This window comes from Mesorhizobium sp. P2_B11, assembly GCF_056404855.1.
Map to the genome: position 1 here is coordinate 273822 of NZ_JBFUDF010000008.1, position 54901 is coordinate 328722.

53 protein-coding genes, 1 tRNA gene and 1 pseudogene (2 of these 55 only partly in view) are annotated in these 54901 nt (G+C 63.8%); 35 read left to right on the plus strand and 20 right to left on the minus strand.

Features of this window, described 5'->3' with window-relative positions:
• The 3 genes from ypfJ to AC1DYJ_RS26220 all read left to right on the plus strand — a co-directional run.
• Positions 1 to 675, plus strand: the 3' portion of a protein-coding gene (gene ypfJ / locus AC1DYJ_RS26210; protein WP_477285054.1) for a KPN_02809 family neutral zinc metallopeptidase. 261 nt of this gene lie to the left of the window's left edge; 675 of the gene's 936 nt are visible here — the last part of the coding sequence; its start codon lies off the left edge, out of view; its stop codon occupies positions 673 to 675.
• Between the two features lie 152 nt (positions 676 to 827).
• The gene (locus AC1DYJ_RS26215) at positions 828 to 2093 is read left to right on the plus strand and encodes a TCR/Tet family MFS transporter (RefSeq protein ID WP_477285052.1); all 1266 of its coding nucleotides are present in this window, start codon (positions 828 to 830) and stop codon (positions 2091 to 2093) included.
• Positions 2090 to 3010, plus strand: a complete 921-nt coding sequence (locus AC1DYJ_RS26220; protein ID WP_477285050.1) for an aldo/keto reductase — start codon at positions 2090 to 2092, stop codon at positions 3008 to 3010. The genes AC1DYJ_RS26215 and AC1DYJ_RS26220 overlap by 4 nt, the downstream gene beginning before the upstream one ends.
• Positions 3011 to 3012: 2 nt before the next feature.
• Here the strand turns inward: AC1DYJ_RS26220 and carA are convergent, their stop codons facing one another.
• Positions 3013 to 4230 carry a glutamine-hydrolyzing carbamoyl-phosphate synthase small subunit gene (gene carA, locus AC1DYJ_RS26225; RefSeq protein WP_477285048.1) on the minus strand — a complete coding sequence of 406 codons (1218 nt, stop codon included), beginning with the start codon at positions 4228 to 4230 and terminating at the stop codon, positions 3013 to 3015.
• Between the two features lie 252 nt (positions 4231 to 4482).
• On the opposite strand from carA, the gene AC1DYJ_RS26230 reads away from it, so the two are divergent.
• Together AC1DYJ_RS26230 and AC1DYJ_RS26235 are read left to right on the plus strand one after the other, a co-directional pair.
• Positions 4483 to 4932 (plus strand): GatB/YqeY domain-containing protein, encoded by a 450-nt coding sequence (locus AC1DYJ_RS26230; protein WP_477285046.1) that lies wholly within the window; start codon positions 4483 to 4485, stop codon positions 4930 to 4932.
• A 51-nt stretch (positions 4933 to 4983) separates the two neighbouring features.
• Positions 4984 to 5541, plus strand: coding sequence for a GNAT family N-acetyltransferase (locus AC1DYJ_RS26235; protein WP_477285045.1), 558 nt, complete (start codon positions 4984 to 4986; stop codon positions 5539 to 5541).
• 6 nt (positions 5542 to 5547) lie between these two features.
• On the opposite strand, the gene AC1DYJ_RS26240 is transcribed toward AC1DYJ_RS26235, so the two are convergent.
• A complete protein-coding gene (locus tag AC1DYJ_RS26240; RefSeq protein ID WP_477426296.1) occupies positions 5548 to 6729 on the minus strand; it encodes an MFS transporter in 1182 nt (393 codons plus the stop codon).
• A 139-nt stretch (positions 6730 to 6868) separates the two neighbouring features.
• Entirely contained in the window at positions 6869 to 8533 is a 1665-nt protein-coding gene (locus tag AC1DYJ_RS26245; RefSeq protein ID WP_477285043.1) for a Na/Pi cotransporter family protein, read from the minus strand.
• A gap of 384 nt (positions 8534 to 8917) precedes the next feature.
• On the opposite strand from AC1DYJ_RS26245, the gene AC1DYJ_RS26250 reads away from it, so the two are divergent.
• The 4 genes from AC1DYJ_RS26250 (at position 8918) to AC1DYJ_RS26265 (ending at position 14420) form a co-directional block, all read left to right on the plus strand.
• Positions 8918 to 9310 (plus strand): RcnB family protein, encoded by a 393-nt coding sequence (locus tag AC1DYJ_RS26250; protein WP_477285041.1) that lies wholly within the window; start codon positions 8918 to 8920, stop codon positions 9308 to 9310.
• Positions 9311 to 9448: 138 nt separating this feature from the next.
• A complete protein-coding gene (gene dnaG / locus AC1DYJ_RS26255) occupies positions 9449 to 11389 on the plus strand; it encodes a DNA primase (RefSeq protein ID WP_477285039.1) in 1941 nt (646 codons plus the stop codon).
• 420 nt (positions 11390 to 11809) lie between these two features.
• On the plus strand, positions 11810 to 13837 hold the full coding sequence (gene rpoD / locus AC1DYJ_RS26260) for an RNA polymerase sigma factor RpoD (protein ID WP_477285038.1): 2028 nt from the start codon (positions 11810 to 11812) through the stop codon (positions 13835 to 13837).
• A gap of 10 nt (positions 13838 to 13847) precedes the next feature.
• On the plus strand, positions 13848 to 14420 hold the full coding sequence (locus tag AC1DYJ_RS26265; RefSeq protein WP_477285036.1) for a hypothetical protein: 573 nt from the start codon (positions 13848 to 13850) through the stop codon (positions 14418 to 14420).
• 20 nt (positions 14421 to 14440) lie between these two features.
• On the opposite strand, the gene AC1DYJ_RS26270 is transcribed toward AC1DYJ_RS26265, so the two are convergent.
• Positions 14441 to 15496, minus strand: a complete 1056-nt coding sequence (locus AC1DYJ_RS26270; RefSeq protein ID WP_477285034.1) for a TauD/TfdA family dioxygenase — start codon at positions 15494 to 15496, stop codon at positions 14441 to 14443.
• Between the two features lie 320 nt (positions 15497 to 15816).
• On the opposite strand from AC1DYJ_RS26270, the gene AC1DYJ_RS26275 reads away from it, so the two are divergent.
• The 5 genes from AC1DYJ_RS26275 (at position 15817) to AC1DYJ_RS26295 (ending at position 18524) form a co-directional block, all read left to right on the plus strand.
• Complete coding sequence (locus AC1DYJ_RS26275) at positions 15817 to 16110, plus strand: GYD domain-containing protein (protein ID WP_112563285.1); 294 nt, start codon at positions 15817 to 15819, stop codon at positions 16108 to 16110.
• Positions 16111 to 16206: 96 nt separating this feature from the next.
• Complete coding sequence (locus tag AC1DYJ_RS26280) at positions 16207 to 16836, plus strand: sulfotransferase family 2 domain-containing protein (RefSeq protein ID WP_477285032.1); 630 nt, start codon at positions 16207 to 16209, stop codon at positions 16834 to 16836.
• 79 nt (positions 16837 to 16915) lie between these two features.
• Positions 16916 to 17296 (plus strand): thiol-disulfide oxidoreductase DCC family protein, encoded by a 381-nt coding sequence (locus AC1DYJ_RS26285; RefSeq protein ID WP_477285030.1) that lies wholly within the window; start codon positions 16916 to 16918, stop codon positions 17294 to 17296.
• Between the two features lie 142 nt (positions 17297 to 17438).
• Positions 17439 to 18116: a PadR family transcriptional regulator gene (locus tag AC1DYJ_RS26290; protein WP_477285028.1), complete on the plus strand. Its 678-nt coding sequence runs from the start codon at positions 17439 to 17441 to the stop codon at positions 18114 to 18116.
• 111 nt (positions 18117 to 18227) lie between these two features.
• Positions 18228 to 18524: an HlyU family transcriptional regulator gene (locus AC1DYJ_RS26295; RefSeq protein ID WP_477285027.1), complete on the plus strand. Its 297-nt coding sequence runs from the start codon at positions 18228 to 18230 to the stop codon at positions 18522 to 18524.
• A 13-nt stretch (positions 18525 to 18537) separates the two neighbouring features.
• Here the strand turns inward: AC1DYJ_RS26295 and AC1DYJ_RS26300 are convergent, their stop codons facing one another.
• Genes AC1DYJ_RS26300 through AC1DYJ_RS26320 form a run of 5 tightly spaced genes read right to left on the minus strand, consistent with a single transcriptional unit; the run spans position 18538 to position 23591 of the window.
• Complete coding sequence (locus tag AC1DYJ_RS26300; RefSeq protein WP_477285025.1) at positions 18538 to 19602, minus strand: ABC transporter ATP-binding protein; 1065 nt, start codon at positions 19600 to 19602, stop codon at positions 18538 to 18540.
• A gap of 11 nt (positions 19603 to 19613) precedes the next feature.
• A complete protein-coding gene (gene kce, locus AC1DYJ_RS26305) occupies positions 19614 to 20546 on the minus strand; it encodes a 3,5-dioxohexanoate:acetyl-CoA acetone transferase (protein ID WP_477285023.1) in 933 nt (310 codons plus the stop codon).
• 12 nt (positions 20547 to 20558) lie between these two features.
• Positions 20559 to 21407, minus strand: a complete 849-nt coding sequence (locus AC1DYJ_RS26310; protein WP_477285021.1) for a carbohydrate ABC transporter permease — start codon at positions 21405 to 21407, stop codon at positions 20559 to 20561.
• Positions 21404 to 22339: a carbohydrate ABC transporter permease gene (locus tag AC1DYJ_RS26315; protein ID WP_477285019.1), complete on the minus strand. Its 936-nt coding sequence runs from the start codon at positions 22337 to 22339 to the stop codon at positions 21404 to 21406. The genes AC1DYJ_RS26310 and AC1DYJ_RS26315 overlap by 4 nt, the downstream gene beginning before the upstream one ends.
• 1 nt (position 22340) lies before the next feature.
• Positions 22341 to 23591, minus strand: coding sequence for an extracellular solute-binding protein (locus tag AC1DYJ_RS26320; protein WP_477285017.1), 1251 nt, complete (start codon positions 23589 to 23591; stop codon positions 22341 to 22343).
• Between the two features lie 150 nt (positions 23592 to 23741).
• Between AC1DYJ_RS26320 and AC1DYJ_RS26325 the strand changes: the two genes are divergently transcribed.
• The 3 genes from AC1DYJ_RS26325 (at position 23742) to AC1DYJ_RS26335 (ending at position 27016) form a co-directional block, all read left to right on the plus strand.
• Positions 23742 to 24668, plus strand: coding sequence for a BadF/BadG/BcrA/BcrD ATPase family protein (locus AC1DYJ_RS26325; protein WP_477285015.1), 927 nt, complete (start codon positions 23742 to 23744; stop codon positions 24666 to 24668).
• A complete protein-coding gene (locus AC1DYJ_RS26330; RefSeq protein ID WP_477285013.1) occupies positions 24665 to 25687 on the plus strand; it encodes an SIS domain-containing protein in 1023 nt (340 codons plus the stop codon). Before AC1DYJ_RS26325 ends, AC1DYJ_RS26330 begins: the two co-directional genes overlap by 4 nt.
• Before the next feature lie 153 nt (positions 25688 to 25840).
• Entirely contained in the window at positions 25841 to 27016 is a 1176-nt protein-coding gene (locus AC1DYJ_RS26335) for an ROK family transcriptional regulator (RefSeq protein WP_477285011.1), read from the plus strand.
• Positions 27017 to 27164: 148 nt separating this feature from the next.
• Here AC1DYJ_RS26335 and AC1DYJ_RS26340 read toward each other — a convergent pair whose 3' ends face one another.
• The 3 genes from AC1DYJ_RS26340 to AC1DYJ_RS26350 form a co-directional block, all read right to left on the minus strand.
• Entirely contained in the window at positions 27165 to 29744 is a 2580-nt protein-coding gene (locus AC1DYJ_RS26340; RefSeq protein ID WP_477285010.1) for a polynucleotide kinase-phosphatase, read from the minus strand.
• Entirely contained in the window at positions 29741 to 31174 is a 1434-nt protein-coding gene (locus AC1DYJ_RS26345) for a 3' terminal RNA ribose 2'-O-methyltransferase Hen1 (protein ID WP_477426298.1), read from the minus strand. The genes AC1DYJ_RS26340 and AC1DYJ_RS26345 overlap by 4 nt, the downstream gene beginning before the upstream one ends.
• Before the next feature lie 80 nt (positions 31175 to 31254).
• On the minus strand, positions 31255 to 31896 hold the full coding sequence (locus AC1DYJ_RS26350; RefSeq protein WP_477285006.1) for an FMN-dependent NADH-azoreductase: 642 nt from the start codon (positions 31894 to 31896) through the stop codon (positions 31255 to 31257).
• Positions 31897 to 32005: 109 nt separating this feature from the next.
• On the opposite strand from AC1DYJ_RS26350, the gene AC1DYJ_RS26355 reads away from it, so the two are divergent.
• Positions 32006 to 32956 carry a LysR family transcriptional regulator gene (locus AC1DYJ_RS26355; protein ID WP_477285004.1) on the plus strand — a complete coding sequence of 317 codons (951 nt, stop codon included), beginning with the start codon at positions 32006 to 32008 and terminating at the stop codon, positions 32954 to 32956.
• On the opposite strand, the gene AC1DYJ_RS26360 is transcribed toward AC1DYJ_RS26355, so the two are convergent.
• The gene (locus tag AC1DYJ_RS26360) at positions 32895 to 33515 is read right to left on the minus strand and encodes a TetR/AcrR family transcriptional regulator (protein ID WP_477285002.1); all 621 of its coding nucleotides are present in this window, start codon (positions 33513 to 33515) and stop codon (positions 32895 to 32897) included. The genes AC1DYJ_RS26355 and AC1DYJ_RS26360 overlap by 62 nt on opposite strands.
• Before the next feature lie 66 nt (positions 33516 to 33581).
• Between AC1DYJ_RS26360 and AC1DYJ_RS26365 the strand changes: the two genes are divergently transcribed.
• Together AC1DYJ_RS26365 and AC1DYJ_RS26370 are read left to right on the plus strand one after the other, a co-directional pair.
• Positions 33582 to 34007 carry a VOC family protein gene (locus tag AC1DYJ_RS26365; RefSeq protein WP_477285000.1) on the plus strand — a complete coding sequence of 142 codons (426 nt, stop codon included), beginning with the start codon at positions 33582 to 33584 and terminating at the stop codon, positions 34005 to 34007.
• Positions 34008 to 34111: 104 nt separating this feature from the next.
• A complete protein-coding gene (locus tag AC1DYJ_RS26370) occupies positions 34112 to 35023 on the plus strand; it encodes an arginase family protein (protein WP_477284999.1) in 912 nt (303 codons plus the stop codon).
• 2 nt (positions 35024 to 35025) lie between these two features.
• Here AC1DYJ_RS26370 and AC1DYJ_RS26375 read toward each other — a convergent pair whose 3' ends face one another.
• The gene (locus AC1DYJ_RS26375; RefSeq protein ID WP_477284997.1) at positions 35026 to 35976 is read right to left on the minus strand and encodes a S1C family serine protease; all 951 of its coding nucleotides are present in this window, start codon (positions 35974 to 35976) and stop codon (positions 35026 to 35028) included.
• Positions 35977 to 36144: 168 nt separating this feature from the next.
• On the opposite strand from AC1DYJ_RS26375, the gene AC1DYJ_RS26380 reads away from it, so the two are divergent.
• The 3 genes from AC1DYJ_RS26380 to AC1DYJ_RS26390 all read left to right on the plus strand — a co-directional run bounded on the left by AC1DYJ_RS26380 (position 36145) and on the right by AC1DYJ_RS26390 (position 38641).
• Positions 36145 to 37020 (plus strand): S1C family serine protease, encoded by an 876-nt coding sequence (locus tag AC1DYJ_RS26380; RefSeq protein ID WP_477284995.1) that lies wholly within the window; start codon positions 36145 to 36147, stop codon positions 37018 to 37020.
• A gap of 7 nt (positions 37021 to 37027) precedes the next feature.
• Positions 37028 to 37654: a response regulator transcription factor gene (locus tag AC1DYJ_RS26385; protein ID WP_477284993.1), complete on the plus strand. Its 627-nt coding sequence runs from the start codon at positions 37028 to 37030 to the stop codon at positions 37652 to 37654.
• Positions 37655 to 37774: 120 nt separating this feature from the next.
• Positions 37775 to 38641: an SDR family oxidoreductase gene (locus tag AC1DYJ_RS26390; protein ID WP_477284991.1), complete on the plus strand. Its 867-nt coding sequence runs from the start codon at positions 37775 to 37777 to the stop codon at positions 38639 to 38641.
• A gap of 135 nt (positions 38642 to 38776) precedes the next feature.
• Here AC1DYJ_RS26390 and AC1DYJ_RS26395 read toward each other — a convergent pair whose 3' ends face one another.
• Both AC1DYJ_RS26395 and AC1DYJ_RS26400 read right to left on the minus strand, forming a co-directional pair.
• Positions 38777 to 39292 carry a TIGR00645 family protein gene (locus AC1DYJ_RS26395; RefSeq protein ID WP_477284989.1) on the minus strand — a complete coding sequence of 172 codons (516 nt, stop codon included), beginning with the start codon at positions 39290 to 39292 and terminating at the stop codon, positions 38777 to 38779.
• A 326-nt stretch (positions 39293 to 39618) separates the two neighbouring features.
• On the minus strand, positions 39619 to 41712 hold the full coding sequence (locus AC1DYJ_RS26400; protein ID WP_477284988.1) for an OmpA family protein: 2094 nt from the start codon (positions 41710 to 41712) through the stop codon (positions 39619 to 39621).
• Between the two features lie 202 nt (positions 41713 to 41914).
• Here AC1DYJ_RS26400 and AC1DYJ_RS26405 point away from each other — a divergent pair, with 202 nt between their 5' ends.
• Complete coding sequence (locus AC1DYJ_RS26405; protein WP_477284986.1) at positions 41915 to 42361, plus strand: YcgN family cysteine cluster protein; 447 nt, start codon at positions 41915 to 41917, stop codon at positions 42359 to 42361.
• A 227-nt stretch (positions 42362 to 42588) separates the two neighbouring features.
• A complete protein-coding gene (locus tag AC1DYJ_RS26410) occupies positions 42589 to 42933 on the plus strand; it encodes a hypothetical protein (RefSeq protein WP_112563257.1) in 345 nt (114 codons plus the stop codon).
• A gap of 178 nt (positions 42934 to 43111) precedes the next feature.
• On the opposite strand, the gene AC1DYJ_RS26415 is transcribed toward AC1DYJ_RS26410, so the two are convergent.
• Positions 43112 to 43822, minus strand: a complete 711-nt coding sequence (locus AC1DYJ_RS26415) for an SIMPL domain-containing protein (protein WP_477284984.1) — start codon at positions 43820 to 43822, stop codon at positions 43112 to 43114.
• 134 nt (positions 43823 to 43956) lie between these two features.
• Here AC1DYJ_RS26415 and AC1DYJ_RS26420 point away from each other — a divergent pair.
• Positions 43957 to 44032, plus strand: a tRNA-Ile gene (locus AC1DYJ_RS26420).
• A gap of 259 nt (positions 44033 to 44291) precedes the next feature.
• On the opposite strand, the pseudogene AC1DYJ_RS26425 reads toward AC1DYJ_RS26420, so the two are convergent.
• Positions 44292 to 44396 (minus strand): annotated as a pseudogene (locus tag AC1DYJ_RS26425) (oxidoreductase); the annotation flags it as partial.
• A 182-nt stretch (positions 44397 to 44578) separates the two neighbouring features.
• Here AC1DYJ_RS26425 and AC1DYJ_RS26430 point away from each other — a divergent pair.
• Together AC1DYJ_RS26430 and AC1DYJ_RS26435 are read left to right on the plus strand one after the other, a co-directional pair.
• Positions 44579 to 45619: a LacI family DNA-binding transcriptional regulator gene (locus AC1DYJ_RS26430; protein ID WP_477284982.1), complete on the plus strand. Its 1041-nt coding sequence runs from the start codon at positions 44579 to 44581 to the stop codon at positions 45617 to 45619.
• Between the two features lie 36 nt (positions 45620 to 45655).
• Positions 45656 to 46075: a GlcG/HbpS family heme-binding protein gene (locus tag AC1DYJ_RS26435; RefSeq protein WP_477285534.1), complete on the plus strand. Its 420-nt coding sequence runs from the start codon at positions 45656 to 45658 to the stop codon at positions 46073 to 46075.
• A gap of 40 nt (positions 46076 to 46115) precedes the next feature.
• Here AC1DYJ_RS26435 and AC1DYJ_RS26440 read toward each other — a convergent pair whose 3' ends face one another.
• Together AC1DYJ_RS26440 and AC1DYJ_RS26445 are read right to left on the minus strand one after the other, a co-directional pair.
• A complete protein-coding gene (locus tag AC1DYJ_RS26440; RefSeq protein WP_477284980.1) occupies positions 46116 to 47147 on the minus strand; it encodes an L-idonate 5-dehydrogenase in 1032 nt (343 codons plus the stop codon).
• 14 nt (positions 47148 to 47161) lie between these two features.
• Positions 47162 to 48130 (minus strand): 2-hydroxyacid dehydrogenase, encoded by a 969-nt coding sequence (locus AC1DYJ_RS26445; protein ID WP_477284978.1) that lies wholly within the window; start codon positions 48128 to 48130, stop codon positions 47162 to 47164.
• Positions 48131 to 48255: 125 nt separating this feature from the next.
• Between AC1DYJ_RS26445 and AC1DYJ_RS26450 the strand changes: the two genes are divergently transcribed.
• The 7 genes from AC1DYJ_RS26450 to AC1DYJ_RS26480 form a co-directional block, all read left to right on the plus strand.
• A complete protein-coding gene (locus AC1DYJ_RS26450) occupies positions 48256 to 48993 on the plus strand; it encodes an SDR family oxidoreductase (protein ID WP_477285532.1) in 738 nt (245 codons plus the stop codon).
• A complete protein-coding gene (locus AC1DYJ_RS26455; protein WP_477284976.1) occupies positions 48962 to 49540 on the plus strand; it encodes a gluconokinase in 579 nt (192 codons plus the stop codon). The genes AC1DYJ_RS26450 and AC1DYJ_RS26455 overlap by 32 nt, the downstream gene beginning before the upstream one ends.
• Positions 49537 to 50421: an NAD(P)-dependent oxidoreductase gene (locus AC1DYJ_RS26460; RefSeq protein ID WP_477284974.1), complete on the plus strand. Its 885-nt coding sequence runs from the start codon at positions 49537 to 49539 to the stop codon at positions 50419 to 50421. Before AC1DYJ_RS26455 ends, AC1DYJ_RS26460 begins: the two co-directional genes overlap by 4 nt.
• 79 nt (positions 50422 to 50500) lie before the next feature.
• Complete coding sequence (locus AC1DYJ_RS26465; RefSeq protein ID WP_477284972.1) at positions 50501 to 51997, plus strand: sugar ABC transporter ATP-binding protein; 1497 nt, start codon at positions 50501 to 50503, stop codon at positions 51995 to 51997.
• 19 nt (positions 51998 to 52016) lie between these two features.
• Complete coding sequence (locus tag AC1DYJ_RS26470) at positions 52017 to 53072, plus strand: ABC transporter permease (protein ID WP_477284970.1); 1056 nt, start codon at positions 52017 to 52019, stop codon at positions 53070 to 53072.
• Positions 53073 to 53097: 25 nt separating this feature from the next.
• On the plus strand, positions 53098 to 54033 hold the full coding sequence (locus tag AC1DYJ_RS26475; protein ID WP_477284968.1) for an SMP-30/gluconolactonase/LRE family protein: 936 nt from the start codon (positions 53098 to 53100) through the stop codon (positions 54031 to 54033).
• A 65-nt stretch (positions 54034 to 54098) separates the two neighbouring features.
• Positions 54099 to 54901: the 5' portion of an ABC transporter substrate-binding protein gene (locus AC1DYJ_RS26480; RefSeq protein WP_477284966.1), read on the plus strand. The gene runs 313 nt beyond the window's last position; only the first 803 of its 1116 coding nucleotides appear in the window; it begins with the start codon at positions 54099 to 54101; the stop codon falls past the right edge of the window.

The following is a 54901-nucleotide window of genomic DNA, read 5'->3' on the forward strand; positions in this document are numbered from 1 at the left end:
AGCGGCGGCCAGGACGAGGGTGCCGGCACGCCTGCTTCCGACGAGATGAAGCAGTTCGTGGCCACCGTGCTAGCCGAGACCGAAGAGACCTGGACCGGCATATTCCAGTCACAGGGCCTGACATACAAGGACCCGAAGCTGGTGATGTTCAGCGGGCAGATCCGCTCGGCCTGCGGCTTTGCCTCGACGGCGGCCGGACCGTTCTATTGTCCCGGCGACCAGAAGGTTTACCTCGACACCACCTTCTTCCAGCAGCTTGACCAGCAGTTCGGCGCCTCGGGCGACTTCGCCCAGGCCTATGTGATCGCGCATGAGGTCGGCCATCACGTGCAGAACCTCACCGGCATTCTGCCCAAGTTCAACCAGATGCGGCAGTCCATGGGTGAGGCCGAGGCCAACCAGATGTCGGTGCGCATCGAATTGCAGGCCGACTGCTTCGCCGGCGTGTGGGCGCATTTCACCGCGCAGAAGGGCATTCTCGAGCAGGGCGACATCGAAGAGGCGCTGAACGCCGCCAAGCAGATCGGCGACGACACGCTGCAGAAGAAGATGCAGGGCTATGTCGTGCCGGAAAGCTTCAACCACGGCACGTCGCAGCAGCGGCAGACCTGGCTGGCGCGCGGCTACAAGAGCGGCAAGCTGTCGGATTGCAACACGCTGAGCGGCCCAATTTGAGTCGTTCGCAAGCTTAAGCCACAACAGCGCCCACGGCACCGGCAACAGATGTCAGGAGGAGAACGCCTGAGGCGTTCTCCTATTGTTCCAAGGTGACGCCTCGCTTATAACGAGCGCCCGCCCAAGGGCGGTCCCAGGGAGCAGACGCCATCATGATCGACCCCAAAACCGCCAGGCGGGGCCTTGCGCTCGTCTTCACCACGCTGCTGCTCGACATTATCGGCTTCGGCATGATCATGCCGGTGCTGCCGGCCTTTCTCAGGGAGTTGTCCGGCGTCGGCATCAGCGAAGCGGCGATCGAGGGTGGCTGGCTGTTCTTCGTCTATGCCGCGATGCAGTTCTTCTTCGCGCCGATCATGGGCGGCTTGAGCGACCGCTTCGGGCGACGGCCGATCCTGCTTGCCTCCGTGCTCACCTTCTCGATCGACAACCTGATCTGCGCCATCGCCTGGTCCTATCCGATGCTGTTCATCGGCCGCGTGCTGGCCGGGATTTCGGGTGCCAGCTATTCGACGACATCGGCCTTCATTGCCGACATTTCGAACGATGAGAACCGGGCCAAGAATTTCGGCCTGCTCGGCATCGCCTTCGGCGTCGGCTTCGTCATCGGGCCGGTGCTGGGCGGGCTGCTCGGCACGTTCGGGCCGCGCGTGCCGTTCTATTTCGCCGCCGGGCTTGCCTTCGTGAATTTCTTGATCGCGCTGTTCTTCCTGCCGGAAACGCTGGAGCAAAAGCACCGCCGCCGCTTCGAATGGAAACGCGCCAATCCGGTCGGCACGCTCATGCAGATGCGCCAATACCAGGGCATTGGCTGGATCGGGCTCGCCTTCTTCCTGATGACGCTCGGCCACATGATGTATCCGGCGGTGTGGTCGTTCGTCTCCAACTATCGTTATGGCTGGAGCGAGCAGCAGATTGGCTTCTCGCTCGGCGCCTTCGGCCTGTGCGGCGCGATCGTCATGGCGACGGTGCTGCCGCGCGTGATCCCGAAACTTGGCGAGTGGAGGACGGCGGTGATCGGTCTCACATTCACGGCCGCAAGCGCGTTCGGCTACGCCTTCGCCTCGCAAGGCTGGATGATCTATGCGGTGATCGTTGTCGGCTGCCTGGAAGCCTTGGCCGATCCGCCGCTGAGGAGCCTCGCCGCGGCCAAGGTGCCACCTTCGGCGCAGGGCGAATTGCAGGGCGCGATGACCTCGATCTTCTCGATCACCTCGATCATCACGCCGCTGCTCTATACGGCGATCTTTTCCTGGTTCACCGGGCCGAATGCGCCGGTGACCTTTGGCGGTGCGCCCTATCTGCTCGGCGCGTGTTTCCTCACGCTTGCAGTTATCGTCTTTGTGACGAAAGTGGCGCGGCCGGCGGCGGTGAGAAGCCCCGCCACCGGCGTCGCTGAAGACGGAGCGCAGGTATGAGCCACGACAGCCGCATAAAGCTGACCAAGGACGGGGTGTCGCTGTCGCGCCTGGTGTTTGGCGCCTGGCGACTGCTCGACAGTGCCGCCCGCCCGGATGCCGATCAGGTCGCCCGGTTGATCGGCAACGCAGTCGATCTCGGCCTGACCAGCTTCGACCATGCCGATATCTACGGCAACTACGAGGTCGAGGCGGCGTTCGGCGCCGGGCTGTCGCGCTGGAAGGGCAAGCGCGACAGCATCGAGTTGATCTCGAAATGCGACATCATGCTGGCCTCCGACAGCCGGCCGCAAAACCGGCTGAAGCATTACGACACCAGTGCGGCCCATATCGCCGCCTCGGTCGAGCGTTCGCTCGCCAATCTCGGCACCGACTATCTCGACCTGTTGCTGCTGCACCGGCCGGACCCATTGATGGATGCCGACGAGACGGCGGCAGCCCTTGCCGGTTTGGTCAAGTCAGGCAAGGTGAGGGCGGTCGGCGTTTCGAATTTCACGCCCTCGCAGTTCGACCTTCTAGCTTCGCGGCTGCCATTTCCGCTCGCCACTAACCAGATCGAAATGTCGGTGCTGAAAACCAATGCGCTCACCGATGGCAGCCTCGATCATGCGCAGCGGCTTTCCTATGCGCCGATGATCTGGTCGCCGCTCGGTGGCGGCTCGTTGTTTACCGGCAAGGAAGGGCGCGAGGCGCGGGTCAGGGCAGCAATCGCGGCAGTTGCAGCTGAAACCGGCGTGGCCGATCTCGCCGCAATCGCCATCGCCTGGCTGTTGCGCCATCCGGCCCGGCTGGTGCCGGTGCTGGGCACGATGAAGCCGGAACGGCTGGCGGCGATGGTCAAGGCGCTGGAGATAAACCTCGACCGCCAGCAATGGTTCGCCATACTGGAAGCCAGCGAAGGCCGGCCGGTGGCGTAAGCTCAGGCCCGCTCGGCCAGCAATTCCTCGCCGCGCTTTTGCCGGATCAAGTTGACGAAGCGGCGGAACAGATAGTGCGAATCCTGCGGGCCGGGCGAGGCTTCGGGATGGTGCTGGACCGAAAACACCGGGCGTCCCGTCAGCGCGATGCCGCAGTTGGAGCCGTCGAACAGCGAGACATGGGTTTCCTCAACACCCTCGGGCAGCGAGTCGGCGTCGACGGCAAAACCATGGTTCATCGAGACGATCTCGACCTTGCCGGTGGTGTGATCCTTGACCGGGTGGTTGGCGCCGTGATGGCCCTGGTGCATCTTGGCGGTCTTGCCGCCCAGCGCCAGCGCCAGCATCTGGTGGCCGAGGCAGATGCCGAACACCGGAATGTCGGTCTTGAGCAGATCCTGGATCACCGGCACGGCGTAATCGCCGGTGGCTTCCGGATCACCCGGGCCATTGGAGAGAAAAATGCCATCCGGCTGCATGGCGAGGATCTCTTCCGAGCCGGTGCTGGCCGGAACCACCGTGACCTTGGCGCCGAGACCGGAGAGCAGGCGCAATATGTTGCGCTTGACGCCGTAATCGATGGCAACGACGTGCATGGACGGCTCGGCCTGTTCGCCAAAACCTTCATTCCACACCCATGGCGTTTCGCGCCAGACCGAGGACTGGCCCGAGGTGACCTCCTTGGCGAGGTCGAGCCCGATCAGGCCCGACCATGCGGCCGCGCGGCGCTTGAGGTCGTCAAGGTCGAAGACACCGTCCGGCGCATGCGCGATCACGGCATTGGGCATGCCCTTTTCGCGGATCAGCGCGGTCAGTGCGCGGGTGTCGATGCCCGAGAGCGCGACGATGCCGCGCTTCTTCAGCCACTGATCGAGGCCGGTACCGGCGCGGTAGTTGGACGGGTTGGTGACATCGGCCTTGAACACCGCACCGACGGCGCCGGCGCGCGCGACCGGGTTCAAGTCTTCAATGTCTTCGTCATTGGTGCCGATGTTGCCAATATGCGGGAAGGTGAAGGTGACGATCTGGCCGGCATAGGACGGGTCGGTGAGGATTTCCTGGTAGCCGGTGAGTGCGGTGTTGAAGCAGACTTCGGCGACGGCGGAACCGGTGGCGCCAAGGCCGCGCCCTTCGATGACCGTGCCGTCGGCCAGCACCAGAAGGGCTGTCGGCTTTTCGGTTGCCCAAGCGGGGGTCAACGCGGGGGTCATCTCGGCCATGGCGGCGCTCCTGTCAGGTTGCTCGCTTCGATGGTTCTGTGCAGCAAACGGCGCGGCCGATTTCTCGGGCCTGCGCGCGTAAATTCATTGTCTTATGCAAGGCCGAGTACATAGGGGAAGGCGCCAGAGCGGTCAATGATGCCGGGCCAAAACGGCGCACATTTGTTTCGTCGAACGATATCATAGGCTTGGCGGGTTTGCTTTACAGGTTCGCCACGGTTATTGTCCGCGCCGTTCGAAGGAGAAAGCATCATGCGCGCAAAAATCGCCGAATCCCTGAAGACCGCGATGAAGGCGCAGGACAAGCACCGGCTGCCGACGTTGCGGCTGATCCAGGCCGCCATCCACGACCGCGACATCGCCAATCGCGGTTCGGGCAAGGAGCCGGCCAGCGACGAGGAGATCCTGCAGATCCTGGCCAAGATGGTGAAGCAGCGCGAGGAATCGGCCAAGGCTTTCGACGACGGCAAGCGGCCGGAACTGGCAGCGCAGGAGCGCGGCGAGATGGAGATCATCCGTGGCTTCCTGCCGACGCAGCTGGACGACGCCGCGGTGACGGCGGCCGCCCGCGAAGCGATCGCTGCCACCGGTGCCGCAAGCCAGAAGGACATGGGCAAAGTGATCGCCGCGCTGAAGCAGAAATATGCCGGCCAGATGGATTTCGGCAAGGCAAGCGGCATCGTCAAAGGCCTGCTGCAGTAAGGGCTGCTGCTACCATCACGCTTCGCATCGAGCGCCAGCGGACCGATAATCATGATCGAAATCGTCAAGCCTGCGCTCGAACATTTGCCGTCCTACAAGGCGGCGCTCGAGCGCGGCTGGTCGCCGGACAATGTCCGGCTGATGGAAGCGACGCGCGAGCAACTGGCCGCCATCGAGGAGGATCCGGTCGCGTTCCTTGCCAGCCTCGACGATCCCGAGGCCAACGGACCGCCCATCGCCTTGCCCGATGGCACGACAGTGCCGCGGCTGCCGAGTTTCCGGCGCTGGATCTGGGACGGCGAGGCTGTCGGCTCCATCGGCCTGCGCTGGCAGACAGGCACATCGGCGTTGCCGTCGCATGTTCTCGGCCATATCGGCTATGCCGTGGTGCCGTGGAAGCGCGGCCGCGGCTATGCGACCGAAGCGCTGCGGCTGATGCTCCCCGAGGCGAGGGCGGTCGGCCTCGACTATGTCGAGCTCACCACCGATCTCGACAATCCGGCCTCGCAAAAAGTGGTGCTGGCCAATGGCGGCCGGTTGGTCGGCCCGTTCACCAAGGACGCCGTGTATGGCGGCGCCGAGAGCTTGTTGTTCCGGATCGATTTGTAGGCGGTGCTACTCCGCAGCTGCCGGCAATGGCGGCGCTGCCCGGCTGCGGCCTTCCCAGACATAGGAGGCAATCGCCACCGCCACCGCTACCAGCATGGCCGCGGCGCCGACCACCGGCAGGCTGCGATAGCCGTAGCCGGCATTGAGCATGGCCGCACCCAGCGATGCTGCGAGCGCGATGCCGACATTGAACCCGGACGGGATGAGCGATGAGGCGAGGTTGGATGCGTCCGCCGTCCAGGCCAGGATGCGGGTCTGGATCGGCGTGCCGATGGCAAAGTTGAGGCCACCCCAGAGGAAAATCGCAACGACCATCGGCACGGGGTAGGGGCTGACGGCATATATCACGCCGAGCATCACAGCCTGCAGGAAGAGCATGGTGATCAGCGACGGCATCAGCTTCCAGTCGGAGAGCTTGCCACCGAGGAAGACGCCGATGGTGGCGCCGACGCCGTTGAGCAGCAGCACCCAGGGGATCAGGCTCTCGTCGAGGTGGGTGACTTGAAGCAGCGTCGGGGTGATGTAGGTGAACAGGCCGAACTGGCCGATCATCAGCATCAGCATCAGGATCAGCGAGGTCCAGACCTGCTGGCGCGCCAGCACGCGCACCTCACTGCCGAGGCTGGTGGACGGGCTCGACGCGCCGGTCGTGCGGGGCAGGAGGGTGGCCATGGCGGCGAGCGCCACCACGCCCAGCGCGCACATCACCCAGAAGGTGGCGCGCCAGCCCCAGAGGTTGCCGATCGCGGTGCCCGCCGGCACGCCGATAACGTTGGAGACGGTGAGGCCGGAGAGAATGACGGCGACGGCCATGCCGCGCTTGTCCTCGGGCACGAGGCCGACGGCGACCACCATGGCGACGCCGAAATAGGCGCCATGGGCGACGGCGACGGCAATGCGTAACAGCAGCATGGAGGCAAAATCGGGCGCCAGCGCGCAAGCGGCTTGGCCGATGGTGAAGGCGACGGTCAGGCCAAGCAGCAGCATCTTGCGGGAAATGCCCTTGGTGGCGAGCGCCAGCAATGGTCCGCCGACCGCTATGCCGCCGGCATATCCGGAGACGAGATAGCCGGAAGTCGGGATCGAGACGCCGAGACCATCAGCCACTTGCGGCAACACACCAGCGATGACGAATTCGGTGGTACCGAAAGCGAAGGCGGCGATGAACAGGGCAATGAGCGGCAGCATGGCGCGGAAGCGATCCTGAGATGAGGCCGCCTCAAACCATGGATGGGGGCTGCGGGCAATGCAGAAATTTTTGGTGCCGGTTTAGGTTTTCTTGAACGGTGAAGTGCTGATCTCCCCCACAAGGGGGGAGATCAGCACTTCACCCCGCCTTCAACCGCGATCCACCCAGCAAGCCGCGCTCTTCCAGCACCGGATACGCCATCGAGGCCAGCAGCGAGTTGATCTGCTTCAGGTCGCGGATGGTGTCGAGGTGGATGGAACTGGTCTCGACGCTTCTGGCGGTGCCGTCGCGCAGGCGCACGAAATGGCTGGCGCTGGTTTCCTTCTCGCGGTCGCGCAGGCGGTCCTTTTCCAGCACCAGCTGGCGCGCGGCCTCGGGGTCGCGCGAGACCAGCACGTTGAAGGCGAGCCTTGCATTGGCAAGCACCGAGGCATGGAAGGCGCAGAGCTCACGCCAGCCTTCGGGCGTGAACTCCAGCCCGCGCTCGAGCTTCTTCTTCACATGCACCAGCATGTTGCGCACGATGATGTCGCCGACCTGCTCGAGCTTGACGCAGGCGCCGATCAGCTCCTGGCAGCGCAGCGCCTCATCTTCGGAGAGCGCGTTCCTGGTAACCTTGGCGAGGTAGAGCTTGATCGCCGCGTGCTTCTTGTCGACGCGGTCATCAAGGGCTGCCAGCGCCTTGATCTTGTCGCCGTCGGCGCTCTCATAGAGTTCGATGATGCGCTTCAGCATTATCTCGACGGTTTCGCAGACGCGCACCACTTCGCGGGTGGCGTTGGCGAGTGCCTGGCTCGGCACGTCGAGCGCGCTGTCGTTGAGCGCGGACAACTCCACCACGTCGAGCGCCGCTGCCGGTTCGGGCTTGGTGCCCATCGCCACGATCTTCTCTGAAACGCGATAGACCAGACCGGCCAACGGCAGGCCGGCGAGCAGGATAAGCACATTGAACAGGATGTGGGCGTTGACGATCTGGTCGGGCACGGTTGCGCCGAGGAAGGCGACCGGCGGCTTCAGCGTCATGAACAGGATCAGCATCAACAGCGAGCCCATGCCGCGCATCAACAGATTGCCGATCGGCACGACACGCACGCCTGGCTCGGCGCTGCGGGTGAGCAGCGGCGCGATGATCGAGGAGCCGAGATTGACGCCGAGCACCAGCACGATGCCGAGTTCCGGCGGAATGAAGCCGCGGCCGGCGAGCGTCACCAAAAGCAGCACCGCGGCAATCGAGGAGTGGAACAGCCAGGTGATGAGGGCTGCAAGCAGATAGGCGGTGACGAAATCGCCGGAGAAATAGTTGACGATCAGCGGCATCAGCGTGCTCTGGCGCAGCGGCTCCGATGCCTGGCCGATCATTTCCAGCGACAGAAGCAAAAGGCCGATGCCGACCAGGATGCGGCCGGACTGGCGCCAGTCGCGCCGCTCGGTGGCCATGAACATGATGGTGCCGGCGACAAGACAGATCGGCACCAGCAGCGAGAGATCGAAGGTCAGCAGCTTGACCACCAGCGCCGAGCCGATCTCGGCGCCGCGCACCGCAAGCTGGCCCGATATGCCGGAGACGATGCCGGCGCCGGCGAAGGAGCCGACCAGAAGCGTGACGGCGGTGGAGCTCTGCAGCGCGATCGACAGGCCGCAGCCGGCCAGCACCGCCATGATCGGATTGCGCATGGTGGCGCGCAGTTTGTGGCGCAGCACGTCGCCATAGGCGCGCTCGACGCCGGTTTTCACCATGCGGGTGGCAAACAGCATCAGCGCCACGGCGCCGGCCAGATGCAGGAGAACGACGGACCCGCTCATGTCGACGCCTGGATGCGGACAGGAACCGCGATGTGGAGCGCGTGCCGTGCGGGGAGGAAAACGAAGGTGCGAATCATGATCATGGCAGTCGCTTATATTAGCCGAGATATTTTAGCCGGATAATAAAATTTTGTCGATTTCAGGAGGTCGTCGCGGCGCGACAACGCGTGTCGGAAACAAAGGAATTGCGAATGCTTACGCTGTGCGGCCACGTCGTGGCGTGCCGCGCTGGATTCCCTGATAGGTAAATCCCAGCTTTCGCGATGATGTTGAAATATCCGCGTTAAATCAAGGATTTCATTACATAATTGTAATGCCGGCGTTCAGTTTCAGTTCATCCTTCGAGCGCTACTCCTCTGGCATCGACAACCAAGGAGCCCCGTTATGAAACGCATTGTTCTTTCCGCCCTCGCTTTCTCGATGCTGGCCGCGACGTCGCTGACCGGCCAGGCCGCGCCGGTGAACGCGCCAGCCGCACCGCAGTCGAACTACACCAACGTCGACTGGCAGAAGCCCACCAACAGGGATGTCAAGAAACGTGTCATCCAGAAGCGCGTGATCCATAAGCGTTTCGAAAAGAAGGTGGTCGTGAAGCGCAACCACTGGCGCAATGGCCAGAAATATTCGAGCTGGAGACAGCACCAGCCGATCCGCGACTATGGCCGCTACGGCCTGCATCGGCCCGGCCGCGGCCAGGAGTGGATCCGCGTCGGCAACGACTATGTGCTGGTCAGCATCCTGTCCGGTGTCATCTTCGGAGCGCTTGCCGCGCAGTAAGCTGACAGGCAGGTGTTTTGAAAGGAGGCGGCCTCAACGGCCGCCTTTCTTTTTGCCCTGTGGAAACCGGGTAAGCTCAGCAATAGGGGTCGTCGGATTCCGCGCAGATGATTATATGAGGGACAAACGAGTTTCCCGATGCGCTTTCCGCCCGCCTTCCTAGACGAGATACGCGACCGTGTGCCGATTTCATCGGTTATCGGCCAGCGCGTTGCGTGGGATAGGAGGAAGACCAACGCCTCGCGCGGCGATTACTGGGCCTGCTGCCCCTTCCATGACGAGAAGAGCCCGTCCTTTCACTGCGAGGACAAGAAGGGCCGCTATCACTGTTTCGGCTGCTCGGTGTCGGGCGACCATTTCAAATTCCTGACCGAGCTCGACGGCATGAGTTTCCCCGAAGCGGTCGAGAAGATCGCCGAGATGGCCGGCGTGCCGATGCCGGTGCGCGACGAACGGGAGGAACAGCGCGAGAAGGAACGCGCCAGCCTGACCGACGTCATGGAGATGGCGACTGTCTTCTTCCAGGAACGGCTGCAGGGGCCGGAAGGGGCGAAAGCCCGCGCCTATCTCAGGGACCGCGGGCTGACGCCGGCGACGCAGCAATCGTTCCGGCTCGGCTTTGCGCCCGACAGCCGCAATGCGCTGAAGGAGCATCTCGCAGCCAAGGGCGTGCCCAAGGCCGATATCGAGGCCTGTGGGCTGGTGCGCCACGGCGACGACATCCCGGTTTCGTATGACTGGTTCCGCGACCGCATCATGTTCCCGATCCCGGATTCGCGCGGCAAGATCATCGCCTTTGGCGGCCGCGCGCTGGCGCCCGATGCGCTGGCCAAATACATGAACTCGCCCGACACCGAGCTCTTTCACAAGGGCAATGTGCTCTACAATTTCGCCCGCGCCCGCAAGGCGCTGGCCAAAGGTGGCACGGTGATTGCCGTCGAAGGCTATATGGACGTGATTGCGCTGGCGCAGGCCGGCTTCGAAAATGCCGTGGCGCCGCTCGGCACCGCGCTCACCGAAAACCAGCTTGAACTTCTGTGGCGCATGGCGCCCGAGCCGATGCTGTGCTTCGACGGCGACCAGGCCGGGCTGAAGGCGGCATGGCGGGCCGCTGATCTTGCGCTGCCGTCGGTCCAGTCGGGGCGCTCGGTGCACTTTGCCCTGTTGCCGGAGGGCAAGGACCCCGACGACCTGGTCAAGGCCGAGGGACCGGACGCGTTTCGTGCCGTGCTGGCGGAAGCCCGGCCGCTCGCTGAGTTGTTGTGGATGCGCGAGACATCTGGTGGCGTCTTCGACACGCCCGAGCGGCGGGCAGGGCTGACAAAGACGTTACGCGAACTGACCAGCCGCATCCGCGATGAGAGCCAGCGTTATCACTACCAGCAGTGGATGCGCGAGCGGGAGCAAAACTTCTTCAGCGCCCAGCGCGTTGTTCGGCAACCGCGCCAGGACTGGAAGCCGGGGCAGGGCAAGACGCCGGCGCCCGGCGGCCAGTTCGCGAAAGGCAGCGGAGTCGGCGCACGCGCGGCGATCACCGAAAGCCTCGGCCGCTCCGCCATGGTCAAGCGCGGCGGCGAGATGATGTCGGTGCGCGAGGCGACGATCATCGTCGCTCTCGTCAATCACCCCGCGCTGATCGACGAGAATTTCGCCCATGTCGAGTTCCTCGATCTCGCCAACAGCGATCTGCAGCGGCTGCACGCCGCCATACTCGACGCCATGGCGCATGACATGGCCAATGACCGCGGTGCGGTGGTCTCAACGATCGAGCGTGCCGGCTGCGCGGAGATCTGGGCGCGCGCGGTGGCGCTGATCCAGCGGGCGAGGCAATGGCCGGCGCTGGAAACAGCTGCCCTTGACGATGCCCGCGACGCCTTCAACCAGGCGCTGCACTTGCAGCGCAGCGCGCGCACCTTACATAAGGAGCTGAAGCAGGCGGAAGCAGCGCTCGCCAGCGATCCCACAGACGAAAACTACCGGCATCTCGTCGAGATTCAGGCGCAATTTCGTGATGTGCAGGCAACGGAAGCGCTGATCGAAGGGTTCGGCGTGTCCTCGGGCAAGGCTGGGCGCGTGTAGGTCGAAACCTGCGCAAGAATGAATGATGAAGAGTGCTGCGCGTCGAATCGACGCCTCTAAGTCGGGTAATTGATTCGCTTTTTTGATGCGAATCATGCGAGAGGCGCTTGACCTTCTGGCAGAATGACGGAATCAGGACGATTCGAAACGTTAACCCGTGCCAGCGTCGATGGAAAATGCAGCGATGCGAGGTGCTGATCACTGGACAGGCTGTCAGCCTGCCACAGATATCAGGGTTAATCTGGACTTAATGCATGTCGCCCAAAAGTGAAAACCGGTTTTGGGGTACGATATGAACCAAACAAAAGAGTTGATGCGGTTACCGGCCCGGTGAAGCGCGTTTCGTTACGAGCGCATAATTTGACCGGTGCGGCAGCTTACGCGGCTTCGCTGTTCGGCCGCTAGGAGAAGATAAAGACTATGGCGACAAAGGAAAAGGAAGAGGTCGAGACCGAACGTGAAGGCGCCACCGATGGGCCTCTGCTCGACCTTTCCGATGATGCTGTCAAGAAGATGATCAAGGCCGCCAAGAAGCGCGGCTATGTGACCCTCGACGAGCTGAATGCGGTGCTGCCTTCGGAAGAGACCGATCCGGATCGCATTGAGGACATCAATGCGATGCTGTCCGACATGGGCATCAACGTGGTCGAGGACGACGACCAGGGCGAGGAGCCCGAGGCCGCCGACAGCACTGCCGACGCCGAGGAAGACGCCAACGAACTGGCCGAGCAGACCGGCACCGCGGTTGCCGCCACGACCACCAAGAAAGAGCCGACCGACCGCACCGACGATCCGGTGCGCATGTATCTGCGCGAAATGGGCTCGGTCGAGCTTCTGTCGCGCGAGGGCGAAATCGCCATCGCCAAGCGCATCGAAGCCGGCCGCGAGACGATGATTGCGGGCCTGTGCGAAAGCCCGCTGACCTTCCAGGCCATCATCATCTGGCGCGACGAGCTCAACGAATCCAAGATCCTGCTGCGCGAGATCATCGACCTTGAAGCCACCTATGCCGGCCCCGAGGCCAAGCAGGCGCCGGTGGTGGAGCGTATCGAGGAAGCCCCGAAGCCCGAGGAAAAGCCGCGCCGCGGCGGTCGTGACGACGAGGACGATGTCACCAATGTCGGCGCCGATACGCGCGGCCTGGTCGATGACGACGAGGAAGACGAGGACGAAGCCAGCCTGTCGCTGGCGGCGATGGAAGCCGAACTTCGTCCGCAGGTGATGGAGACGCTCGACGTCATCGCCGACACCTACAAGAAGCTGCGCAAGCTGCAGGACCAGCAGGTCGAGAACCGCCTGGCTGCCGCCGGCACGCTGTCGCCCAGCCAGGACCGCCGCCTGAAGGAGCTGAAGGACCAGCTGATCAAGGCGGTGAAGTCGCTGTCGCTCAACACGGCACGCATCGAGGCGCTGGTCGAGCAGCTTTACGACATCAACAAGCGCCTGGTGCAGAACGAAGGCAAGCTGCTGCGCCTGGCCGAAAGCTATGGCGTACGCCGCGAGGAATTCCTGAAGGAATATCAGGGCTCCGAGCTCGACCCGAACTGGACGCGCTCGATCGGCAATCTGACCTCGCGCGGCTGGAAGGAATTCACCAAGAACGAGAAGGACGCGATCAAGGATCTGCGTTCGGAGATCCAGAACCTCGCCACCGAAACGGCGATCTCGATCCTGGAATTCCGCAAGATCGTCAACCAGGTGCAGAAGGGCGAGCGCGAAGCCGCGATCGCCAAGAAGGAAATGGTCGAGGCCAATCTGCGCCTCGTCATCTCCATCGCCAAGAAATACACCAATCGCGGCCTGCAGTTCCTCGACCTGATCCAGGAAGGCAATATCGGCCTGATGAAGGCGGTCGATAAGTTCGAATACCGCCGCGGTTACAAGTTCTCGACCTATGCGACATGGTGGATTAGGCAGGCGATCACGCGTTCGATCGCCGACCAGGCGCGCACCATCCGCATCCCGGTGCACATGATCGAAACGATCAACAAGATCGTGCGGACGTCGCGCCAGATGCTGCACGAGATCGGCCGCGAGCCGACGCCGGAGGAACTGGCGGAAAAGCTCGCCATGCCGCTCGAAAAAGTGCGCAAGGTGCTGAAGATCGCCAAGGAGCCGATCTCGCTCGAAACCCCCGTGGGTGACGAAGAGGATTCGCATCTGGGCGATTTCATCGAGGACAAGATGGCGATCCTGCCGATCGATGCGGCGATCCAGGCCAATCTGCGCGAGACCACCACGCGCGTGCTCGCCTCGCTGACGCCGCGCGAAGAGCGCGTGCTGCGCATGCGCTTCGGCATTGGCATGAACACCGACCACACGCTGGAAGAAGTTGGCCAGCAGTTCTCGGTCACCCGCGAGCGTATCCGCCAGATCGAAGCCAAGGCGCTGCGGAAGCTCAAGCACCCGAGCCGGAGCCGCAAGCTCAGGAGCTTCCTCGACAGCTGAGGATTTTCGGGTGGGTGCGACCTACGGTACCGTCAGCATAAAGGGGCCAACGCGAGAAGCGTTGGCCGACTGGCTGAGATCAAAAAACATCGACGCCTTCGTGACAGTCGAACAGAACGGCTGGACCACGTTCTCAGACCAGTATTCAGACGGACTTGACCCGCGCTGGATCGAACCTTTGCTCCAACGCCTTACTCTCGATCTATCGTGCATCGGCATAGCGATCACAGTCTATGACGAGGAACAGCTTGGCCTCTGGGTGGCAAAGCACGGAGTTCTTCAATCGCGCTACAATTCCTGTCCGGGCATGGAGATGGCTGATCCTGACGACGAGGATATGCGCCCCCGGCTCGAAGACGCCCCGGCATTGCTGGCCACGCTCGGCGCACCGGGCGCAACTGACGATCTGCTTCAGATTTTGGGAATGGATGGGGCGAAAGACTATATCGCTCCGCTCGACCTCCACGAGGAACTCGCCACTTATCTGGGACTTCCGGAAGAATCTGTTGGCCTTAGCCATCGATACATTCTGAAGGACCAAATCAGTCGGTCGGAGGGTCTGATCAGGACGGTCGATGGCTAGGTGACGGCGCGAGGAACGTTCTACAGCGGCACGTTCAGCCGCGTCCCCTTGACGATGATGCCGCCGCGGTCGCCAATTTCTATTGAGCCATAACGCTGCCTGAAGCACTCGGGCAGCGGGCGGTCGCCGGGAATCGACAACCACAGGCGCAGCATATGGCGTCGCTTGTCCGGCTCTGGCCAATCGCGAAACCCCGTGCGGTCGTGAAGCAGCGAATGATTGTAGACAAACTGCATGTCGCCGGGCCGCAGCCGCATCGACAGGTTCAATTCCGGGTCATTGGCAAGGCTGTCGAAGAGATCCAGCGCTTCGACATGTGCAGGGCTTAGCCGCATGGCGGCCGGGAAGCGCTGGGCGCTGTCGATATACTGGCGTTGATAGATGCCGGTCAGCAATCCCGCGTGCCAGTTGAGTACCGGGATTTCGAAGTAGGGCTTTTCGCCTTCCGGTACCTCGCCGCGTCGGTCTGTGGCAATCGGATCAAACAGCAGGCGGACCAGATCGGGCCGTCGTTTGCGCATCTCGTTGTAGATCGTCACCGTGCTGACCAGCAGGGACTCGCCGCCTTGCATGGCATCTCTAAGGCAGAGCAGACCGACGACGTCGGCGGAGTCGGTGTGAAATGTCTGGCGCTCCGCCGTCTGGTAGATGCGCGTCGTGGCGTCCCTGGCGTCGGCGCCTGTGTCGCGGACATGGCCGAGGATGTGCCCGTGGGCATTCTGCGACCGTGCGCTGCCAAGATGCGCGCCAAGCCCGCAGAAGATCGTTGCCGCCATTTGCGCCGAATACGTCTCGACCGGGAGGCCGCGAAGCACCTCGAACCCTATGCCTGCGATGAGTTTTTCACGAAGGGCGGCGAGATGGCCGGCAAGCCGGGGCAAGGGGAAATCGGCCTTGCTCAGGTTGCCGATATCTTGCGAGCGGGCGAGAAAGCCGGTTGCCGCCCATTCCAGTTCCGCGACATCCTGCCTGTCCAATTCGACCAGCCAATGTTCAGGATGCTTCGCCATGTCCGCGCCGATCCATGCGGCAGGAATTTCGATCTGTCCCGGCGGCAGGTCGATGGTCTCGCGCATGAAAACTCTCCAACGGCTGGATCGGCGGGGATTTCCGCCAGGTCGATGGCCACTATGGAGACTGCCGTAGTCTGGCGGATTTTCAAACCGGCTTTCTGGTCGGCGCCGACAGTATTGCGGTCGTAGCCATGCCGCCGCCCTGGCGCCTGGAGAAATCGCCTTCACACATCAATGCGGCTGGCGCGGCGGTCCTTGCACGAAGCTCGCTGCGGGCGGATACTTCCCCGTCGGATGCGTGTTCTGGGTGATAAACCGGATGTTCGCCCCGGCGCAGGTCCAGGACCTGAGCCGCGCTCCGTGGCGCCGGAAGGAGGTGTGCGATGACAACCTACATCCTTTTGATGAACTGGACCGAACAGGGCGCCCGGAATGTGCGCGAGTCGCCAAAACGGCTCGATGCCGCCAAGAAGCAGCTGGCCGACATGGGCGGGTCGTTCAAGGCGTTCTATCTCACCATGGGCGAATGCGACATGGTGGCCGTGGTCGAGGCGCCCGACGATGCAGTGCTGGCGCGTTTTGCGCTGATGCTGGGGGCAGGCGGCAGCGTAAGGACGCGAACACTCAAGGCTTTCCCGGAATTTGCCTATCGCGAGATCGTCACCTCGCTTGGGTAATTGCCGGCAGCTTGAAGCAACGAGGCCGGAAGCATTTCCAGGCGGTCGGTGCGGGGTGCCGCTTGACGGTGCCTGAGCTGCCGATATTGAGGAGAAATGCTCCTCTCGCTCGAGAAGAACTTCATTTTCATCCACATCCCGAAGACGGCCGGGACTTCGATCACCCGTGCGCTGCAGCCATGGTGCCTGAAGCCGAAGCCGACGCTATGGCGGCGTCTGCTATCGCGCCTGCCGGTGCCAGAGGCGCCGGAGAAGGCCAATTTCAAGCAGCATGACAGAGCCGCCTGGCTGCGGCGCAAATTGCCGCCCCAGCTCTATGACGGCGCCTACAAATTCGCCGTGGTGCGCAACCCGTTCGCGCTGGTCGTTTCCAACTACCAGCATCTGCAGCGGAAAACCTCGCGGCGCCGGCGCCGGCAGGCGCAGCGATGGGACTTCAAGGCGTTCCTGCGCTACCTCGAACGCAAGAACCGGCTGGCGCGCGTGGATCAGACGAGCTGGATTTCAGACAGGGACGGAAAGCTCATCGTCGACGAGGTCCTGCGCTTCGAAACACTGGCCGAGCAGTTCACTGTCCTGGCCGGGCGGCTCGGCCTTCCCGGCGAGCTTCCCCGATCGAATGTCGGCGCGCCGGTCGACTATCGCGCCGTCTATGATGACGAGGCGAAAGCCATCGTGCGGCGGCTCTATGTCAGGGATTTCGAACGCTTCGGCTACGAGTTCTGATCAAGCGCGGCGCTTCGCCATGTTGCGGATCGACGGCATTGCAGGGATAGTCGGTCTGTCCTTCGCGGTTTGAAAACCTATGCCCAGGTCTGCGCTCACCGTCTGGTACAACACACGCTGCCCGGTCTGCGATGGCGGCATCACCCGGCAAAAACGGCGGCTGATCGAGGCGATCAAGGCGGGCCGCATCGAATTCCGCGACATCAACCTCGAACCGGCGGCGCTCGCGGGCCACGGCGCCTCGCTGGAGGACATCCGCCGCCGGCTGCATGCCACGGATGATCAGGGCCAACTGCTGGTCGGCGCCGATGTCGCGGTTGCCATCTGGAAGGCGACGCCGGGCGAGGGCTGGCTGGCGGCGCTGTTCGGCAATCCCGTCGCGCTGCCGCTGACGCGCTTTGCCTATGATCGCTTCGCCGACCTTCTCTACGCCTGGAACCGGCGCAACGGCCGCTGGTAACCACGCCCCGCAGACATCTCCGAAGCTTCACGGCGGCACGCCACTGGCGTCGCCTTTAGATACATCGTAAGATACATCTTGACTCGTCGAAGGCGCGGGCCTACTTAAGATGTATCGTAAGATATAACTCAAGGAGCAATCAATGCACAGACATCATCCCTTTGGCGAGCGCGCCGAGCGCGCATTCCTGCATATGGCCGGCAAGTTCGGCGGGCGCGGCGGCGGCGGCTTCGGCCCGTTCGGACATGGCGGACGTGGCGGCGGACGCGGCGGCCCGGGCGACATGTTCCGAGCCGGACGCATGCTGGCCGACGGCGATCTCAAGCTAATCACGCTGTCGCTGCTGGCGGAGGCGCCGCGCCACGGCTACGACATCATCAAGGCGCTGGAGGAGCGCACCAGCGGCATCTACAGCCCGAGCCCGGGCGTTGTTTATCCGACGCTGACCTTCCTGGAAGAAGCCGGCTACGCCGCCTCGGCCGCCGACGGCAACAAGAAGGTGTTTTCGATCACCGAGGCGGGGCAGGCGCATCTCAGCGAAAACCGCGAAATGATCGACGGCGTGCTCGGGCATCTCGAGCGCTTCGGCCGCAAGATGGCCAAGGCGCGCGAGTGGTTCGGCTGGGGCGACGACAGCGAGGAAGGCGGACGACGTGGCCGCGGCGGCCGCTCGGAAGCCGGTGACGAGTTCCGTGCCGTGCGCCACCGCCTGCGCGCAGCGCTCGGCGAGATCGTCGATGCGCCGGCCGAAAAGCAGGCCGAAGCGATCGCCATACTGGAAGGCGCCGCCGAAGCTCTTGAGGCGCTGTCGCGCGGCTGACGCGGATTCGCTGCAGGGCCGCGGCCCTTGCCCACTGAGCCAAGGACCGCTAGTGAAAATCATCTCGCATCACACCATGAGATGCGGGATGATTGCGGTTGGAGGCTGCTAATGTCTTTTCTGAAACGTCTTTTCGGCGGCGGAGGCGGCGGTGACGCAGGCGAGCCAAAGAGCGCGGCTGCGGCAAAGCAGATCGAGCACAAGGGATTCCTAATCAGCGCCACGCCCTACAAGGCTGAAGGCCAGTACCAGACCTGCGGCGTGGTTTCGAAGGAAGTCGACGGCGTGATGAAAGAGCACCGCTTCATCCGCGCCGACCGTTTCGCCGGGCTCGATGACGCCGTCGACATCTCGATCAAGAAGGGCATCCAGCTCGTCGACGAGCAGGGCGAGAGGATCTTCGGCTAGGTGTCATCCGCCGCTACTGCAGCCGGGACGTGACACGCAGGCCCCTACTATCGAACAGATGGATCTGCGCCAGGTCTGGCGCCAGGAAAACCGGCTGGCCGGGAGCGATTTGCATGCGTTCGCGCAGCAGCGCGCTCAACGTGTTGCCGCCCGCCTTGGCAATAACCAGCGTTTCCGACCCGGTCGGCTCGACGACTTCCACCACCGCCTGGACGCCGCTGTCTGAAATCCTGAGATGTTCGGGCCTGATGCCGTAGGACACAGCGCTCTGGAGATCAGCCTGCTCTGCCTGCTCCAGCGGAAACAGCGTTCCGTCCTGCGCCGCGAAGCCAGCCGACGTGGCATGGCCCTGCAGGATGTTCATAGCCGGCGAGCCGATAAACTGGGCGACGAACAGATTGGCCGGCTGGTCATAGAGGTCGAGCGGCGCGCCGAACTGCTCGACGACGCCGCCATTCATGACGACGATCTTGTCGGCCATTGTCATGGCTTCGACCTGGTCGTGGGTGACGTAGACGATGGTGGTTCCCAGGCGCTGGTGCAGCGCCTTGATTTCGGTGCGCATCTGCACGCGCAGCTTGGCGTCGAGGTTGGAGAGCGGCTCGTCGAACAGAAACACTTTGGGATCACGCACGATGGCGCGGCCCATGGCGACGCGCTGGCGCTGGCCACCAGACAGCTGGCGCGGATAGCGCTCCAGCAAGTCCTGCAATCCCAGTATCGCTGCCGCACGCGCAATCTTGGCTTCGATCTCGGCCCTGTTCGTTTTCTTCAGTGTCAGCGCGAAAGCCATGTTGTCGCGCACGCTCATATGCGGGTAGAGCGCGTAGTTCTGGAACACCATGGCGATGTCGCGCGACTTCGGCGCGACGTCGTTGATGACCTTGCCGTCGAGTGCGATCTCGCCGGCACTAATGTCTTCGAGGCCTGCGATCATCCTGAGCAAGGTCGACTTGCCGCAGCCGGAGGGGCCGACGAGAATGACGAATTCACCCGAAGCGATGTCCACCGACACGCCGTGGATGACCTGCGCCTTGCCATAGGCCTTCTCGACGCCTGATATGGTGACCGCACTCATTCTTGTTTTCCTTAGAAAGAGACCTTGTCGCCGCCCTTGAGCTGCAGGATCTGCCGTGCCTCATCGGGGGTGGCCACCGATGCGCCGAGCCCTTCGATGATCTGGCGCACCTTCCTGACCTGGTCGGCATTGGATTTCGCCAGCTGCCCCTTGCCGATCCACAGCGAGTCCTCCAGCCCCACGCGCACATTGCCGCCGAGCGCAATGGCTTGCGTGGCGATCGGCAGCTGGCTGCGGCCGGCGCCCAGCACCGACCAGCGATAATCATTGCCAAACAGGCGGTCGGCGGTGCGCTTCATATGCGCGACATCCTCCGGATGGGTGCCGATGCCGCCGAGGATGCCGAATACGCTCTGGACGAAGAACGGCGCCTTGACGAGGCCGCGCTCGACGAAATGGGCGAGCGTGTAGAGATGGCCGATGTCGTAGCACTCGATCTCGAAACGCGTGCCGTTTTCAGCGCAGGTGCGCAGGATGTGCTCTATGTCGCCGAAAGTGTTGCGGAAGATGCGGTCGCGCGAGCCTTCGAGATAGGGCCGTTCCCAGTCATGCTCGAAGGTCTTGAAGCGCTCCAGCATCGGGTAGAGGCCGAAATTCATCGAGCCCATGTTGAGCGAGGCGACTTCCGGCGCAAAAGTTGCAGCCGGCTTGACCCGCTCCTCGACGCTCATCGTTGCGGCGCCGCCGGTGGTGATGTTGATGACGCAGTCGGAGCGCTGCTTGATCACCTGCAGGAAGGGCGCAAAGGCCTCGGTCGACTGGTCGGGCCGGCCGTCAGTGGGATTGCGGGCATGCAGGTGGACGATGGCTGCACCCGCCTCGGCCGCGCCGATCGCGGCGTCGGCAATTTCTTGGGCGCTCACCGGCAAATGCGGCGACATGGACGGCGTGTGGATCGAGCCGGTGACCGCGCAGGTGATGATGATCTTGTTCTGGTTCGCCACTGAGAATCCTCGTTATTTAACCGCACCTTGGGTGATGCCCGAGATGAACTGCTTCGACAGCACGATGTAGAGCAAGGTGATCGGCAATGCCGCAAGCGTCAGTCCGGTGAACAGCACGCCCCAGTCGGTTGTGAACTCGCCGACAAAGACGGTGAGACCCTGCGGCAACGTCTTGAGATTGTCCGACGTGATCAGCACCAGCGGGAAGAAGAAGTCGTTCCAGATCGGAACGGCGTTCTGGATCGCCACGATCACAAAAGCGGGGCGCGCCAACGGCAGCATGATCGAGCGCATGATGCGAAATTCGTTGGCGCCGTCCATTCGCGCGGACTCTTCCAGTTCGCGCGGCAGGGTTCGCAGGAAGCCTGTCATGATGAATACCGCCGAGGGGATGCCCATGGCGACGTAGACCAGAACCAGGCCGGCATAGCTGTCGACCAGGCCGAGCGAATCCAGCTGGATGAACAGCGGAATGATCGCCAGCTTCAGCGGCACGGTCATGCCGCTGAGGAAAAACAGCAGCACCAGCGCGCTCAGCCTGAACTGGTAGCGGGCAATGGCGTAGGCGGCCATGGTGCTGAACAGAAGAATGAGCGCAACCGCGGCCACCGTGATGCCGACCGAATTGGCGAGGTAGCGCACAAAGTTGGTCTCGCTCCACACCCGCTCGGCATTGGCCAGCGAGAAGTGCGCCGGCAGGGCGAAGGGCGAGGAGAAGATCTCGGCATTGGTCTTGAAGGACGACATCACCATGACGAACAGCGGGTAGATCATGATGATTGCGTTGAGCCCCAGCATCAGCTGGATGGCACCGTTCTTCAACAATTCGGCGGATTGCCCGGTGCGGGCTGTCGCGCTCACAGTTCGATCTCGCGGCGGCGCAGATACCGAAGCGCGATTGCGGTGACGCCGGCGACAATGATGAACATGATCACCGCCAGCGCGCTGCCCTGTCCGAAATCCTGGATGCCGGTCGTCGTCGAGCCGAAGGCGGTGCGGTAGAAATAGAGGCCGAGGACGTCAGTGGCGCCGCCGGGCGAACCGGTAAGGCCGGCCATGACATAGGGGATTTCAAACCAGTTGAAGGAACCGATGAAGGTCAGGATGGTGACGATGGTGACGCTCGGTGCAATCAGCGGCCAGATGATCCTCGTCATCAGCACATAGTCGCCGGCGCCGTCGAGACGGGCAGCTTCGATCACTTCCTTGCTGACACGCTGCATGCCGGCCAGCAGCACAAGCGTCGGAAAGCCGAGCCAGTGCCAGACGTTCGCGAACAGGACGCTGCCGAGTGCCGTGTGTTCATTGCCGAGCCATGGAATGGCGCCGATGCCGACCAGCGCCAGCGTCTGGTTCACCAGACCGAACAGCGGATGCAGGAACAGTTTCCACAGGAAGCCGACGATGACAGCGGAGAGCACGACAGGGAGAAAGACGATGACCTGGTGGATGCGGTGGCCGGGCAGGGCTTTCAGCAAGGCGTAGGCAAGCAGGAAAGCGGTGCCGTTCTCGAACACCATCAGCGCCACGAAGGCGATGATGTTGTGCTTCAGCGCATTGTAGGTCCAGCCACTATAAGGCTGTTCAAACAGCACCTTGCGGAAGTTTTCGAAGCCGATGAATCCGGTCGGCTGCAAGCCGTTGAACTCATAGAAGGCAAGGCGGAAGGCCGACAGCAGCGGCCACAGGACGAACAACACCATCACCACCAGGGCCGGCGTCAGCAGGGAGGCGATCCAGAGTGACCGGCGCCACGGAAAGGCTTTTTTCGTGTGGCGCCGGCCGATGTTCATGTCACTTGCCCTGGAAAGGCTTGTACCATTTGGCGAGGCCGTCGGTCAGGTCGGCGGCCAGCTGGTCCGGGGTGATCGAACCCGACATCATCTTGGTGATGTCCCCTTGCAGCAGCTCCGATCCCGTCGGCTTCTCGAAACGGAAGTAGACGACATTGATATGCGGCATGGCGGTTTCGTTCAACTTGGCGACATGGGCGAGAAGCTCGTCCTTGATGACGACGCCCTTGATCGGCGAGATGTTGCCGAGCAGCGCGGAGAACTTGTCGCCGAACTCCTTGGTGCCCATCCAGTTGACCAGCTTCAGCGCTGCCTCCTTGTTGGCCGACTTGGCGTTGACGGCATAACCACCGTCGAAGAACTTGGTCACCTGAGGCGTATCGCCGGCCTTGGCCATTGGCGGGGCGATGAAGTCCATGTTGATGGCCGGGTTCTGCGTCCGGTAGGTGGCGATGTCGAAGCTGCCGCCGGCCAGCATTGCCGCCTTGCCGCTGATGAACAGCTGGCCGGCGGTTTCGTAGTCGATGCCTTCGAAACCGGGCGGCATGTAGTCGCGCAGTTCGAGCAGCTTGCCGAGTGCCGCGACATAGCGCGGGTCCTTGAAGGTGGTCTTGCCTGAGGTCAGATCGTTGACGAAGTCCTGGCCGAGGAACGGGTTGGTGAAGATGGCCACGAACATCTCGTTGAACCAGCTGGTGCCCATCCCGTTCGCCAAGGGATAGACGCCCTTCTCCTTCAGCGCCTTGCTGACGGTGATGAATTCGTCCCAGGTGGTCGGCGGCGTCAGCCCGGCTTGCGCAAAGACATCCTTGTTGATGAAGAGGCCAAGCGTCTGCGAGGCGAAGGGCAGGGAATAGACCTTCTTGTCGGCCCGGTAGGTGCCGGCCACCAGTGCATCGGCGGGCTGGTTGGCGAGCGACGGCACGGTGGTGAGGTCCTGCGGCTCGAAATAGCCGGCCTTCACGAACTGCTCGAGCCAACCGTAAGCGTGGGTGTGGATGACGTCGCCGCCCTTGCCGGCGGCCAGGGCCGTCGAGACGATGGTCGGATAATTCTCATCCGGGAAGGACTCGAACTTCACGTGGATGTCCGGATACTGCTTGGTGAAATCGGCGAAAAGTTCGTTGTAGGCGGCCTTGTCTTCCTGGCGCCAGGTCCAGAACGAGATGTCGGTGGCATGCGCGGCGCTGGCCGCCAGCCCCCATGCGAAAGACGCGGCCGCGAGGGCCAGGCCAATCCTTCTCCTGCTCATGTTGCAATCTCCCAATCGCGCTTGATGCGCTTTTTACGACGATTATCAAATCATAGTTCTTGCCGTCTGGAAAGATAGTTTGTAAAGTTTCCTAACTAAAGTGAATTGGACGCGGCAGCCTGCTTCGTCCGGCTTGTGCGGTGGATGTTGGTGACCCAGGAAATCATTGCGGGCGTGGATATTGGCGGCACCAAGACGCGTATCATGGTGTGCGAGGGCGAGCGCATGATCGCCGACGAGGTGCTGGTGACCGAGAGCTGGCGCGTCCGTCAGATGGAGACCGATGCCACGACGCTGGCCGGCATTGTCGCCGGATTGTGCGGCGGCGTCGCGCCCGCGGGCCTGGCGGTCGGCGCCCATGGCTGCGACACCGGCGAACAATGCCTGCGTTTTCAGGCGCTGCTGGCAACCAGGACCGCTGGCGCGGTGCAGGTGGTCAACGATGCCGAGCTGATGGTGCCTGCCGCCGGCTATACCGACGGCATTGGTGTCGTCTCCGGCACCGGCTCAATTGCGGTGGCGCGAACAGCCGACGGCAAGATGCTGGCAGCGGGCGGCTGGGGCTGGATCCTCGGCGACGAGGGCAGCGCGCCGTCATTGGTGCGCGAGGCCGCCAAAGCGATCCGTCACAGCTTCGACCGGGGCGAGGAGGGCGACCCGCTGATTGCCGCGCTGATGCGCGAACTCGCGACCGACGACCAGACCAAGCTTGGCATCCTGCTCAACGAAACGCGGGGTGCCGCGGTCTGGGGCCGTTATGCCAATGCGGTGTTTGACGCGGCGAACGCCGGCTCGGCGATGGCGATCCGCGTCATCAGGGAAGGTGGAGCGGGACTTGCCGCATTGGTCGAGCTCCTCATCGAACGCGGCGCCAACCCGGCCCTTGTCGTGGCCGGCGGCGGCGTCATCTCGGAGCAGCCGATGCTGATGAACGCGTTCGTCGAGGCCATGGCAAAAGTGTCGCCGTCGAGCCATGTGCTGCTGCTGCGTGAACCGCCCGTGCTTGGGGCGGTTGCCCTGGCGAGGCGGCTGCTCGCTGGCCAAGGGCTGTCCTCGCAAATTGGAGCGGTTGAATGATGAAGCGTATCGGCTACCGCCAGGCGGTGGCGCGCCAGACGGAGAGTCTCGAGATTGGCCGGCGCTCTGTGGCCGCGTCGCTCGATAGCCTCGATCTCGGGGCTTTTGCCGGCAAGACGATCGGGCTTGCCGGCATCGGCGCCAGCTATCAGGCAGCACTTGCCGGCGCGCTTTATCTGCGCGCTTCCGGCATCAGGGCTTTCGCCTATACGCCGACCGATCTCTACGGCCGCACATATGAAGCCGCCGACGCCTTTGTCGCGCTGTCGGCCTCCGGCCAAAGCCGCGAAATTTCCGACGTGATGCGCGAGGCCCCAGCGTCGCCGCGCCTGGCGGTCTGCCGTGGTAGCGACAATCCATTGGCCGATCTGACCGGCGCGGTGCTGGCCACGGATTCGGGCGCCGACAATGGCGCCAGTTCGACCGGCTATACCGGGACATTGCTGGCGCTAGGCATGCTGGTCGACAGGCTTGCCGGCAACAGCTTCGACTGGACGCGTTTGCCTTCCGCGGTCGCCACCATCCTTTCCGGTGCAAAAGAGGCTGCTGGGAATGCGGCACGGCTGCTTCAGGGCAGAACCTCCATCGACATTGTCGGCGCCGGTGTCAGTTTCGCCAATGCCGGCGAGGCGGCGATGCTGATCCGCGAGGCCGTGCGGGTGCCGGCATCGGGATGGGACACGCTGAACTACCTGCACGGGCCGATGGAATCGCAGGATACAGCGACCGGACTCATTTGCATCGGTGACGGCCGCGAGGTGAAGATCGCCAGGGATGTCGCCGGTTTCGATTGTCCCTCGGTGCTGGTGACGCGGCGGGCCGACGTCGCTTCCGACGACAGGCTGGTGGTGATTTCCATCCCGGCGCTCGGCAACGCTGTTGCCGATGCCATTCTTGAAATCATCGCCATCCAGCTTGTCGTCGGCGACATGCAGGACGCTGCCGGCCTGACCGACATCGTTTTTCGCTATCGGCAGACCGATATCAAGCTGAAGCCGTGGTCGCCGACCGAGGTGTGAATTGCCAGGGCGGTCGTCCCGGCCGGCTGCATTCGCGGAATTTTCCGAAACGTCCCACAATAGTGGGCGCCGCGTTTGATTCGCGGCACGCAAGGCTGGCATGCCAGGGCGGACGTCTACGGGGACGTTCAAGGCGGGAATTGAACGCAGCAGATGGCTCCATCGGAAATCCCCAACCTGACTGAAAGCGCCCGCGCCGTTCTGCGCCTGCTGGCCTCGCAGGGGCCGGTGACCCGGCCGAAACTCGGCTCGATGCTCGACCTGTCGAAACCGACCATGTCGGCTGCGGTGTCCGAATTGAGTGCACTTGGCCTCGTCGCCTCCCGCGGGACGGAACGTGGCGCAATCGGGCGCACGGCAACCATCTACGGTGTCGGCCCCGGCGCCGGATATGTGATCGGCATCGATGTCGGCGCGGCGCAAGTGCGCGCCGTTGCCTATTCGATGGATGCCCAGCCGTTGGCAACGATTGAGGAGAGCATTCCAGAAGCGGCGCCCACCGACGAGATCGGCGCCGTAATTCTGTCGGTGGCGAAATCGATCCCGGCGAAGGTCGGCAAGAATTTCCGGACCCTGCGAAGCATTGCAGTCGCGGTGCCGCGCATCGTGTCCGACAGCCGCCTCGGCAATGGCCAGGCGAATGGCCCCGACGCGGTGCTGCGCGCGCTTCGCCGCCATGTCGATGTGCCGATCATTCTTGAAAACAACGTCAATTGCGCCGCTATCGGCGAGATGCATTTCGGTGCCGCGCAGGGTCACCAGACCTTTGCCTTCCTGCAGGTCGGTGTGCGCGTCGGCCTCGGCTTCATCAATGAAAGCAGGCTGTTTCGCGGCGCCGGTGGTGCTGCCGGAGAAGTCGGCCGCATGCCGTTTCCGTGGTCGCCTGCCGAAACGCCCTATCGTGAAGGGCTGGAGCACTATCTTGGCTCCAGGGCCCTCGTCGAGCGTTGCAGGCAGGCTTGGCCAATGGAAGAGGGGACGCCGCCGCAATCGGCCAAAGAGCTGTTCGCCCTGGCGTCGGCCGGGTCGTCCACGGCCGGCGAAGCTGTCTTTCGCCACGCCGCCGATATCGGCCGGCTGGCAGCCGGCTGTATCGGCGTGCTCGATCCAGGCCTGATCGTGCTTGGCGGCGGTGTTGGCCGCAACGCGCTGATGACCGCCGAGGTCGAACGTGTCGCTGGCGAACTGGCCTGGCCAACACGGATCGCGGTAAGCACGCTGGAAGACGGCGGAACCGCGCTCGGGGCCATGAAGCTGGCGCTGGACTACAGCCTTGGTCTTATCCTGCGCGAGGACCGTCATCCCGCGGTGGTGCTGCCGCCATTGTAGTGTGACCCATACAAAACGACGAGCAAGGGTGAGACGTTCTTCGGGCAGAGCGGCTCAATGATTGAATCGCCTAACCGTTCCAACTTCTTGTTTTTATGTCTCTCCTGGCTAAGAACCGCGGGGCGCGCCTCGCAGAAATTGCTCCAGGCTACAGCCTTGGGTCGATCGGCTCGCTCTCCAGCGCCAGGACGCCGAAAACGCATTCATGGATACGTCGTAGCGGCTGCCTGGCGACAAACCGCTTCAGCGCCTCGTGACCGAGGGCGAACTCCCTGAGCGCCAGATTGCGCTTGCCGCCCAGGCCGCGTTCCCGCAGCCGAACAAGATTGTCCGGAGCGTCGTATTCCGGGCCATAGATGATGCGCAGATACTCCTGGCCGCGCACTTTCAGCGCCGGCTGGATAATCCCCTTCTTGCCCCGGCTGACGAAGTCGCGTGGTTTTACCACCATGCCTTCGCCGCCCGAGCCGATCAGCGTCTCCCACCATGCGACAGCCTCTGCACAAGCGCTGGCGTCGGCAAGATCAACCACTCGCCATTGTGTTCGCGTCACCACGCCATCGCCCGCGGCCAGACGGTCCGCAAGCGTCATGTGCCAGACGTGGTCGTGGTCGAACCAGACACGCCCCTCACTGGCGAGAAGGTGAAACGGCGCGACCTTCAGGTCGTCGATGCCCGAGACCGGCCACACGTAAGGCGCCCAGGCGGTGGCATATCGGGCGGCACGCGCGGCCCGGTCATCAAGGCGAGCGGCCAGCGCGGCCGCATCGACACCTCGCGCCACCGCGCGGGCCAGCGCCTCGCGGCTGGTTTGGAAGCCGGCGGTGGCGGACGTCGCCACCGGGGCGTACTGGCTTTCAATCAGGCTGCCGGCCTTGGCCGACCAGGGCATGATCTCGGCGTCCAGCAGCAGCCAGTCGCTGTCCAGTTCCTTCCACAGATCCGCGGCGTCGACACTGGCGCGGAGGCGGGCGAACAAGCCCTCCGTCATCCCGGTGTCGTTGAAAAAGGCGCGTCCAGTCCGGGTCCAGATCGCGCCGGTTTCGTCTCCCATCACGCCGAACCGGTCGCGCGCCGTCTGCGCGTTTCGGCACAGTGCGATCACCGCGCGCGAACCCATGTGCTTTTCCTCGCAGACGACCTGGGCGACACCCCGCTCGCGGAAGTAAGCAAAGGCCTCCTCGGGACGTTCCAGCCAGCCGCTCTCGTTGCTGGTCTCGGACGGCGACATCGTTGGCGGCAGGTAGACCAGCCACTGCGGCGACAACGCGAAGCGGCTCATCACTTCGAGCGCCGCAGCCGCGTTTTCTTCCGCCACGACGACCCGGCCCCTCAGCTCGGTCTCGATCCAGCGGCGCCCGGAAACATCCTGATAGTCGAGCACGCCGTCGGCGTCGGCCTGTGCCGATTTGCCGAGACCGAGGGATTCACCGAGCGGACGCACGGGCTCGGACCAGGTCTGGATGGCCGGGACGTCGACCAGTTCGCGTTCCGGCCAGCGCAACGCCGTCAGCTTGCCACCGAACACGCAGCCGGTGTCGATGCAAAGCGTGTTGTTGACCCACTCGGCCGAGCGCACCGGCGTGTGTCCATAGATCACCGCCGTCTTGCCGCGATAGGCGGCTGCCCAGTCGGCGCGGACGGGCAGGCCGAATTCGTCGATTTCGCCCGTGGTTTCGCCGAAGAGAGCGAATTCGCGCACGGCGCCGGAGCCGCGTCCGATCATCTCTTCCTTGAGACCGGCATGGGCGACGGCGAGGTGTCCGCCATCCAGCCAGACGTGGCTGCGCAGGCTGTCGAGGAAGGCCGGCAGGGCTTCTCTCAAGCCCCGATCCTGCGTCTCCAGTTGATCGATGCTCTGCTGCAGGCCGTGGGCGACCGTAACCTTGCGGCCTTCCAGCCAGCGGCCGAGTTTGCGTTCGTGATTGCCCTGGACGCAGTAGGCGGTTCCGGCTGCGACCATGCTCATGGCGATGCGCAAGGCGTCCGGCACGTTGGGGCCGCGATCGACGAGGTCGCCGACAAAGACGATCTTGCGGCCCTCCGGCGGTGTCACCGTGACGGTTCGTTCGTCATGGTCCTCGGACCAGGCGACGCTGTAACCCAGTTGAGCGAGCAGGGCCTGAAGTTCATCGGCGCAGCCGTGGACGTCGCCGATGATGTCGAACGGACCATGGTCATCGCGCTTGTCGGTCCACAAGGGCTGGCGCGAGACCTTGGCCGCCTCGATGCTGGCCTCGCTGGTAAGCTTCCAGACCTGACGGAACCCTTCGCGTTGCAGACCGCCGAGACCCCTCCGGATTTCGGTCGTCATGCGCTGGGCCACGCCGGCGCCGAAGGGACGGTCAGCTCGCAACGCGTTGCGCGCGACGCAGACATCGACGCCCGGATCGATGACCACGGCGACCGGCAAAGCGTGCCATTTGCGCGCCAGTTCGACCCAGGCCTTGCGGTCGGCGGCCCGCACATTGGTGGCGTCGACGACGGCGAGCTTGCGGTGCTTCAGCCTCTTGCCGGCAATCTCACGCGCCAGATCGAAGGCGTCAGCCGAGACATCCTGATCGGTCTCACTGTCGCTGACGAGCGCGCGGCAGCGATCCGAGGAGATGATTTCGGTCGGCAGGAAGTGCCTGGCGGCGAAAGTCGACTTGCCCGATCCGGTCGAGCCGATCAGCACGACGAGGGCGAAGTCGGGGATGGTGAGGTCGGTCTTGTCGGGCTCTCTCATCGGGTGAACACCGCCATCTGCGTCGGCGCGCCAAGCGCGGCGTCCACGGCTCCGATTCCGCTGAAGGCGGCGCTATAGCCATAGGTCCCGCCGATGCTGGCTGCCCAGGCTTCAAATCGAGCCCGGCCCCATTCGAAACGGTGATCCGGATGGCGAAAAGCACCGGCAGCGAGATTGGGGAACAAGGCGTTGTAGTCAGCGTTCGGCGTGGTCACGATCACAAATTTGGGCGCCGTCTCGCCGAAGACGACACGTTCGATCAGGGGCAGCCTGTCTTCATCGAGATGCTCGATCACCTCGACCAGCACGGCGACATCAGCTTCAGCCCAGCGGCTGTCGCGATATGTCAGCGATCCGTGCAGCAGCGTGACCCGACCTTCGGGCGGTCCGCCGAACTCGTTCAGCTTGAGACGTTTGGCGGCCCATTCCAGTTCACGTGCGGCGGGGTCGAGGCCGAACAGTTTGTGGACCCATTTTTCGCGCACGAGCCGGTAGAGCAGCTTGCCTTCGCCGCATCCCAAATCTGCAACACTGGTCCCGCCGGTCGCGCGAATGGCTTGCACCACCGCGTCCATGCGCAGGTCATTCAGCCGGATGGGCGCCTCCAGAGCTTCCTCGGGTGCGACCCTTGCTTCGGCCGGCTGGGCCTCGTTGGCCGTCTCGGGCGCCAGCCGCTCCAGAGCGATGCGAGCCAGGGCGCCGCGATTGCGCAGATAGCGGCGTATGATCAGGTCTTTGGCGGGATGGCTCTCCAACCAGCCTTCACCCTTGGACAGCAGCTTGTCGATCTCCGCCTCGCCAACCCAGTAGTGCTTGGCGTCGTCCATCACCGGGATCAGGACATAGAGGTGGTTGAGCAGGCTGCTTAGCCGGCTGGTGCCTGTCAGCCTCAGGTGACCGTATCGGGGGCCTCCGGCGCCAGATCCGATCGTTTCGATCGGCGTCAGGTCGACGGCCCATCCCAAGGGTTCGAACAGGTCCYGAACCAGAGCCTCACCGCCGCGCAACGGCAGCGGCGTCACCACGGCCTCAAGCGGCAGGTCACTGTCGGCCAGTTGCTGGCGTTCCTTCGATATGCCGGTCATCGCGGTCCGCAGCGCCTTGTTCAATGCCACCGACAGGAAGGACGATGCCGCGTAGGGCCGGTCGTTTACATATTGATCCAGCAAGCCGTCCGCCTGCCCTTTGCCTCGCACGAGGCCTATCGGATCGACGTCAAGCAGCAGTGCGGCCTCGCAACGCTCTTCGGTCGCCTCCGGGTAGAATAGCCAGGCCTTGCCGAAGGATAGTTCAGTCTCATGCAGCCGATCGGGATGCTTGTGCAGCAAGAAGCCGAGATCGGTGGCCGGACGGTGCGTTGTGGCGACGGACAAAAACATCCGCGACCGATAACGCAGACAGGCCGAATAACCAATGGCGTTGCGCGGCAATCCTGTAGCGCCGCTCGACAAGAAAAAAGGCAGGCGCCTCGGCGCCTGCCTTTTCAATTGAGCGAGTGAGCGCCGGCGACTTACGCCGCCGCTGCAATCTGCTGGCTGGCGGTTGCGGCAACCACGGCGTCGACCTTGGCGGTCGCCTTGGCAAGCGCTGCCGTCACGGCATCGGCGCCCATGCCGACGCCTTCGATGCGGATGACTTCGACGTCGGTCATGCCGAGGAAGCCGAGCACCGAGCGCAGATAGGGGACAGCGTGATCAAGCTGCACGGCAGCACCCTCGGAATAGATGCCGCCGGAGGCGAGCACGATGTAGACCTTCTTGCCGGTGACGAGGCCCTTCGGGCCGCCCTCTCCATAGGAGAAGCTCCTGCCGGACCGGGCGATGTGGTCGACCCATGACTTCAGCGTCGAGGAGATGTTGAAGTTGATGAAGCCGGTGGCCAGGATCACGGTATCGGCGGCGAACAACTCGTCAAGCGCGACATCGGAAACACCAACGACTTCGGCCTGGCGCGGTGTGCGGGCTTCGGCGGGCGTATAGATGCCGGTGGAATAGTCGGCGTCGATGTGCGGCAGCGGGTTGGCGACGAGGTCACGCACGACAAGCTCGGCCGACGGATCGGCGGCGACAAGCTTTTGTGCGAATTCGGTGGCGATGCGGGTCGAGTGCGAAGCAGAGCCACGCGGGCTCGAAGTGACAAGAAGGATGGACATAGCGGTTCTCTCCAGTGGGAATTGAATTGTCCCGCTTGATATGGGCCTACCCACCCATTCAAAAAACTGGTATATTTTCTATATGATCCATCTATAAAGTAGATATGCCATGCAACCCAATCCGACGCTCGACCAATTGCAGATCCTGGTGGCGGTGGCAGATACCGGAAGCTTCTCGGCTGCCGGGCGCAAGCTCAATCGGGCGCAGTCCGTCATCAGCTACGGCATCGCCAACCTCGAGGCGCAGCTCGGCTTGAAACTGTTCGAGCGCGAGGGCACGCGCGAGCCGCAGCTGACCGAAATCGGCCGGGCGATGCTGGAGGATGCGCGGCGCATGGTCGGCGTGCTGCAGCGCATCCGCTCGCGCGTCGACGGCCACCACCAGGGGCTGGAGGCGGAGCTCGCGCTGGCGCTCGATGTGGCGCTGCCGGCGCCGGTGCTGGTGCGGGTGCTGAAGGCGTTCGAGGCGCAGTTTCCAACGGTGATGTTGCGCCTGCATATCGGCACGCTTGGCCTGATCCCCGACCTAGTCCTCAGCGGCCAGGCCGATCTCGGCATTGGCGGGCTGCTGGGCGAGGTCGACGTGCATCTGGTGAATATCGGGTACATGTCGATGGTGCCGGCCGCGGCAGCCAACCACCCGCTGGCGCTGCTGCCGAAGCCGGTGGCGCTCGAGGATGTGCGCGAACACATCCAGCTGGTCGTCTCCGACCAGTCCGAACGCACCAAGGGACGCGACTACGGCGTCTTTGCCTATCGCACCTGGCGGCTGACGGATATGCGCACCAAGCATGTGCTGATGCGCGCGGGGCTGGGCTGGGGCGGTCTGCCGCGCTGGCTAATCGCCGACGATCTGGCGAGCGGCAGGCTGGTCGAGCTCGATCTCGAACCGTTCAAGGAGGCGAAGGGGCCGCTCTATGCCATGCACCGCGTCGACCGCAGTCCGAAGCCGGCGGCGGCCTGGCTGATCGACCAGTTCAAAAGCCAGCTCGGCTGTTTCAACGAGTTCGAACCGGGGCCTGTGCTTGACGAGGAGCCAGTCCGTCGATCAGCGCGATGAGGACGGCGCGATAGTCCTCGGCTGACGCGCCGGCCTCGACGGCGAGTGCTGCACGATCGAAAGCCGCGGCGAGCAAAGCGGTCAGCGCGTCGACCGGCAGCCTGATCAACGACTGCTCGCGCATCGCGGCAACCAGGCCTTCGCGAAGCGAACGGTTGCCATGGCGGTTGTCGATCGCATCCATGGCGGCACGGCCAAGCACGGCCGGGCCGTCGAGCAGCAACAGCCGGGTGCGGCCGGGAAGGCGCATGGCGGCGAGATAGGCATCCGATCCGGCAATCAGCGCATCGCGGGCGAACAGCGAGGGGGGCGAGGCGCGATCGATCTCTTGCGCCACCACTGCCGCCTCCTGCTCGACCACGGCGGCAAACAGCGCCTGCTTGTCGGCAAAGTGATGATAGAGCGCGCCGCGGGTGACGCCGGCGGCGGCGACAATCTCCGGCGTGCCGGTCTCGGCATAGGATTTTTCGATGAACAGTTTGCGCGCCGCGGCGATCAGGTCGGCGCGCGTCGCTTCGGTGCGATCACGATTGGAGCGGCGGCTAGTTTCTCGTTGCATACATGCAGCCTGTATGTTATTTCAATTTACATGCAGACTGTATGTTAATTGGCAGGAGAAAGAAAGATGAAGACGACGAGCTATTACCCGGTGCTGATGACAGGCGACGTTGCCGGCACGAAAGCCTTTTATATCAACCACTTCCGCTTCAAGCCGCTGTTTGCGAGCGACTGGTATGTGCATCTCCAGTCGGCCGAAGATCGGCGCGTCAATCTCGGCATCGTCCACGGCGACCACGAAACGATTCCAGAAGAGGGGCGCGGCCGTACGTCGGGGCTGCTGATCAATTTCGAAGTCAGGGACCCGGACGCGGTCTATGAGCGGATCGTTGCGGCCGGCCTGCCGATCCTGCGCGCGCTGCACGACGAACCCTTCGGCCAGCGCCATTTCATCACCAGGGATCCCAACGGCGTGCTGATCGACGTCATCAAACCGATCCCGCCCAGCGAGGAGTTTCTGGCGCAGTTCGCGGAGGGTGCGGCCGGCGCGTGAAATCCGTACCGATGGCAGCAAATGTCGGCAACGGCTCCGGCATCTGTGGCCGGGGTCACGCGATGCAGTCTATGCTGGATGGACGCTGAAGCCGGTCCTGTTGCATGCGTGACATCTGCCTTGTTCGTGCGCCATCCAATCTCGGCCTTCGGCCGCTGCGCCCGGGCCATGTGCCTGGCACCTGGCGGGCGCCGCAGGCGCTGAGCGAGGCTGGGCTGGTCGATGTGCTTGCGCCGGCGCGGGTGGTCGATCTCGAGCGGCCTGCCTACAGCACCGAGCCGCAACCGGGCACAAGGCTGCGCAACGGTCCGGCGATCCGTCGCTTCAACCTCGACCTTGCCGAGATCGTCGCCGGTGTGCTTGGGCAAGGCGAATTCCCCTTGGTCATCGGCGGCGATTGTTCGATCCTGCTTGGCGCGCTGACGGCGGCGCGACGCTCCGGCAGAGTTGGGCTGGTGCATGTCGATGGCCACAGCGATTTCCGCCATCCCGGCAATTACGATGTCGACGCCGCGCTCGGCTCGGCCGCCGGCATGGATCTGGCGCTCGCCACCGGACGCGGCGAGGCTTTGCTGACCGAGTGGCCCGGCATTGCCGGCCCGCTCGTGGCCGACGAGGCGGTGGTGCAGATCGGCGAACGCGAGAGCCGCGATGCCGATTTTGCCTGGCCCGACATCAATGCGACTGCGATCACGCGCATCGATGTCTTTGCCGCGCGGGAGGTCGGTGCTGCCGGCGTGCTGGAGACGACAAGAGCGACGCTGGCGCGCGCCGATTGTCCCTACTGGCTGCATCTCGATGTCGACGTGCTCGACCAGACGGTGATGCCGGCGGTGGATTCGCCCGGCAGTCCCGGCATCGATCCCGAGGATCTTGTCGCCATCCTGTCGGCGCTGGCGACGGATCTGCGCTGCATCGGCATGGACATGACGATCTACGATCCCGACCTCGACCCGAGCGGCGACCTGGCGCTGTTGCTGGTGTCGCTGCTTGGGCAGGTGCTCAAGCAGCGATAGGGTCAGCTCGCCCTTGCCACCGGCGTCACCGTCACCTGGCTGACGCCGGTGCGGCGCACCACGGTGCACAAAGTCTCGCGGCCGATGCGTTCGGCGTCGAGCATGCGCACGAGGTCGTCGACGCCGGTGACCGGGCGGCCGTCTATTGCGGCGATGATGTCGCCCTCCTTCAGGCCGGCCTTTGCCGCCGGGCCGTTCTTCTCGACGCTGCGCAGCCGCACAGCGGTGTTGGTCGACACTTGCGACAAAAGGGCTGCACGGCGCGGCAAATTGGTGGTGTCGGCGGAGATGCCGATGAAGGCGCGGCGCACGCGGCCGAAGCGGATGATCTCCGAAATGACGAAATTGGCGGTGTTGGAGGCGACCGCGAAGGCGATGCCTTGCGCGCCATGGATCATGGCGGTGTTGACGCCGATGACCTCACCGGCCGACGACACAAGTGGTCCACCGGAGTTGCCGGGGTTTAGCGCGGCGTCGGTCTGGATGACGTCGTCGATCAGCCGCCCGGTCGAGGCGCGCATCGAACGACCGAGCGCGGAGACGACGCCCGAGGTGACGGTCCATTCGAAGCCGAGCGGGTTGCCGATGGCTATCGCAATCTGGCCGCGCCGCAGCCGCTTGGAATCGCCTAGCGGCGCCACATCGGCAAAGCTGCCGTCGGCGCGTACCAGCGCGATGTCGGTGTCGGGGTCGCGGCCAAGAACGCGGCCTTCGCTGGAGGCGCCGTCGGGCATCGAGACACGCACCGTTTTGGCGTCGCCGACGACGTGGAAGTTGGTGATGACCAAGCCGTCCTGCGCGATGACGAAGCCGGAGCCGTGGCCGCCTTGGCCGCCGATGCGCTCGATGCGGCAGACCGCAGGGCCGATGCGGTCGACCGCGTCTGCCACCGTCGTCGAATAGGCGTCGAGCAGTGTGTCGTCCGGTTGGAATTTGGCGGCGGCGAGGGCCATGGCGGGCTCCGTGTTTTCAGGCTTGTTCGTCACTATATGTGCGAAGCGGCTGGAACTGCCGCGACCTGACCAGATGGCCAGTGAAACCATGAACTAGCCGTCAGGCGAGTATCTGCGGGCCGGCTGCCGAGCGATATCTGGGGCATGCAAGAAACCCAGGAGACCAAAATGAGCGACTTCAATCTCAGCGCCTTTTCCGAGGCCATCGCCGACGTCGCGGCAGCGGCCTCGCCGGCGACGGCAAGTTTCGCCACCCATCACCATCGCACGGCCAGCGCCTTCCACTGGCGTGACGGCTATTTCATCACCGCCGAGGAAGCCGTCGAGGCCGGCGAGGAGATCGAACTGGCATTGGCTTCGGGCGAGACCGTCAAAGCCGAACTGGTCGGCCGCGATCCCTCGACCGGCGTCGCGCTTCTGAAGCCGGCCGGTGCGGCCACGGCGCTGGGGGCGCTTGCCAAGGCCGACGCCGTGCGGCCGGGCAATGTCGCCATCGCCATTGGCAGCAGCCAGGGCTCGGCGCTCGCCGTGTCAGGCTCGGTCGGTGAGGTCGGTCCTGCCTGGCGCTCGATGCGCGGCGGCACCATCGACCGGCGCATCAATCTTGCCGTCAATGCCGGCGGCCGTTTCGAGGGCGGTCCGGTGCTCGACGCCAAGGGCGCGCTGATCGGCATGCTGCTGTTCGGCCCTCGTGGCAAGGCCCTGGTCATGCCTTACGAGACGATCGAGCGGGCAGTGGCGACGCTGCGCGAAAAGGGTCATGTCGCGCGCGGCTATCTCGGCGCCGGCCTGCACCCCATCCGCGACGGCGAAGCGCGTGGCGCCATGGTGATGAGCCTCGACGACAATGGTCCGGCCAAGGCCGCCGGCCTTGCGCTGGGCGACATCATCGTGGCGTGGAACGGCGAGGCCGTGCACGGGCCGCGCGAGCTGATCCGCAAGCTTGGCCCGGATAGCGCCGGTGCCGCTGTGACGCTCGGCGTGGTGCGCGGCGGCGAGCAGCGCGATGTCACGGTCACCATCGGCGAGAAGCCGCTGAGCTGAGGGATTGATGGACACGTTCGCCAACGATCGGATCATGGCTGACGGCCCCGCCTCGCGGCGGCTGGTGGTGCTGATCGCGCTTGGCGACGTTGTTCGCGCTGAGCGCCTGGCTGCTGCGCTTGCCGCGAGCGACGATCTGTTGCCGGTCGCCGCCGGCAGCGGAGCGGCCGATGTCGCCATCGTCGATGACCGAAGTGGCAATGCCGTGCCGGCCGCCACGCCAAGGGTGCTGCTTTCTGGACGCGCCGGTGGTGAGGCGCCTGCCGGCGACGTCTTCGCGGTCATGCCTGCGGGCGCGGACGATCTGCTGATCGCCGCGGCCGCGCGGCTGGCGGCGGCGGGCTATCGCGTCTCGGGCGACGGCGCGCGGCACGAGGATTTCCACACGAGCGAAGGCGGGACCTACGAGGATGACGGCTCCGACGAGCATGTCCGTCCGGCGCTGTCGCCGCGCGAGTCGGAAGTGCTGGCGCTGCTCGCCGAGGGCGCACCCAACAAGGTGATCGCGCGGCGGCTGAACATCTCCGTGCATACGGCAAAATTCCACGTCGCCGCGATCCTGATCAAGCTCGGCGCCGCCAACCGCACGGATGCGATCGCCATTGCCATGCGGCAGGGCCTGGTGCTGGTCTGACCTCCTTTTCCATTTGAGCCTACGCAGCGTAACCCGCCTGAGGGCTGCTAGGGCCTTGCGCACTGCATTGTCGCCGCGCAAAGGTTCGCGCCAGTGATGTTGTAAGGGAGGTGCCACGACATGTCGCTCAAGGGAAAGACGCTGTTCATCTCCGGCGGGTCGCGCGGCATCGGGCTGGCGATCGCGCTCAGGGCGGCGCGCGACGGCGCCAATGTGACGATCGCGGCCAAGACCGCCGAGCCGCATCCGAAGCTGCCGGGCACGATCTATTCGGCGGCCGAAGAGATCGAACAGGCCGGCGGCAAAGCGCTGCCGGTTTTGTGCGACATCCGCGAGGAGGCGCAGGTGGCCGAGGCCGTCGCCAGAACCGTGGAAAAGTTCGGCGGCATCGACATCTGCGTCAACAATGCCAGCGCCATCCAGCTTACCGGTACGCTGGAGACCGACATGAAGCGCTACGATCTGATGCACCAGATCAACACGCGCGGCACCTTCCTGGTCTCCAAAATGTGCATTCCGCACCTGAAGTTGGCTAAGAATCCTCACATTCTGAATCTGGCGCCGCCGCTCGACATGAAGGCCAAATGGTTCAAGAACCACGTCGCCTACACCATGGCCAAGTTCGGCATGTCGATGTGCACGCTGGGGATGAGCGCCGAGTTCGCCAAGGACGGCATCGCCGTCAATTCGCTGTGGCCGATCTCGACCATCGACACGGCGGCTGTGCGCAACCTGCTTGGTGGCGCCACGGTAGCGGCGATGAGCCGTCTGCCCGACATCATGGCCGATGCAGCACACGCCATCTTCCTGCGGCCATCGCGCGAAACATCAGGCAATTTCTACATCGACGAAGAGGTGCTGCGTGCCGAAGGCGTGACGGACTTTTCGATCTATTCGCCCGGTGCAACCGGGCCGCTGGCCGGCGACTTTTTTGTGCCGGATGAGGTGTTTGCCAACTCGCCGACGAACGTCAAAAGCATCTACTAGCTGACATCACCTGCCGTCGGCACTGCCCCCTCATCGGCCTGCCGGCTTTCGTCATTCGAAAAGCCAAGCAGTTGGCTTTTCGTCCGCTTTGCGGACCACTCCTCAACTCCCCGTGAACGGGGAGAAGGTGGCGGATCACTCCTCGCCCTTCTTGCCTTTGGCCAGGCCCATCAGCCGGTCGATATAGGCCAGCATCAGCGCCGAGACGACGAAGGCGAGGTGGATGATGGTCAGCCACATCAGCTGCTCGGTCGTGTAAGAGCTCGAGTTCAGGAACACCTGCAGCAGGTGGATGGACGAGATGGCGACAATGGTCGAGGCGACCTTGACCTTCAGCGAGCCGACATCGATCGTGCCCAGCCAATGCACGCCACCATCCTGGTCGTCGAACCGGCTGACGAAGTTCTCGTAGCCGGAGATGATGACCATCACCACCAGCGAGGCGACCAGGGCCGCATCGATGAGGCCGAGCATCTTCAGGATGGTGTCGGTGTCGCCGAGCGTGAAGGCCACGGTGACGAACTCATAGAGCTTCTTGCCGAAGGACAGCGCATAGACGGCCAGCGCCAGCGCCAGCCCGATGTAGAAAACGACCAGCAGCCAGCGCGAGGCGAGAATGATTGATTCGATGGCGAGTTCGAGACGTTTCATGCAGCGGTTCCGGTCAGCTTTCTGAGGTCGAATGGGGTATTTCGGCCAGCCAGCCCCGGTTTGCAAGGCCAATTGTAATGCAAAAAAACCCCGCCGGGAGGGCCGGCGGGGCTCAATGCATCCCGCTGGAGTCGGGACGGGGCAGGGAACGCCCAGCCCAGAATCTGGGGTTTGCCGCCTCTCGATTCAATGAGCCGGCTCTAATGCTTGTACAATTCTTGTTGACTGGGCTTGTGATTTGTACGCCCACCCATCCCGGTCTGCCGGGATGGGTCCTTGTTGCCGATCTGATTCCAGAAAGCCACTCAAGCCTTTGGAAAACCAGATCAATTGTTGCTGGCCACCGGCGCCACCAGCGAGGTGATGCGGCGGATGGCGACGCGGCGGTTCTCACGGTTGGGCGCCGACGTGTTGACCTTCAGATACTCCTCGCCATAGCCCTGCGTTGTCAGGTTTTCCGGCGGGATGCCGAAGGCATTGGTCAAGGCTTCGGCGACCGATTCTGCCCGACGGTCGGACAAAGCAAGGTTCGCTTCCGGCGTGCCGACGGCGTCGGTGTGGCCTTCGATGAGGAAGGTTTCGGCCGGGTTCTTCTTCAACAGCTTCTCCATGGCGCTGGCGACGCCTTCCAGTTTCTGCACCTCGGTGTCGGACACCGAGGCCGAACCAAATTCGAAGTTCAGCGTGTCGAGGTCGACACGCCGGGCAATGTCGCGCACGCGTGCCGAACGCTTGACCTCGTCGACCGAGTAAAGGCGCTGGACCTTTTCCACCGGCGGCTGCTCGAGGAAGTCGTAGTAATCGTCGTCGCTCTCGACATCCTCGGAATCGAGGATGTACTCGCGGCGCGGGATGGTGAGCCGCATCGGCGGCAGGTCGTCGCCGGGATCGCGCCAGTCATTATCGTCGTCATAGCTGCGCTCGTCGACATAGCTCAGCACATATTCGCGGCCATCGGGCGTGATGCGCGAACGCTGGATGACGTCGCCATTGCGGTTGCGGATGGTGACGATCTGGACGCCGTTTGCACGTACCACGGTCTCGCGGATACGGCCGCGCGGCAGATCCTCGTAATAGACATCCTTGGCGCCGCGGTTCATGCGCGGGCCATCATTGCTTTCAACGATCGTCTGGTTGTTGAACTGGATGATGACGCGGTCGCCGATTTCCTTCAGCACGTCGACACCCTTCGGGCGGCGGCGATCGCGAATGTTCTCGTCGGGGGCGCGTTCGACGCGCTTGCCCTTTTCTTCCGTCACCGGAACGATCTTTTCAGGCTTGATCTCCTGCTGCGCCGCCTTGTCGTCGGTGGGCGGCGGTCCCTGATCGACCGGAGCCGGCTTCGGGGCCTGCGCTTCGGTGCCGCCCTGCGCGGGCTGCTCGCCCGTCTGGCCGCCCGCATTCTGGCCATTCTGGCCGTCGGCGTTCTGGCCGCCCTGGCCCTTGCCGTGCTTGCGCTTGGCATCCTTCTGGCTGTCCAGAATGGGGGCTTCGTCAGGATTGGCCACAGCTTCGCCCTGCGCCGGCTTTTCGCCCTGCGCCGGCTGCTCGGCATTGGCGGGCTGTTGCTCACCCGTCGCGGGCTGCTGTTCACCGGCTGCGGGCTGCTGTTCACCCGTTACCGGCTGCTCGCCGACAGGTTTCTTGCCGTGCTTCTTGGGTTGTTCGCCCTCGGCGGGGGCTGCCTGCTGCTCGGTCGGTGGCTGAAGTGGTTCGGCCTGCGGCACGGGTTCTCCGGCAGGGGCAATCTTGGTGGCTGGCGCCTGTTCGGCGGGTGCCGCCTCGATCTGCTGTTGGTCCTGCTTGCGCTTTTTCTTGCGCGGACTGTTGTCGTTTGCCGGCGCCGCCTCTTCGGTGGGCGCCACTTGCTCAACCGGCTGCTGGGCCGGCTGTTCAGCCGGCGCCGCTTCGATCTGCTGCTGCTGGTTACGCTTCTTCTTGCGTGGCTTGGGCTGCTGTTCGTCAACGGCGGGTGCTATCTGCTCGGCAGCAGGAGCTGCCTGCTCCGCCGGCGCTGCCTCGATCTGCTGCTGTTGATTGCGCTTTTTCCTGCGCGGCTGCTGCTCTTCAACCGGGGCGGCCTGTTCAGCGGGCGCCTGCTCGGTCTGCTGCTGCTGTTCGTGCTTCTTCTTGCGCGGCTGCTGTTCCTCGACGGCTGGCGCGGGTTGCTCGGCCGCGGGTGCGGCCTGCTGTTCTACCGGCGCCTGTTCGGCCTGCTTGTGCTTCTTCTTGCGTGGCAGTTCCTGGTCGGTCTGCTGACCATCTGCAGCAGGATCGTCCTGGACCAGGATCAGCGGCGCGGCCGTGTGCTGCAAGGGGCCGAAAACGGCGTTGCCCTGTAGCGGGGATGCGCCCAACGGCGCGGATGCCATCAGCAGGCCAAGTGCCGTACCTGCCAGTACCCGTGGTTGGCGTTTCATCAAAAATTCTCCTTGTGGGGTCCCATCCCTGCCCAAACTGTCGTCACCCGGATTGGTTCCGGTTTGTGGACATTAGCGGCAAGGAAGGACGATTGACCGGCCTTTTGAAGGCAACTTCATGTTTTTCGTATGGTGCGGCGGCTATTTGCGGCAGCGGAACCGCTTGACCTTGCCGCGAGCGGAGGCCACATCTCTGCCCATAATGGACACCCCGTTCTGGAAAACCAAGACGCTGGAAGCGATGACGCCCACCGAGTGGGAATCGCTCTGCGACGGCTGCGGCAAATGCTGCCTGTCGAAACTCGAGGACGAGGATACCGGCGAGATCTACTGGACATCGGTCGGCTGCCGGCTGTTCGATGGGCAGACCTGCCGCTGTTCGGACTATGCCAACCGGCTGTCGCGGGTGCCGGACTGCGTCGGGCTGACGCCGCAGAATGTGCGCACCATCAGTTGGCTGCCGAAAACCTGCGCCTACCGGCTGGTTGCCGAGGGACACGATCTCTACTGGTGGCACAGGCTGGTGTCGGGAAGTGCCGAGACCGTGCATGAGGCCGGCATTTCCATCCGCGGCCGGGTCCGCGCCAACGAGACCGACCTGGCCGAGCCGGACGACTATTTCGACTATATGCTCGACGACGAGCCCTAGGTCTTCGGAACAGACTTTGTCACCGGGCGTTCTAGGGGATCGGATGTTTTTGGCGGCCCGGATCGTTTGCAGCGGTGGAAGGGGGAACTCTCCGGTTGCGTTCGACGTATCCAGCAGATTAACCGAAAATGAACGGCCGGTTCGCAAAGAGTTCAGATTGCAAGGAGCATTCTCCCCCCATCGGTTTGGCGAAGATGGGCACATGCCCTCAACAAGGAGAGAAGACAATGTTCAACACGATCAAGACGGCAGCCCTTTCGGGTCTCGTTGCCCTCGGCACGCTCGCCGCAGTTCCCGCCCATGCGGACTCGATCTATCTCGGCTTCGGCAACAATCATGACCGCCGGACCGGCGTCTATATCGGCGACGACGATGACGGCTATCGCCGCGAGCGCAATTGGCGCCGCTGTTCGCCGGAGCGTGCCCTCGACAAGGCCGAGCGCATGGGCCTGCACCGCGTCCGCCTCATCGACGTCAACCGCCGCGTGGTGAAAGTCGCCGGCCGCCAGTATGGCGATCGCGTGGTGGTCGTGTTCGCCAATGAGCGCGGTTGCCCGGTTATTTATCGCTAAGCGAAGATCGGTAGCGGCGACCTTCTTCGAGGGTCAGCCAGGGCCCCTTTCCCTCAGCGGAAGGGTGCGGCTCGAAAAAACCCCGGAGGACCAAGTCCTCCGGGGTTTTTCACGTCTACAAACAATTGGCGACCAGCTCAGCCGATCCAGCCGGCCGCACCGGGCCGGCCGTCGCCTGCTACTTGAGCTCAAAGGTGACGGTGACCTGCACGGCGTAGGCATTCTCGCCGGCCTGTACCGGAACCGCGGCACCTGCCGCATCGAAGGCCTTGGCGTTGATCGGCATCGGCGCCGGCGCGATGTTCTGGTCGGTGATCTCCAATACCCGGCCGATGCTGACGCCGGCAGCCTCGGCCAGCGTCTTGGCCTTGGCCATGGCGTCGGCAACCGCCTTCTTGCGGGCCTCGGTGACGGCTGCCTTCGGATCCTCGTTGGAGAACGAGATGCCGCCGCCCTGGTTGACGCCGAGCGATACCGCCTTGTCGAGGATCTCGCCGGTCTTGTCGATGTCGCGGATGCGCACCGACAGCGTATTGGTCACCTGGTAGGCGACAAGCTCGGCTTCCTGGCTGCCGTCCGGCTTGTTGGTGTAGTTGTAGCGCGGGTTGATCTGGATGCCGGCGGTCTGCAGGTCGCGGTCCTTGATGCCTGCCGATTTCATCGCCGCGATCACGGCGGCCATGGCGTCGTTGTTGGCGTCGAGTGCCGCGCGCGCTGTCTTGGCCTCGCGCATGACGCTGAGCGTCAGCAGCGCCAGGTCGGGCGCCACGGTCGACTGGCCTTCACCCGACACGACGATGCGGGGCGGGGGCGGCGAATCGGCGGCGGTGGCAATCGCCGGAAAAGTGATCGCTGCGGCAAGTGCGAGCGGCAAAAGATGTCTGGTCATGAAAATCTCCTCGGTCTGCGATCCAGTCGCGCCTGTCGACTAGGATGCGAATATGGGCTGATTTGGGCGATCTCGGCCAGCCCGACCGGAAAGCCTTGTGCCGCGTAAGGAAAAACACTAATCCAGCGCGCGTGGGGCCTGTAGCTCAATGGTTAGAGCCGGCGGCTCATAACCGCTTGGTTGGGGGTTCGAGTCCCTCCGGGCCCACCAAAAGACCCATTTAAGTAATTGATTCTGCTGTATATTTCTGAAGTTGCCCACAGCGTGGACTCGAACCCCCTCAATCTGACCAAAAACTAGCCCCAGGGATTTTCGTTGCGATCTCAGAATCGCCTGAGGCGAGATTGCATTGTTCCGGGGGTTTGAATCGCGAGAGCGCTACCGCCTTTCCCCCCACTCATCGGATCGGCGGTTCCTGCTCCGTTGTCTTGGATGAGGGTTCATTTTGAATTGCCCGCAGCCGAAATCGTCAGACTGGCAGCCCGAGCTGCTTTCTCAGGCTCTTGTCGAATGGGGACGCGGGGACGAAACGGCGCAGGAGACTGACCTGGCGCGCCATTTTTCCCGCCGCATAGCCGCAAAGCTGATGAGGCGGTCCTGGTTGTTGCCAGCCGTCAGTGATATCGATAACATATCGACTCGATCCGATTCCAAGAGGTGGTGCATGAACGCGGCCGGACGCCAGATAAACCTCGTGCCCGGGTGTCTGACGCTTGCCTCGATCAGACTTGCGCGGCCGGCCGGTAGAGAGCGCTGATGGCCAAGGCAGCCTCATCAAAACCAGGCGAGAGCCACGCGCCGACGATGGTCGACGTGGCGCTGCGGGCGGGTGTGTCGACCATGACAGTGTCGCGGGCTTTGAAGGAGGGCGGCCGGGTTTCCAAGGCCACGCGGGAAAAGATCATGGTCGCGGTCAACGACCTCGGCTACGTGCTCGACCAGTCGGCCGGCAGCCTGTCCTCGCGCAAGACTGGATTTGTTGCTGCGATGGTTCCATCGCTCAACAATTCCAACTTCGCCGACACGGCGCGCGGTATTACGGATGAACTTGAGAGCACGGGGCTCCAGCTTCTGCTCGGCTACACCGACTACACGGTCGAGAAGGAGGAAAAGCTGATCGAAGCGATGCTCCGTCGACGGCCTGAAGGCATCATTTTGACCGGCGGCGCCCATACGGAGCGCGCTCGCCGGCTTCTTGAAAACGCGGGTATCCCGGTAGTCGAGACCTGGGAGTTGCCCACGAAACCCATCGACCAGGTGGTCGGATTCTCAAACGAAGAGGCGATGGGGCTATTGGTCAAGACGCTGGCCAGGAAAGGCTATCGAAAATTCGGGTACATCGGAGGCACGACCTCGCGCGACACGCGCGGCAGCCAGCGGCGCGAAGGCTTCGTCCGAGCCATCGAAGAACTCGGCTTGCCGGCCGGCCGGCTCGTCTCTTTCGGCGTGCCGCCGATCTCCATCGAACAAGGTGGCCAGGCCGTTGTCAGCATGCTCGAACGTTGGCCGGACACCGAGGCCGTGCTCTGCGTTTCCGATCTCTCGGCCTTTGGCGCACTGATGGAATGCAAGCGTCGTGGACTGCGGGTCCCGCAGGACATCGCCATTGCCGGTTTTGGCGACTATGAGGTTGCCGCCTTCTGCCACCCCGGCATCACCACCGTGAACGTGGACTGCTTTGGCATCGGGCGACATGCTGCCCGCAGGCTTGTTCAGATCATCCGCGGCGGCGAGAAGAAGCACGAACAGGAAATCATCCTGACCGGTTATCGCGTTGTCGAGCGCGAAAGCACCTGAGCTCGTGCAGAAAATTTCAAGTGAAGGGCAGGTCCTATTGTGATGTTTCGAGAGACCATCAGCCTCACGCATGACGGTGCGTTGAAAGCCGTGGCTGCCGGAGCCGCACGCGCCGTCACGACGGGCGTGCCGCAATGTCTTGTGGTCGTCGATGCGAGCGGCGAGACCCTCGTCAGCCTGCGCATGGACGGCGCACGGTTCCTTAGCCTGCGCACGGCGCAGGCAAAGGCGCGCACGGCGGCGTCGATCAACGCTGCCACCGGCGGCATGGCGTTCGAAGCGGCACTCTCCGCCGCGATAGCCTCACAGGGCACCGTGACCAATTTGCCTGGCGGCCTGCCGATCCGCTTCGGTGGCCGCCTGGCGGGCGGCATCGGTGTCGGTTCGGGAACCGGTGAGCAGGATTTCGATGTGGCACGCGCCGCGCTGGCGGCGATCGGCGCCGACGTGGTTTGAGGCGATGTGCTGGTGCGCGTCCAGCGCAACCGATGGGTCTTCAGAACGCGATCTGGACCTTCAACGATTTGTTGCGGTCACCGGCGATCTCGAAAGCCGCAACTGCCTCGTCGAGCGGATAGATGCCTGAAAGCAGCGGTTTGACATCCACCCGGCGGCGGTTGATCAGGTCGACGGCAAGCGCGAACTCCTCGTGGAAGCGGAAGCTGCCGCGCATCTCGATTTCCTTGGCGACGATCAGGTTCTGCGGGATCGACACGTCGCCACCGAGGCCAAGCTGCATCAGCACGCCACGCGGCTTCAGAACATCAAGCCCGGACCGCACGGCGCGTTCGTTGCCGGAGGCTTCGAACATCACGTCGAAACTGCCCTTGTCGACATTGTAGGCCGCGAGCTTTTCACTGTTGGTCGCGACATTGATGGTGCGGTCGGCGCCGATCTCCAGGGCCTTTGCCAGCACCCCGTCCATGACATCGGTGGCGACGATTTCGCGCGCGCCGTGGGCTCTGGCTGCAAGGATGCAAAGCGCGCCGATCGGCCCGCAGCCGGTGACCAGAACGCGCTTGCCGAGCAGCGAACCGGCGCGGTTCATGGCATGCAGCGTCACCGCAAAAGGTTCGGCGAAAGCGGCTTCATTGATGGAAACGTCGTCCGCGATCTTGTGGCACTGCCACGCCTCGGCGATCAGGCGCTGGCGGAATGCGCCCTGGATGTGCGGCATCGGCATGGCGCTGCCGTAGAAGCGCATGTTGAGGCACTGGTTCTGCATGCCTTGCAGACAGTAACGGCAGGCATTGCAGGGACGGCTGGGCGAGATCGCGACGCGGTCGCCGATGGCAAGCGAAGAAACGCCGCCGCCGATGGCCTTCACCGTGCCGGCAACCTCGTGGCCGAGGATCATCGGTTCGCGCAGGCGGATCGCGCCGAAGCCGCCATGGTTGTAGTAGTGCAGGTCCGAGCCGCAGATGCCGCCGGCCTCAACCGCGATCTCGACCTGTCCGTCGCCGAGGACGCCCGGATCGGTCGCCTCGATCCGCAAATCCTTTGCCGCGTGGATGACGATCGACTTCATGATGTGATCCTGTCTCAGACGACCGGCGTCAGCAAGGTCCGCCCGCCGAAATGGGCCGCGAGATTGTCGCGAACCAACTGGCCCATGGCTTTGCGGGTCTCCACCGTGCCGCTGCCATGGTGCGGTTGCAGCACGACGTTGGAAAGTTTTGCGAAGCGCTCGTCGATCGTCGGCTCGTTCCAGAACACGTCGAGCCCGGCGCCCTTGATCGCACCGGATTCCAGGGCGGTGAGCAGCGCGGTTTCGTCGACCGTGCTGCCACGCGCGATGTTGATCAGGATGCCGTCCGGCCCGAGTGCTGCCAGAACGTCCGCGTTGACGATGTTCCTGGTGCTTTCGCCGCCGGCCAGCGTCACCATCAGGAACTCGCTCCGACGTGCCAGCTCGACCAGATCGCTGATGAAGTCGTAGGGAAGGTCGTCGTGTTTGCGGGTGCCGAAATAGGCGATCTCGCAGTCGAAGGCAGAGGCGCGCCGGGCCACCGCCTTGCCGATGCGGCCCATGCCGACAATGCCCAGCCTTTTTCCGTAAACGCGCGTGACCAGCGGCATGTTGGCCTTGCGCCAGCTGCCGTCGCGCACATAGGCGTCGGCCTGCGGAATCTGCCGCGCCACGGCGAGCAGTAGCCCGATGCCGATATCGGCGACATCCTCGGTCAGCACATCAGGCGTGTTGGTGACGCGGATGCCGTTTTCCCTGGCAAAGGCGAGGTCGATGGCGTCGGTGCCCATGCCGTAGCAGGAGACGATTTCGAGCTTCGGCAGTTTCGCCATCAGCGCGGCACTGGCGCCAAGTTCGCCGCGCGTCGCGATGGCGCGGATGGCGCCGGCATGGCTTGATATCAGCGCGTCCTTGTCGTCGGCCTGCCAAAGCTTGTGGACGCGATATTTCGCTTCGAGATCTGCCATGTCCCAGTCCGGATAGGGGCCGGTCATCAATATGTCGGTCACGGCGTCGTCTCCCGCGAATCTGCATTTTTCCATTGACTATGTTATCGATAACATTCATGTCAATAGGCACTGGCGGCAGCGCGGCGGAAATCGTATCCCGCTTCAGGGACATTCCTCGGGAGGAGCACGTGAGCAGTTCGTTGTTCGATTTGACCGGCATGCGGGCGCTGGTCACCGGTTCGGGGCAAGGCATCGGGCTGGCCTTGGCGGAGGGGCTGGCGCAGCACGGCGCCGAAATCGTGCTCAACGGGCGCAGCGCCGAAAAAGTCAAAGCAGCCGCGGATGCGCTGGCGGCCAAGGGATACAAAGCCCATAGCGCCGTCTTCGACGTCACCGATCACGCGGCGGTGGCGAATGGCGTCGCCGAGATCGAGGCGACGATCGGCGCAATCGACATCCTCATCAACAATGCCGGCATGCAGTTCCGCACGCCGCTCGAGGATTTTCCCGCCGACAAATGGGACGAGTTGCTGCGCACCAACATCTCGAGCGTCTTCTTTGTCGGACAAGCTGTGGCGCGGCACATGATCCCGCGCAGGCGAGGCAAGATCATCAACATCGCTTCGGTGCAAAGCGAACTGGCGCGAACCAACATTGCGCCGTATACGGCCACGAAAGGCGCGGTGCGCAACCTGACGCGCGGCATGTGCGCCGACTGGGCCAAGCATGGCTTGCAGATCAATTCCATCGCGCCGGGCTACTTCAAGACGCCGCTCAACCAGGCGCTGGTCGACAATCCCGAATTCTCAGCCTGGCTGACCAACCGCACGCCGGCGGGGCGCTGGGGCGACGTCGACGAACTGGTCGGCGCGGCGGTGTTCCTGGCCGGGCCGGCCTCATCCTTTGTCAATGGACACACGCTCTATGTCGACGGTGGCATCACGACCTGTCTTTGAATCCGCGCTCATCGTCGTGATGGGCGTCAGCGGCTGCGGCAAGACCAAGGTTGGCGTCGAGATCGCTGCGCGGCTTGGCTTTGCCTTCGTCGAAGGCGATACGCTGCATCCGCGCGGCAATGTCGAAAAAATGTCGGCGGGCATCCCGCTTGCCGACGACGATCGCTGGCCCTGGCTGGATCTGGTCGGCGCAGCCTTGCGCCAGGCACGTGAGGAGGGCCGCGGGCTCGTCGTCTCTTGCTCGGCGCTGAAGACATCCTATCGTGATCGGCTGCGCCATGCGGCGGGCGGGCCACTGTTTTTCGTATTTCTGGAGGGGTCGCGCTCGCTGCTGCAAGCCAGGCTCGCCGCGCGCCGCGACCACTTCTTCCCGCCGGCGCTGCTCGATAGCCAGTTCGCCGCGCTGGAACATCCCGGCGACGAAAAGCTGGTGGTCACCGTTGATATCGACGCGCCCGTCGACAGCATCGCCGATGCGGCGCTGCAGGGCCTGGGCGCCTTTGGGGTCGGCCCCGCCAGGATCAAGGAAAGAGGCTCGTTGAGATGACGCAATTGGCAAAAGTCGCCGTTGTCGGCGCCGGCATCATGGGGTCGGCAATCGCCACCCGCCTGATCGAGGCCAAGCAGGCGGTCACCGTGTTCGATCTGGACAAGGAAAAGGTTGCTACCTTGACCGCCAAGGGCGCGGCTGCCGCAGCGTCGGTCACCGAGGCAACGCGGACGAACGACTTCGTCATCCTCAGCCTCAACCATGCCGATATCGTGCGCGCGGTGGTGTTCGGCGATGCCGGTGTCGCGGCTGCGGCGTCGTCGGAAAAGCTTTTGATCGACATGTCGTCGATCGACCCGGCCGACACTGCGCAAATGGCCAAGAAGCTCTCGACCGAGACCGGCATGAAATGGCTCGACTGCCCGCTTTCGGGCGGCGTTCCCGGCGCGTTGGCCGGCCGGCTGACCGTGATGGCGGGCGGCGACGCCGCAGACTTCGAACAGGCGCGCACGGTGATGCAGTACCTCTGCGCCAACTACACGCTGATGGGGCCGAGCGGGGCAGGGCAGACGACCAAGCTGATCAACCAGCTGTTCTGCGCGGTGCTGTTCCAGGCCGTCGCCGAGGCCGTGAAACTTGCCGAAGCAGGCGGCGTCGATCCCAAGGCAATCCCGGCGGCGCTCAAGGGCGGGCGCGCCGATTCCAGCATCCTGCAGGAGTTCATGGCGAAGTTTGCAGGTCGCGATTTTTCGCCGACAGGCCGCATCGACAACATGCTGAAGGACCTGGATTCGCTGCAGTCCTTTGCCCTCAAAACCAAGACGCCGATGCCGATGACCGGGCAAGTGGTCGAGATCCATCGCCTGCTCTGCGCGGCTGGCCTGGGCCCGAAGGATTCGGCCGAGATGATGCGCCTGCTCGACGGCAAGACCAGCTAAGCAGCTAGCCTAATTTTGCCGCTTGACGCTCAGAAATGTTATCGATAACATCATTTGGCGATCTCGGGAGGAACGCTTTGTGACCGAAGAAAAACTGATCGAGTTCAAGTCGATTACCAAGGAGTTCGGCGGCACCCGCGCGCTCTCCGACGTGTCGCTCGATCTGCACAAGGGCGAGATCCTTGCACTGCTCGGCGAGAACGGCGCCGGCAAGTCGACGCTGATCAAGACGCTCGCCGGCATCTATCGTCCCGATGGCGGCAGCATCCTGTTTCGTGGCGAGCCCTACCTCCATCGTCCGCCGCGGCCGAACACGCGCCAGTCCGTCGCCTTCATTCACCAGGATCTCGGCCTGATCGAGTGGATGACGGTCGGCGAGAATGTCGGCCTCGCCCAGGGCTTTTCGCTGCGCTCCGGTCTCATTGACTGGCGTTCCACCGAAAAGCGGGCGCACGAGGCTCTGAAGCTGGTCGGTTGCGATTTCGATCCGACGACGCGCGTCCAGGATCTGACGCGTACAGAAAAATCGCTGGTCGCTATCGCCCGCGCTCTGGCTACCGAGGCCGATGTGCTGGTGCTCGATGAGCCGACCGCCAGCCTTCCGGCCGACGAGGTCGACCGCCTGTTCGACGCCATCCGCCCGCTCAAGCAGCGCGGCGTCGGCATGATTTATGTCTCGCATCGCCTCGACGAGATCTTTCGCATCGCCGACCGCGTCGCCGTGCTGCGCGATGGCAGGCTGGTTGGCCAGAAGAAGGTCGCCGACACCAGGCCCGACGAGCTGGTCGAGATGATCGTCGGCCGTCCGGTCAGCCAGGTTTTCAGCAAGGCTGAGACGCAGGCCGGCGAGACAGTATGCGCTGTCCGCGACCTGGTCTGCGCCGGCGCCGGCCCGGTGTCTTTCGACGTGCGCAAGGGCGAGCTGCTCGGCCTGGTCGGCTTGCGCGGCGCCGGGCAGGAACTGGTCGGCCGCACGCTGTTCGGCTGCCAGGCCTTTTCGGGTTCGGTGATGATCAATGGCGTTGCGCCCGATCTGTCGAGCCCGATCGCGGCAATGGCGGCCGGCGTCGGCCTGATCGCCCGCGACCGGACCGAGGAATCCATCGCGGCCTCGTTGTCGATCCGCGAAAACAGCTTTCTCAATCCCGGCGCCGGCAAGCGCGGCCTGTTCTCGTTCCTGGCGCCTCACAAGGAGGCTGCGCTGGCGCAAGTGATCGGCGGCTCGGTCGGGTTGCGCCCCAACGATCCGAACCTGCCGATCGAGGCGCTTTCGGGCGGCAACCAGCAAAAGGTGGTCGTTGGGCGCTGGCTCCACACCGACCGCACATTGTTGATCGCCGAGGATCCGACCGCCGGCGTCGATGTCGGCGCCAAGGCCGAGATCTACCGGCTGATTGGCCGCGCACTTGAAGCCGGCCTTGCCGTCGTCGTGGTGTCGACCGATTTCGAGGAGATCGCCCATATCTGCCATCGCGCCTTGGTGTTTTCGCGCGGACAGATCGTGCGCGAACTCGTCGGCAACGACCTGACCACATCCGCCGTGATCATTGCGGCATCGGCTTCCGAAGCCGCCTGATCTTTCTGGGAGCGAACTCATGCAATCGATCGAATCCAGCGCACTCGAACCGACCCGCGGCGAAATGGCGGGTTTGCCGTTGGGGCAGAAGATCATCCGGCTGCTGCCGGTCTACGGGCTGGTGATCCTGACGGCGCTGCTGATCCTTTTGTTTTCGATCCTGCTGCCGAACACGTTTCCGACACTGCTCAATCTGCGCTCGATCATCTCCGACAAGGCGATCATCGCGCTGTTGTCGCTGGCGGCGATGATCCCGATGGCGTCCGGTCGCATCGACCTCACCGTCGGCTACGGCATCGTGCTGTGGCACATCCTCGCCATCAGCCTGCAGACCATGTTCGGCGTTCCGTGGCCGCTGGCGGTGATCATCGTGCTGCTTCTTGGTGCTGCGACCGGTTTCCTCAACGGCCTGCTGGTCGAAGTCGCCCGCATCGACTCTTTCATCGCCACGCTCGGCACCGGGACCGTGCTCTATGCTCTCGCACTCTGGCACACTGGCGGCCGGCAGGTCGTCGGCGTGTTGCCCGACGGCTTCTACGCGCTCAACGGAACGATGGTGTTCGGACTGCCGATCACCGGCCTCTATGTCTTGGCCATCGCCGTCGCGCTGTGGATCATCCTCGAATATCTGCCGATCGGCCGCTACGTCTATGCCATCGGCGCCAATCCGAAGGCCGCTGCGCTGAACGGCATTCCAGTGCGCCGCTTCGTCATCGGCGCCTTCATCTCGTCGGGTTTCCTGACGGCGCTGACCGGCGTGCTGCTCGCCTCCAAGCTGCGCATCGGCCAGGCCAGCGTCGGGCTGGAATATCTGCTGCCGGCGCTCGTCGGCGCCTTTCTCGGCTCGACCACCATCAAGCCCGGACGCGTCAATGTCTGGGGCACGATGACCGGCGTCATCATCCTCGCCGTCGGCATTTCCGGTATCCAGCAGTTCGGCGGCTCGTTCTTCGTCGAGCCGCTGTTCAACGGCGTGACGCTGCTCGTCGCCATCGGCATTGCCGGCTACGCCCAGCGCAAGCGCGGCGCGGCTCACAGGGCCAGGACCAAGACCGTAGCGCAGTCCCCGAAGTGACAAGTCGAGCCCCGGGGATCACGACATGAGCGACTACGAGATTCTGGACGACCGATTCCGAAAGCTGACGATCGGGCATGCCAAGCTCGAACGGCTTTGGACCGGCAGCCGCTGGGCCGAAGGACCGGTCTATGTTCCCTCGGCAAGGCAGTTGCTGTGGTCGGACATCCCCAATGATCGGCTGCTGCGCTACGACGAAAGCGACGGCTCGGTCAGCGTCTTCGAAACCCCTTGCAACAACCAGAACGGCCACACGCTCGATGGCCAAGGCCGCGTCGTCGCTTGTGAACATCGCGGCCGGCGCGTCTCCCGGCTCGAACATGACGGGCGCTGGCAACCCCTTGTCGAAGCCATCGACGGCAAGCGATTCAATTCGCCGAACGATGTGGTGGTCAAATCCGATGGGACGATCTGGTTCACCGACCCGGTCTACGGCATCGACAGCCACTATGAAGGCATGATTGCCCGGCCGGAGATCGGCGCGTCTCATGTCTACCGGTTCGACGAAGCAACCGGCGCGGTGGCTGCGGTCATCACCGATCTGGTGCAGCCGAACGGGCTGGCCTTTTCACCCGACGAGACCATTCTCTACGTGTCGGACACCGGCGCGAGCCATGTGCAGGGACTGCCGCGGGCGATCAAGATCTATGAAGTCGCCGCGGACGCCCGTTCGCTGCAGTCGCGCGGCACGCTGGCCGAATGCGAGGCAGGGTTCTTCGACGGATTCCGCGTCGATCGCGATGGCAACATCTGGGCCTCCAGCGCCGATGCGGTTCGCGTCTACGCTGCGGACGGGACGCTGATCGGGCGCATCCTGGTTCCCGAAATCGTCTCCAATCTGTGCTTCGGCGGACCGAAGCGCAACCGCCTCTACATCACCGCCCAGACGTCGCTTTATTCCATCTATGTCAACGCGCATCCAGCCGGTTTGGGCCCGGTGGCTGGGCATATCAGCCAGTGACCTGGCGACCGAAGTCGAGTCCCGGAAGACCAGACAATTTTTTTGAAACCAAGGGAGGTACCAACATGCAACGCAGAACATTTTTAAAATCATCCGTCGCCTTGATGGCCATCACTATCGCTGCTCCGGTCCTGTTCGCCGGCCAGGCACGGGCGGACGCGATGGCCGACGCCATGGCGGTGGTCGAAAAATATGCGCAGAAGGTCACCGCCTGGGACGGCCCGACCACCGGTCCGAAGGCGCAGCCGGGCAAGACGATCGTCGTGCTCGCCGGCGACCTCAAGAACGGCGGCATTCTGGGCGTTACCACCGGTGTCGAGGAAGCAGCCAAGGCGATCGGCTGGGAGGTCAAGGTGATCGACGGCGCCGGCTCGATCGGCGGACGCACCGCCGCCTTCGGCCAGGCGATGGCGCTGAAGCCGAATGGCATCGTCATCAATGGCTTCGACGCCATCGAGCAGGCGCCGGCGCTGGAGCAGGCGAAGGCCGCCGGCATCCCGCTGGTTTCCTGGCATGCCGGACCGGTGATCGGACCCGACGAAAAGAGCGGCGTCTTCGCCAATGTCTCGACCGACGCCATGCAGGTCTCGACGGCCGCGGCCGACTGGGCCTATGCCGATGCCAAGGGCAAGCCCGGCGTCGTCATCTTCACCGATTCGACCTACGCCATCGCCATCGCCAAGGCTGACAAGATGAAGGCGGAGATCGAACGGCTGGGCGGCAAGGTGCTCGAATATGTCGACACGCCGATTGCCGAGACCTCGCAGCGCATGCCGCAGCTCACCACCTCGCTGCTGCAGAAATACGGCGATGCCTGGACGCATTCGCTGGCGATCAACGACCTCTATTTCGACTTCATGGGGCCTTC

What these genes read in the sequence shown, in the direction of transcription:
- AC1DYJ_RS26215 (WP_477285052.1), top strand. Translation starts at nt 828, where the DNA reads ATGATCGACCCCAAAACCGCCAGGCGGGGCCTTGCGCTCGTCTTCACC.
- AC1DYJ_RS26220 (WP_477285050.1), top strand. Translation starts at nt 2,090, where the DNA reads ATGAGCCACGACAGCCGCATAAAGCTGACCAAGGACGGGGTGTCGCTG.
- carA (WP_477285048.1), bottom strand. Translation starts at nt 4,230, where the DNA reads ATGGCCGAGATGACCCCCGCGTTGACCCCCGCTTGGGCAACCGAAAAG.
- AC1DYJ_RS26230 (WP_477285046.1), top strand. Translation starts at nt 4,483, where the DNA reads ATGCGCGCAAAAATCGCCGAATCCCTGAAGACCGCGATGAAGGCGCAG.
- AC1DYJ_RS26235 (WP_477285045.1), top strand. Translation starts at nt 4,984, where the DNA reads ATGATCGAAATCGTCAAGCCTGCGCTCGAACATTTGCCGTCCTACAAG.
- AC1DYJ_RS26240 (WP_477426296.1), bottom strand. Translation starts at nt 6,729, where the DNA reads ATGCTGCCGCTCATTGCCCTGTTCATCGCCGCCTTCGCTTTCGGTACC.
- AC1DYJ_RS26245 (WP_477285043.1), bottom strand. Translation starts at nt 8,533, where the DNA reads ATGAGCGGGTCCGTCGTTCTCCTGCATCTGGCCGGCGCCGTGGCGCTG.
- AC1DYJ_RS26250 (WP_477285041.1), top strand. Translation starts at nt 8,918, where the DNA reads ATGAAACGCATTGTTCTTTCCGCCCTCGCTTTCTCGATGCTGGCCGCG.
- dnaG (WP_477285039.1), top strand. Translation starts at nt 9,449, where the DNA reads ATGCGCTTTCCGCCCGCCTTCCTAGACGAGATACGCGACCGTGTGCCG.
- rpoD (WP_477285038.1), top strand. Translation starts at nt 11,810, where the DNA reads ATGGCGACAAAGGAAAAGGAAGAGGTCGAGACCGAACGTGAAGGCGCC.
- AC1DYJ_RS26270 (WP_477285034.1), bottom strand. Translation starts at nt 15,496, where the DNA reads ATGCGCGAGACCATCGACCTGCCGCCGGGACAGATCGAAATTCCTGCC.
- AC1DYJ_RS26275 (WP_112563285.1), top strand. Translation starts at nt 15,817, where the DNA reads ATGACAACCTACATCCTTTTGATGAACTGGACCGAACAGGGCGCCCGG.
- AC1DYJ_RS26280 (WP_477285032.1), top strand. Translation starts at nt 16,207, where the DNA reads ATGCTCCTCTCGCTCGAGAAGAACTTCATTTTCATCCACATCCCGAAG.
- AC1DYJ_RS26285 (WP_477285030.1), top strand. Translation starts at nt 16,916, where the DNA reads ATGCCCAGGTCTGCGCTCACCGTCTGGTACAACACACGCTGCCCGGTC.
- AC1DYJ_RS26290 (WP_477285028.1), top strand. Translation starts at nt 17,439, where the DNA reads ATGCACAGACATCATCCCTTTGGCGAGCGCGCCGAGCGCGCATTCCTG.
- AC1DYJ_RS26295 (WP_477285027.1), top strand. Translation starts at nt 18,228, where the DNA reads ATGTCTTTTCTGAAACGTCTTTTCGGCGGCGGAGGCGGCGGTGACGCA.
- AC1DYJ_RS26300 (WP_477285025.1), bottom strand. Translation starts at nt 19,602, where the DNA reads ATGAGTGCGGTCACCATATCAGGCGTCGAGAAGGCCTATGGCAAGGCG.
- AC1DYJ_RS26315 (WP_477285019.1), bottom strand. Translation starts at nt 22,339, where the DNA reads ATGAACATCGGCCGGCGCCACACGAAAAAAGCCTTTCCGTGGCGCCGG.
- AC1DYJ_RS26320 (WP_477285017.1), bottom strand. Translation starts at nt 23,591, where the DNA reads ATGAGCAGGAGAAGGATTGGCCTGGCCCTCGCGGCCGCGTCTTTCGCA.
- AC1DYJ_RS26330 (WP_477285013.1), top strand. Translation starts at nt 24,665, where the DNA reads ATGATGAAGCGTATCGGCTACCGCCAGGCGGTGGCGCGCCAGACGGAG.
- AC1DYJ_RS26335 (WP_477285011.1), top strand. Translation starts at nt 25,841, where the DNA reads ATGGCTCCATCGGAAATCCCCAACCTGACTGAAAGCGCCCGCGCCGTT.
- AC1DYJ_RS26340 (WP_477285010.1), bottom strand. Translation starts at nt 29,744, where the DNA reads ATGAGAGAGCCCGACAAGACCGACCTCACCATCCCCGACTTCGCCCTC.
- AC1DYJ_RS26350 (WP_477285006.1), bottom strand. Translation starts at nt 31,896, where the DNA reads ATGTCCATCCTTCTTGTCACTTCGAGCCCGCGTGGCTCTGCTTCGCAC.
- AC1DYJ_RS26355 (WP_477285004.1), top strand. Translation starts at nt 32,006, where the DNA reads ATGCAACCCAATCCGACGCTCGACCAATTGCAGATCCTGGTGGCGGTG.
- AC1DYJ_RS26360 (WP_477285002.1), bottom strand. Translation starts at nt 33,515, where the DNA reads ATGCAACGAGAAACTAGCCGCCGCTCCAATCGTGATCGCACCGAAGCG.
- AC1DYJ_RS26365 (WP_477285000.1), top strand. Translation starts at nt 33,582, where the DNA reads ATGAAGACGACGAGCTATTACCCGGTGCTGATGACAGGCGACGTTGCC.
- AC1DYJ_RS26370 (WP_477284999.1), top strand. Translation starts at nt 34,112, where the DNA reads ATGCGTGACATCTGCCTTGTTCGTGCGCCATCCAATCTCGGCCTTCGG.
- AC1DYJ_RS26375 (WP_477284997.1), bottom strand. Translation starts at nt 35,976, where the DNA reads ATGGCCCTCGCCGCCGCCAAATTCCAACCGGACGACACACTGCTCGAC.
- AC1DYJ_RS26380 (WP_477284995.1), top strand. Translation starts at nt 36,145, where the DNA reads ATGAGCGACTTCAATCTCAGCGCCTTTTCCGAGGCCATCGCCGACGTC.
- AC1DYJ_RS26385 (WP_477284993.1), top strand. Translation starts at nt 37,028, where the DNA reads ATGGACACGTTCGCCAACGATCGGATCATGGCTGACGGCCCCGCCTCG.
- AC1DYJ_RS26390 (WP_477284991.1), top strand. Translation starts at nt 37,775, where the DNA reads ATGTCGCTCAAGGGAAAGACGCTGTTCATCTCCGGCGGGTCGCGCGGC.
- AC1DYJ_RS26395 (WP_477284989.1), bottom strand. Translation starts at nt 39,292, where the DNA reads ATGAAACGTCTCGAACTCGCCATCGAATCAATCATTCTCGCCTCGCGC.
- AC1DYJ_RS26400 (WP_477284988.1), bottom strand. Translation starts at nt 41,712, where the DNA reads ATGAAACGCCAACCACGGGTACTGGCAGGTACGGCACTTGGCCTGCTG.
- AC1DYJ_RS26405 (WP_477284986.1), top strand. Translation starts at nt 41,915, where the DNA reads ATGGACACCCCGTTCTGGAAAACCAAGACGCTGGAAGCGATGACGCCC.
- AC1DYJ_RS26410 (WP_112563257.1), top strand. Translation starts at nt 42,589, where the DNA reads ATGTTCAACACGATCAAGACGGCAGCCCTTTCGGGTCTCGTTGCCCTC.
- AC1DYJ_RS26415 (WP_477284984.1), bottom strand. Translation starts at nt 43,822, where the DNA reads ATGACCAGACATCTTTTGCCGCTCGCACTTGCCGCAGCGATCACTTTT.
- AC1DYJ_RS26430 (WP_477284982.1), top strand. Translation starts at nt 44,579, where the DNA reads ATGGCCAAGGCAGCCTCATCAAAACCAGGCGAGAGCCACGCGCCGACG.
- AC1DYJ_RS26440 (WP_477284980.1), bottom strand. Translation starts at nt 47,147, where the DNA reads ATGAAGTCGATCGTCATCCACGCGGCAAAGGATTTGCGGATCGAGGCG.
- AC1DYJ_RS26445 (WP_477284978.1), bottom strand. Translation starts at nt 48,130, where the DNA reads ATGGAAAAATGCAGATTCGCGGGAGACGACGCCGTGACCGACATATTG.
- AC1DYJ_RS26450 (WP_477285532.1), top strand. Translation starts at nt 48,256, where the DNA reads ATGCGGGCGCTGGTCACCGGTTCGGGGCAAGGCATCGGGCTGGCCTTG.
- AC1DYJ_RS26455 (WP_477284976.1), top strand. Translation starts at nt 48,962, where the DNA reads ATGTCGACGGTGGCATCACGACCTGTCTTTGAATCCGCGCTCATCGTC.
- AC1DYJ_RS26460 (WP_477284974.1), top strand. Translation starts at nt 49,537, where the DNA reads ATGACGCAATTGGCAAAAGTCGCCGTTGTCGGCGCCGGCATCATGGGG.
- AC1DYJ_RS26470 (WP_477284970.1), top strand. Translation starts at nt 52,017, where the DNA reads ATGCAATCGATCGAATCCAGCGCACTCGAACCGACCCGCGGCGAAATG.
- AC1DYJ_RS26475 (WP_477284968.1), top strand. Translation starts at nt 53,098, where the DNA reads ATGAGCGACTACGAGATTCTGGACGACCGATTCCGAAAGCTGACGATC.